The 57,671-nt window shown below is 72.5% G+C and carries 46 protein-coding genes, 1 pseudogene and 1 riboswitch (2 of these 48 cut by a window edge); of the genes and pseudogenes, 16 read left to right on the top strand and 31 right to left on the bottom strand.

The annotated features are described in order from the left end of the window. On the top strand, positions 1–1,149 hold the 3' portion of the coding sequence (locus JKJ07_RS29570; RefSeq protein WP_202995099.1) for an ATP-binding protein. Its footprint begins 207 nt before the window's first position; 1,149 of the gene's 1,356 nt are visible here — the last part of the coding sequence; its start codon lies beyond the left edge, outside the window; it ends in the stop codon at positions 1,147–1,149. Positions 1,150–1,227: 78 nt separating this feature from the next. Beyond that, on the top strand, positions 1,228–2,001 hold the full coding sequence (locus tag JKJ07_RS29565; protein ID WP_202995097.1) for a YcnI family copper-binding membrane protein: 774 nt from the start codon (positions 1,228–1,230) through the stop codon (positions 1,999–2,001). Between the two features lie 40 nt (positions 2,002–2,041). Here JKJ07_RS29565 and JKJ07_RS29560 read toward each other — a convergent pair whose 3' ends face one another. The 5 genes from JKJ07_RS29560 to JKJ07_RS29540 form a co-directional block, all read right to left on the bottom strand. Beyond that, positions 2,042–3,208, bottom strand: coding sequence for a hypothetical protein (locus JKJ07_RS29560; protein ID WP_202995095.1), 1,167 nt, complete (start codon positions 3,206–3,208; stop codon positions 2,042–2,044). Positions 3,209–3,233: 25 nt separating this feature from the next. After that, positions 3,234–4,460, bottom strand: coding sequence for an AAA family ATPase (locus tag JKJ07_RS29555; protein WP_202995093.1), 1,227 nt, complete (start codon positions 4,458–4,460; stop codon positions 3,234–3,236). Positions 4,461–4,549: 89 nt separating this feature from the next. After that, a complete protein-coding gene (locus JKJ07_RS29550; RefSeq protein WP_202995086.1) occupies positions 4,550–5,527 on the bottom strand; it encodes a C40 family peptidase in 978 nt (325 codons plus the stop codon). Positions 5,528–5,540: 13 nt separating this feature from the next. Beyond that, positions 5,541–5,675, bottom strand: a riboswitch (cyclic di-AMP (ydaO/yuaA leader). Between the two features lie 123 nt (positions 5,676–5,798). Then, on the bottom strand, positions 5,799–6,707 hold the full coding sequence (locus JKJ07_RS29545) for a M56 family metallopeptidase (RefSeq protein WP_202995084.1): 909 nt from the start codon (positions 6,705–6,707) through the stop codon (positions 5,799–5,801). 138 nt (positions 6,708–6,845) lie between these two features. Further along, positions 6,846–7,196, bottom strand: a complete 351-nt coding sequence (locus tag JKJ07_RS29540; RefSeq protein ID WP_202995082.1) for a BlaI/MecI/CopY family transcriptional regulator — start codon at positions 7,194–7,196, stop codon at positions 6,846–6,848. 75 nt (positions 7,197–7,271) lie between these two features. On the opposite strand from JKJ07_RS29540, the gene JKJ07_RS29535 reads away from it, so the two are divergent. From JKJ07_RS29535 to cydC, 3 genes are all read left to right on the top strand, one after another. Next, the gene (locus JKJ07_RS29535) at positions 7,272–8,633 is read left to right on the top strand and encodes a cytochrome ubiquinol oxidase subunit I (protein ID WP_202995080.1); all 1,362 of its coding nucleotides are present in this window, start codon (positions 7,272–7,274) and stop codon (positions 8,631–8,633) included. An 11-nt stretch (positions 8,634–8,644) separates the two neighbouring features. Further along, complete coding sequence (gene cydB, locus JKJ07_RS29530) at positions 8,645–9,625, top strand: cytochrome d ubiquinol oxidase subunit II (RefSeq protein WP_202995078.1); 981 nt, start codon at positions 8,645–8,647, stop codon at positions 9,623–9,625. A gap of 119 nt (positions 9,626–9,744) precedes the next feature. Then, complete coding sequence (gene cydC, locus JKJ07_RS29525; protein ID WP_307834470.1) at positions 9,745–13,314, top strand: thiol reductant ABC exporter subunit CydC; 3,570 nt, start codon at positions 9,745–9,747, stop codon at positions 13,312–13,314. On the opposite strand, the gene JKJ07_RS29520 is transcribed toward cydC, so the two are convergent. Continuing rightward, complete coding sequence (locus JKJ07_RS29520; RefSeq protein ID WP_202995069.1) at positions 13,265–15,298, bottom strand: S9 family peptidase; 2,034 nt, start codon at positions 15,296–15,298, stop codon at positions 13,265–13,267. The genes cydC and JKJ07_RS29520 overlap by 50 nt on opposite strands. Positions 15,299–15,623: 325 nt before the next feature. Here JKJ07_RS29520 and JKJ07_RS29515 point away from each other — a divergent pair, with 325 nt between their 5' ends. The 3 genes from JKJ07_RS29515 (at position 15,624) to JKJ07_RS29505 (ending at position 19,366) form a co-directional block, all read left to right on the top strand. Further along, the gene (locus tag JKJ07_RS29515; RefSeq protein WP_202995068.1) at positions 15,624–15,950 is read left to right on the top strand and encodes a PadR family transcriptional regulator; all 327 of its coding nucleotides are present in this window, start codon (positions 15,624–15,626) and stop codon (positions 15,948–15,950) included. Positions 15,951–16,036: 86 nt separating this feature from the next. Beyond that, complete coding sequence (locus tag JKJ07_RS29510) at positions 16,037–17,629, top strand: hypothetical protein (protein WP_202995067.1); 1,593 nt, start codon at positions 16,037–16,039, stop codon at positions 17,627–17,629. Positions 17,630–17,683: 54 nt separating this feature from the next. Then, on the top strand, positions 17,684–19,366 hold the full coding sequence (locus JKJ07_RS29505; RefSeq protein ID WP_202995066.1) for a glycosyltransferase 87 family protein: 1,683 nt from the start codon (positions 17,684–17,686) through the stop codon (positions 19,364–19,366). Here the strand turns inward: JKJ07_RS29505 and surE are convergent. The 14 genes from surE to JKJ07_RS29435 are packed head-to-tail and all read right to left on the bottom strand — an operon-like array spanning position 19,285 to position 33,844. Continuing rightward, positions 19,285–20,091: a 5'/3'-nucleotidase SurE gene (surE, locus tag JKJ07_RS29500; RefSeq protein WP_202995065.1), complete on the bottom strand. Its 807-nt coding sequence runs from the start codon at positions 20,089–20,091 to the stop codon at positions 19,285–19,287. The two genes, JKJ07_RS29505 and surE, sit on opposite strands and share 82 nt — an antisense overlap. Continuing rightward, positions 20,088–21,005 carry a 1-phosphofructokinase family hexose kinase gene (locus JKJ07_RS29495; protein ID WP_236030057.1) on the bottom strand — a complete coding sequence of 306 codons (918 nt, stop codon included), beginning with the start codon at positions 21,003–21,005 and terminating at the stop codon, positions 20,088–20,090. The genes surE and JKJ07_RS29495 overlap by 4 nt, the downstream gene beginning before the upstream one ends. Before the next feature lie 10 nt (positions 21,006–21,015). Next, on the bottom strand, positions 21,016–22,677 hold the full coding sequence (locus JKJ07_RS29490) for a putative bifunctional diguanylate cyclase/phosphodiesterase (RefSeq protein WP_202995064.1): 1,662 nt from the start codon (positions 22,675–22,677) through the stop codon (positions 21,016–21,018). A gap of 60 nt (positions 22,678–22,737) precedes the next feature. Continuing rightward, positions 22,738–23,034: a hypothetical protein gene (locus tag JKJ07_RS29485; protein ID WP_202995063.1), complete on the bottom strand. Its 297-nt coding sequence runs from the start codon at positions 23,032–23,034 to the stop codon at positions 22,738–22,740. Between the two features lie 43 nt (positions 23,035–23,077). Further along, the gene (locus tag JKJ07_RS29480) at positions 23,078–24,058 is read right to left on the bottom strand and encodes a DNA topoisomerase IB (RefSeq protein WP_202995062.1); all 981 of its coding nucleotides are present in this window, start codon (positions 24,056–24,058) and stop codon (positions 23,078–23,080) included. Next, positions 24,039–24,959, bottom strand: coding sequence for a glycosyltransferase family 9 protein (locus tag JKJ07_RS29475; RefSeq protein ID WP_202995061.1), 921 nt, complete (start codon positions 24,957–24,959; stop codon positions 24,039–24,041). The genes JKJ07_RS29480 and JKJ07_RS29475 overlap by 20 nt, the downstream gene beginning before the upstream one ends. Next, a complete protein-coding gene (locus tag JKJ07_RS29470) occupies positions 24,956–25,636 on the bottom strand; it encodes an SDR family oxidoreductase (RefSeq protein WP_202995060.1) in 681 nt (226 codons plus the stop codon). Before JKJ07_RS29470 ends, JKJ07_RS29475 begins: the two co-directional genes overlap by 4 nt. 9 nt (positions 25,637–25,645) lie before the next feature. Then, positions 25,646–27,016, bottom strand: coding sequence for a PfkB family carbohydrate kinase (locus tag JKJ07_RS29465; RefSeq protein ID WP_202995059.1), 1,371 nt, complete (start codon positions 27,014–27,016; stop codon positions 25,646–25,648). After that, entirely contained in the window at positions 27,013–27,612 is a 600-nt protein-coding gene (locus JKJ07_RS29460; RefSeq protein ID WP_202995058.1) for a D-sedoheptulose-7-phosphate isomerase, read from the bottom strand. The genes JKJ07_RS29465 and JKJ07_RS29460 overlap by 4 nt, the downstream gene beginning before the upstream one ends. Next, positions 27,612–28,820 carry a glycosyltransferase gene (locus tag JKJ07_RS29455; protein ID WP_202995057.1) on the bottom strand — a complete coding sequence of 403 codons (1,209 nt, stop codon included), beginning with the start codon at positions 28,818–28,820 and terminating at the stop codon, positions 27,612–27,614. The genes JKJ07_RS29460 and JKJ07_RS29455 overlap by 1 nt, the downstream gene beginning before the upstream one ends. Beyond that, on the bottom strand, positions 28,805–29,725 hold the full coding sequence (locus JKJ07_RS29450) for a glycosyltransferase (RefSeq protein ID WP_202995056.1): 921 nt from the start codon (positions 29,723–29,725) through the stop codon (positions 28,805–28,807). Before JKJ07_RS29450 ends, JKJ07_RS29455 begins: the two co-directional genes overlap by 16 nt. After that, positions 29,722–31,287, bottom strand: a complete 1,566-nt coding sequence (locus JKJ07_RS29445) for an HAD-IIIA family hydrolase (protein ID WP_202995055.1) — start codon at positions 31,285–31,287, stop codon at positions 29,722–29,724. Before JKJ07_RS29445 ends, JKJ07_RS29450 begins: the two co-directional genes overlap by 4 nt. Next, positions 31,284–32,222, bottom strand: coding sequence for a glycosyltransferase family 2 protein (locus tag JKJ07_RS29440; RefSeq protein ID WP_202995054.1), 939 nt, complete (start codon positions 32,220–32,222; stop codon positions 31,284–31,286). The genes JKJ07_RS29445 and JKJ07_RS29440 overlap by 4 nt, the downstream gene beginning before the upstream one ends. Further along, positions 32,219–33,844 carry a carbamoyltransferase family protein gene (locus tag JKJ07_RS29435; protein WP_202995053.1) on the bottom strand — a complete coding sequence of 542 codons (1,626 nt, stop codon included), beginning with the start codon at positions 33,842–33,844 and terminating at the stop codon, positions 32,219–32,221. Before JKJ07_RS29435 ends, JKJ07_RS29440 begins: the two co-directional genes overlap by 4 nt. Positions 33,845–33,972: 128 nt before the next feature. Here JKJ07_RS29435 and JKJ07_RS29430 point away from each other — a divergent pair, with 128 nt between their 5' ends. Beyond that, entirely contained in the window at positions 33,973–35,379 is a 1,407-nt protein-coding gene (locus tag JKJ07_RS29430; protein ID WP_202995162.1) for an aldehyde dehydrogenase family protein, read from the top strand. Between the two features lie 434 nt (positions 35,380–35,813). On the opposite strand, the gene JKJ07_RS29425 is transcribed toward JKJ07_RS29430, so the two are convergent. Together JKJ07_RS29425 and JKJ07_RS51890 are read right to left on the bottom strand one after the other, a co-directional pair. Further along, positions 35,814–36,707 carry a glycosyltransferase family 2 protein gene (locus JKJ07_RS29425; RefSeq protein ID WP_307834469.1) on the bottom strand — a complete coding sequence of 298 codons (894 nt, stop codon included), beginning with the start codon at positions 36,705–36,707 and terminating at the stop codon, positions 35,814–35,816. A gap of 42 nt (positions 36,708–36,749) precedes the next feature. After that, a complete protein-coding gene (locus JKJ07_RS51890) occupies positions 36,750–39,011 on the bottom strand; it encodes a putative bifunctional diguanylate cyclase/phosphodiesterase (protein ID WP_202995052.1) in 2,262 nt (753 codons plus the stop codon). Between the two features lie 88 nt (positions 39,012–39,099). Here JKJ07_RS51890 and JKJ07_RS29415 point away from each other — a divergent pair, with 88 nt between their 5' ends. Continuing rightward, complete coding sequence (locus JKJ07_RS29415; protein ID WP_202995051.1) at positions 39,100–41,325, top strand: molybdopterin oxidoreductase family protein; 2,226 nt, start codon at positions 39,100–39,102, stop codon at positions 41,323–41,325. Positions 41,326–41,327: 2 nt separating this feature from the next. Further along, complete coding sequence (locus JKJ07_RS29410; protein ID WP_202995050.1) at positions 41,328–41,783, top strand: hypothetical protein; 456 nt, start codon at positions 41,328–41,330, stop codon at positions 41,781–41,783. Here JKJ07_RS29410 and JKJ07_RS29405 read toward each other — a convergent pair. From JKJ07_RS29405 to JKJ07_RS29390, 4 genes are all read right to left on the bottom strand, one after another. Continuing rightward, positions 41,780–42,727, bottom strand: a complete 948-nt coding sequence (locus JKJ07_RS29405) for a TIGR03557 family F420-dependent LLM class oxidoreductase (protein ID WP_202995049.1) — start codon at positions 42,725–42,727, stop codon at positions 41,780–41,782. The genes JKJ07_RS29410 and JKJ07_RS29405 overlap by 4 nt on opposite strands. Positions 42,728–42,812: 85 nt before the next feature. Continuing rightward, positions 42,813–43,418 (bottom strand): DUF3618 domain-containing protein, encoded by a 606-nt coding sequence (locus JKJ07_RS29400; RefSeq protein ID WP_202995048.1) that lies wholly within the window; start codon positions 43,416–43,418, stop codon positions 42,813–42,815. Further along, positions 43,394–43,816: a phage holin family protein gene (locus JKJ07_RS29395; RefSeq protein ID WP_202995047.1), complete on the bottom strand. Its 423-nt coding sequence runs from the start codon at positions 43,814–43,816 to the stop codon at positions 43,394–43,396. The genes JKJ07_RS29400 and JKJ07_RS29395 overlap by 25 nt, the downstream gene beginning before the upstream one ends. Next, positions 43,813–44,616, bottom strand: coding sequence for a hypothetical protein (locus JKJ07_RS29390; RefSeq protein ID WP_236030056.1), 804 nt, complete (start codon positions 44,614–44,616; stop codon positions 43,813–43,815). The genes JKJ07_RS29395 and JKJ07_RS29390 overlap by 4 nt, the downstream gene beginning before the upstream one ends. 275 nt (positions 44,617–44,891) lie before the next feature. On the opposite strand from JKJ07_RS29390, the gene folP reads away from it, so the two are divergent. Further along, positions 44,892–45,689 carry a dihydropteroate synthase gene (gene folP, locus JKJ07_RS29385; RefSeq protein WP_236030133.1) on the top strand — a complete coding sequence of 266 codons (798 nt, stop codon included), beginning with the start codon at positions 44,892–44,894 and terminating at the stop codon, positions 45,687–45,689. On the opposite strand, the gene JKJ07_RS29380 is transcribed toward folP, so the two are convergent. Continuing rightward, positions 45,686–46,237 (bottom strand): TetR/AcrR family transcriptional regulator, encoded by a 552-nt coding sequence (locus JKJ07_RS29380; RefSeq protein ID WP_438871446.1) that lies wholly within the window; start codon positions 46,235–46,237, stop codon positions 45,686–45,688. The genes folP and JKJ07_RS29380 overlap by 4 nt on opposite strands. Before the next feature lie 82 nt (positions 46,238–46,319). Here JKJ07_RS29380 and JKJ07_RS50235 point away from each other — a divergent pair, with 82 nt between their 5' ends. Then, the gene (locus tag JKJ07_RS50235) at positions 46,320–47,726 is read left to right on the top strand and encodes a DHA2 family efflux MFS transporter permease subunit (RefSeq protein WP_307834473.1); all 1,407 of its coding nucleotides are present in this window, start codon (positions 46,320–46,322) and stop codon (positions 47,724–47,726) included. Positions 47,727–47,888: 162 nt separating this feature from the next. On the opposite strand, the pseudogene JKJ07_RS50230 reads toward JKJ07_RS50235, so the two are convergent. Next, positions 47,889–51,098 (bottom strand): annotated as a pseudogene (locus JKJ07_RS50230) (caspase, EACC1-associated type); the annotation flags it as partial. A 36-nt stretch (positions 51,099–51,134) separates the two neighbouring features. On the opposite strand from JKJ07_RS50230, the gene JKJ07_RS29370 reads away from it, so the two are divergent. Continuing rightward, complete coding sequence (locus tag JKJ07_RS29370) at positions 51,135–51,509, top strand: effector-associated constant component EACC1 (protein ID WP_202995043.1); 375 nt, start codon at positions 51,135–51,137, stop codon at positions 51,507–51,509. Here JKJ07_RS29370 and JKJ07_RS52285 read toward each other — a convergent pair. Then, complete coding sequence (locus JKJ07_RS52285) at positions 51,391–52,179, bottom strand: caspase family protein (protein WP_202995042.1); 789 nt, start codon at positions 52,177–52,179, stop codon at positions 51,391–51,393. The genes JKJ07_RS29370 and JKJ07_RS52285 overlap by 119 nt on opposite strands. Before the next feature lie 651 nt (positions 52,180–52,830). Between JKJ07_RS52285 and JKJ07_RS29360 the strand changes: the two genes are divergently transcribed. Continuing rightward, positions 52,831–54,936: a bifunctional polysaccharide deacetylase/glycosyltransferase family 2 protein gene (locus JKJ07_RS29360; RefSeq protein ID WP_307834468.1), complete on the top strand. Its 2,106-nt coding sequence runs from the start codon at positions 52,831–52,833 to the stop codon at positions 54,934–54,936. 50 nt (positions 54,937–54,986) lie between these two features. Then, positions 54,987–56,315: a serine/threonine-protein kinase gene (locus tag JKJ07_RS29355; protein ID WP_202995040.1), complete on the top strand. Its 1,329-nt coding sequence runs from the start codon at positions 54,987–54,989 to the stop codon at positions 56,313–56,315. Here JKJ07_RS29355 and JKJ07_RS29350 read toward each other — a convergent pair. Beyond that, positions 56,312–57,028, bottom strand: coding sequence for a hypothetical protein (locus JKJ07_RS29350; protein WP_202995039.1), 717 nt, complete (start codon positions 57,026–57,028; stop codon positions 56,312–56,314). The two genes, JKJ07_RS29355 and JKJ07_RS29350, sit on opposite strands and share 4 nt — an antisense overlap. A gap of 154 nt (positions 57,029–57,182) precedes the next feature. Then, positions 57,183–57,671: the end of a LamG-like jellyroll fold domain-containing protein gene (locus JKJ07_RS29345; protein ID WP_307834467.1), read on the bottom strand. 1,326 nt of this gene lie beyond the right edge of the window; the window shows 489 of its 1,815 coding nt (coding positions 1,327–1,815); its start codon lies off the right edge, out of view; it ends in the stop codon at positions 57,183–57,185.

The following is a 57,671-nucleotide window of genomic DNA, read 5'->3' as shown; positions in this document are numbered from 1 at the left end:
GCCAACCCGGCCATGCAGGTGCAGGTCATCGACGCCGACGGCCGGGTGCTGGCGATCTCGGCCGGAGCCGACCGGCTGGTGCCGATGCTGCACGACGACGAGCTGCGCGGGCTGGCCGACGGCGAGGTGCGCGACATCCCGGGCAGCCGGATCGGCCTGCCGGGCGACGCCCGCGTGGTCATGCTGACGGCCGGGCCGCCCACCGACCCGCAGCGGGTGCTGGTCGCGCGTTCGACCAACGACCTGCGGCAGGGCGTGCACATCCTGCGGCTGGCCCTGCTGATCACGTTCCCGCTGATCATCGGCCTGCTGGCGATCGTGCTGTGGCGGGCCCTGGGGGCGGCGCTGCACCCGGTCGACGCGCTGCGGGCCGGCGCCGAGGAGATCACCGGCGGCACCCGGGAGGGCCGCCTGCCGGTGCCGGAGTCGCGGGACGAGATCCATCGGCTCGCGGTCACGCTCAACGGCATGCTGCACCGGCTCGAGTCGGCCCGGGTGCGGCAGCGGGCGTTCGTCGCCGACGCCGCCCACGAGCTGCGCAGCCCGCTGACCAACATGCGGACCGAGCTCGAGGTCGCGCAGCGCCTGCCCGACACCGACTGGGCCGCGCTCACCGGCGACCTGCTGACCGACGTCGACCGGCTCAGCCGGCTCGTCGACGACCTGCTGCTGCTGGCCCGCTCGGACGACGGGGGCGGCGGCCGGGCGATCTCGGCGCCGTTCCGCTCGGTCGACCTGGGCGCGCTGGTCGGTGACGTGGCCGACCGCTATCCGGGGGTGACCTATCTGCGGCCGGCGGTGCCGATGGAGGTGACCGGCGAGCCCGACGCGCTGGGCCGGGTGGTGGCCAACCTGCTCGACAACGCGGTGCGGCACGCGAAGTCGGCAGTGCAGGCGACGGTGAGTGAGAACGGCACCCATCGGCTGATCACCGTGACCGACGACGGGCCGGGCATCCCGCAGGCCGACCGGGAACGGGTCTTCGACCGCTTCACCAGGCTCGACGACGCGCGGGCACGGGACGCGGGCGGCTCCGGGCTGGGGCTGGCGATCGTGCGCGAACTGGTCCGGCGGCACGGGGGTATTGTGACGTTGAGTGATGCCGCCCCGGGGCTGCGGGTCGACGTACGGCTGCCGGCTCTGCGCTGAAATTCGCCGGGAACTATTTCGCGGCGCCGAGCGACCAATGCCGTACGCCGCTTTGTCCCCCACGGAAGGTTCGACAGGATGTCCCTGTTCAAGCGCTCGGCTCTGGTCGGCGCCACCGTCATCGGCTTCACCCTCGCGCTGGCCGCCCCCGCCTCCGCCCACGTCTCGGTGAACCCCGGCACCGCGGAGGGCGGCGGATACTCCAAGGTCACCTTCCGGGTGCCCAACGAGTCCGACAAGGAGTCGACGACCAAGGTCGAGATCAACCTGCCCGCCGACAAGCCGGTGGCCTCGGTCTCGGTCAAGCCGCTCACCGGCTGGGACGTGGCGACCACGGTCGGCAAGCTCGACAAGCCGCTCGAGGCGCACGGCGCGCAGATCACCGAGGCCGTCTCGAAGATCACGTGGACGGCCAAGGCGGGGTCGGAGATCAAGCCGGGCCAGTTCCAGGAGTTCGACGTCTCGATGGGCCCGCTGCCCGAGTCAGGCGACATGATCTTCAAGGCGCTGCAGACCTACTCGGACAACACGATCGTGCGCTGGATCGACGAGCCGAACGCCGACGGCACCGAGCCCGAGTCGCCCGCGCCGGTGCTCAAGCTGACCGCGGCCGGCGCCGAGGGCGCAGACACCAACGCCGCCGCCCCGACCGCCGCGGCCGCCGTCGAGACGACCGAGGCCCAGGACTCGGACGACCCGGACGTGTTCGGCATCGCCGGGCTGGTCGCGGGGGTGCTGGCGCTGATCGTCGCGATGCTGGCTTACGCGCGCTCGGCCCGCCGCCCGTCCGAAGCGGTCGGCGCTTCTTCGTCCTCCGCCTCTTCGCCCTCCGCCCCCTCTTCGGACAAATAGCGCAACTCACTCGAAAGGTCTGCCGAATCATTCGGGGTGATCAGCGTGGGGCCGGGCCGTTCTTCGGTCCGGCCTCGTCGTCTTTCCAGGCGTCGCGCAGGTCCTTCTTCGTGGTGCGCCACCAGTCGCGTAGTTCCTCGGTCCAGTCGGTGAGGGCCTGCCGGCTGCCCGGGTCCTCGAGCCCGGCGCCCAGCAGCTCGGTCAGGCCCAGCAGCCACAGCAGCGGCGTGACGGCCAGGGCGATCACCGGCAGCGGCCACCACGGCACGGCGGCGAACACCCCCAGCAGCGCGATGCCGAGCGCGGTCAGGGCCAGCCCGGCCACGTCGGCCCGGCGCATCAGGGGCGGCAGCAGGGCGAGGCAGCGCCACGGCAGCCGGCCGGCCGGGATCAGCACCCGGGCCGCGAAGCCGGCCATCACCGCGGCCAGCACGGCCGACACGATCCGGGCGAAGAAGCCGGCCGGCGTCCACCACCAGTGCGCCACCAGCAGCAGCACGCAGACCAGCCCGGCGCTCGCGGCCAGGCCCCGGCGCAGGCCGCTCAGCACGCCCCGGATCGGCCACGTCATCGAGACGACGTCGGCGCGGGCCGGGTTGTCGCGGGCCACCTCGCGCAGCGCGCGCATCGAGCGACGCACCTTGAGCCGCTCGGCGTCGAGCATGGCGGTCAACCAGCGCCCGTACGCGTTGTCGGGCTCGATGGCCAGCGCCGCGCGCGCCGCGGTCAGGGCGGGCTCCCGGTTTCCGGCGTCCCGCTCGACGTCGGCCACCGTGAGCAGGCCCTCGACCGAGCGCGGGGCGAGCGTCCGGCCGTGCGCGGCGGCCGCCCGGGCCCGGTCGAAGTCACGCGCCGCGGCCAGCGCCCGGGCCAGCACGAAATGGCCGGAAGCGGCCTGCGGATCGAGCCGGACCGCCTCGGCCGCCGCGTCGACGGCGTCGCGGGACCGCACGAGGACGATCAGATTTTCGGCCCGTTCCAGGTGCGCGTCGGCCAGCAGGGGCGCGGCCGCGACGGCGGCGTCGGCCCCGCGCAGGGCGGCCGCGTAGTCACGCTTGAGCCGCAGCACCGACGCCAGCAGGGTGAGCAGCCAGCCGTCGGACGGCGCCTCGGCCAGTCCCTCGCGGGCGATCCGCTCGGCCTCCGCGTAGTGCCCGACCTCGGCCAGCCGCTGCGCCCGCCAATAGGCCGAGGGCGGCGACGTCACCGGCGCGCGCGCTTCATAAGGCCGATCACCGGTTCTTGCGCTTCTTCAGGTAGGCCGCGAGGTCGTCGTACTCGCCGGACTCGTTGGCGAACATGGCGACGTTGCGGGCGGTGGCGAACCAGCCGTCGGTGGACGGACGGACCTCGCGCGCGGCGGCCAGCATGTCCTGCTGGTTGATCATGCGGATCTCGCCGGTGGCGATCGAGTCGCGCATGGCGAACTCGGCCGCGGTCTCGCACACATGGGCCAGGTCGGCGCCCGAGTAGTTGTCGGTCGCGTCGGCCACCTTGCCCAGGTCGACGCCGGCCACCGGCCGGTCCCGCAGGTGATATTGCAGGATCGCGGCGCGGGCCGGCTTGTCGGGCGGCAGCACGAGCAGGGTGCGGTCGAGGCGGCCGGGGCGGCGCAGCGCGGAGTCGATGTCCCACGGCGCGTTGGTGGCGGCCAGCACGAAGACGCCGTCGTTGTTGCCGTCGACGCCGTCGAGCTCGGTCAGCAGCTGATTGACCACCGTACGCATCGAGGACGAGTTGAGCTGGCTGCGCTTGTGGCCGAGCGCGTCGATCTCGTCGAGGAACAGCACGCACGGGGCGTGGCCGCGGGCCGACTGGAACAGGTCGTGCAGGTTGCGCTCGGAGCTGCCGACCCACATGTTGAGCACGTCGGTGATCGACAGGGAGATGAACGCGGCCCCCATCTCGCCGGCCACCGCACGGGCCAGGAACGTCTTGCCGCAGCCGGGCGGGCCGTAGAGCAGCAGGCCGCCGCGCAGGCTCTTGCCGAACAGCGTACGGAGCTTGGGGTTCTTCAGCGGCCCGAGGAACGAGATCTCGAGCCGCTTCTTGACCTCCTGCATGCCCCCGACGTCGGCCAGCGTGATCGTCGAGGTCTCGATGTCGAACGTGCGATCCTCGTGACCCCGTACGGGCTCCTGCTCGTGGGAGAAGCGCGGCGGCACGATGTCGCCCAGATCCTGCTCCATGGCCGCCCAGTCGACGGTCCCGGTCGGCGGCTGCTCGACCGGAGCGGCCGGGGCCGGGGCGGGCGGCGGGCCGCCGAGCGCCGACGTCATGAGCTTCTGCGCGGCCGCGTTGCCCGGCTCGCGGGCCAGCACCTGAGCGGCGTGCCCGATCGCCTCGCCGCCCCGGCCCGCGCCGACCAGCAGCTCGGCGAGATGCAGGCGCAGCGTCAGGTCGTCGGGCCGGGCCTCCACGGCCGCGGCGAGACTGTCGATCAAGGGCGAGTCGCTCATGACACGGAATTATGCCCGCGCGCCCGGAGAACGTCGAAGGCCGCCGGGACACTGCCCCGACGGCCTCCGACCTGTGTTTCGATGCCGGTCTAGCCCGGTCGGCGGTAGCCCGCGATCGGGCCGCGGTCGATCGTCGCCATCCGGACGTGGTCGCCGGTGTGCGGCGCGTGCACGACCATGCCGCCGCCGATGTAGATGGCCACGTGATGCAGGCTGCCCGGGTAGTAGAAGACCAGGTCGCCGGGCTGCAGCTCGTTCTCGGAGACCGGCCGGCCCTGGTTCCACTGGTCCTTCGTGTAGTGGTCCAGGTGCACCCCGACGCTCGCCCACGCCTCCTGGGTCAGACCCGAGCAGTCGTACGAGTTGGGGCCGGCCGAGCCGAACACGTAGGGCAGGCCGACCAGGTCGCAGGCGCGCTGGGCCGCCCGGCCGCCCTTGTCGTTGGTGTAGTCGACCGGGCACGGGCCCGTCTTGAACGGCCCGTCCTCGGCGCCCGAGGCCCCGTACGCCTGGATCCGCAGCTTCTGCAGCGACGTGATCTTGGCTTCGATCGCCTTCTTGCGCTTGGCCAGGTCGGTGTCGCGGGCCGCGTTCTCCTTGGTCACCACGTCGAGGTCGGCCTTGGTCGCGGCGAGCTTGTCGCGCAGGGCCGCGACGTCGGCGATCTGTGCCTGCTGGTGCCGGGCGAGCTGGTCGAGATACGTCAGCTTGTCGGTCAGGCCGGTCGGCGAGCCGCTGATCAGCATCGCGTTGAGGGCGCTGGGCGAGCCCTGCTTGTACGCGTCGACGGCGAGCCCGCGCACCTGCTGCATCGCGGCGTCGACCTGCTTCTGCAGCGGCTTCAACTGGGCGGTCAGCGTCTTCTGCTGAGCCCTGTTCTTGATCAGCGTGCCGTGCACGTCGTTGTACTTCTCGATGACCGGCTCGAGCTCGTTCCACTGCTTGTCGATCTGCGCCTCGACCGAGGACGGCGAGGGCGTTGCCTGCACGGGGGCGGGTCCGGAAAAGACGATCCCGACCGCGGCGGCGGCGCAGACCAGGCTGCGCACTACTGCGGCGCGACGCACCTTGGTGTGGTGTCCTTTCTTCCCTCTCCGCCGACCGGGTTAGCTGCCGGGTTCGGACGGGAAGAACGTCCGGCCGCTCGAGAGCGGCTTCACCCCTACTACTCGGGTCCCCGATACGCCACGAGTGGCGACTAGGCGGTGATCCGTCAGATCGACCGGGGTGGTCGATGGGGGGCTGCCGGACCGTGCAACACCGTACTCCCGATCATGTCCTTATATAAAGCCGCACCAGCGATCAAACTGTGTGCACATCGGGTTACACGGTGAGTGACTACAGGGGCCAGGCTTCGAGCGCTCGATCGAGCCAGGGCACGACCAGGATCACGGTGGGTAGCACCAGCAGGCCGACCGCGGCGGCCCCCGCGACCACGTTGAGGGCGACGGACGGGGTGTGCGACTCGGCCAGCCGGTCGAGCCGGCGACGCCGGGCGTCACCCCTCGGGTCGGGCTTGACGTCCTCCGCGAGAGGGACGGCGTCGGTCAGCCGCTCTAGCGCGGCCCGCAACGGCTCGGCGCCCGTCCGGCGGCGGGCGACGTCGTCCGCGATCATCTCGAGCAGCAGATGCACGGCGTCGAGCGGCTTGCGGCTGCGCAACGGCCGCGGCACCGCACGATAGAAGGCCGTGAACGACTCCATGACGACCTCGTGCCGGTGCCGCAGGTGGGTCTGCTCATGGGCCAGCACGGCGTCGATCTGGGCCCGGTCGAGCACCTGCAGCACGCCGTGGCTGAGCACGACCCGGGGCTCGCGGCCGGGCACGCAGTAGGCCAGCGGGAGGGCGCCGTCGAGCACGCGCAGGTTGTCGGGCCCCAGCTCACGGTGCTGCTCGGCCCGGTCGAGCAGGTCGACGAGCAGCCGGTGCCGGGCGCGCCGGGCCCGCGAGCGGCGGCTCACCCCGTACAGGGAAATCAGGAGCCGCAGGATGATCAGCGCGGCCACGGCAAGCGCGCCGATCACCGCGACCTCGGCCACCGTCTTGCCCGAGCCGGCGGCCCGGGTCACCTCCTCGGGCGCGGCCAGCACGACCCCGAGCGCGGCCAGCACGGCGGTCAACGTGATCGACTGCCAGAGCACCACGGCGCCGACGGGCGCGCGATCGGGCCAGCGGGCGTTGGCCAGAATGCCGGGCACCACGAGCGACAGCGTCAGCCCGAGCGCACCCAGCAGGAGCGCGGTCACCCGACTACCCGCCCCGTCACTCGGGCACCAGTCACTCGCCCGGTCACCCGGCCCGTCAGCTGGCGACCAGTCACCCGTTCCACACCGCGTTCGCCCCCGCTTCCGCGTCAACCCCGCCACTCAAATCCGAAATTTCGCTTATTTCCGTTTTTCGGAGGCCCGGATCGCGGCGGCAAGCGCGTCCGGCGACAGCTGCCCCACGAAATACGCGAGCGCGGCGTCCTGATCGTCGCTCGAGGACAGGGCGTCGAGCATGACCGAGGCCGTCATCTCCTCGCGGGACTGCGAGGGGGCGTACTTATAAGCGCGGTCCGCCTTTTGCTGCTGGACCACGCCCTTTTTCGCCAAGCGGTCGAGCACGGTCATCACCGTCGTGTAGGCCAAGTCGCGCTGACGGCTCAGGCGCTCGTGCACCTGCCGCACGGTGAGTGGCTCACCGGCGTCCCACAACTGCGTCATGACCTCGCGTTCCAGATCCCCGAGAGCCATGTCACGAAGTCTACTGCATCCCGTCGTACTACGTGGCGTAGTATCTACTACGAGACGTCGTAGAGGGGGCTACCCATGGACGTGCTGGATCTGACCCGGCTGCAGTTCGCGGTCGTGACGATCTACCACTACTTCTTCGTGCCGCTGTCGATCAGCCTGGCCGCGAGCGCCGCCGGCCTGCAGATCGCCTGGCTGCGCACGAAGAAGGCGGAGTATCTGCATCTGACCAAGTTCGTCGGCAAGCTGCTGATCATCACGTTCGCCGTCGGCGTGGTCACCGGCCTGGTCCAGGAGTTCCAGTTCGGGCTGGGGTGGAGCGCCTTCGCCAACTTCTACGGCGACGTCTTCGGGCCCACGCTGGCCATCGAGGGCATGCTCGCGTTCTTCCTCGAGGCGACGTTCCTCGCGCTGTGGTATTTCGGGTGGGACCGCCTGCCCCGGCTCGTGCACACGGCCTGCATCGTCATCGTCGCGGTCGGCACGCTGCTCAGCGCGTTCATCATTCTGGCGGCCAACAGCTTCATGCAAAACCCGGTCGCGTACGCCCTCGACCCGGTCACCGGCCGGGCCCGGCTCACGTCGTTCACCGACCTGATGCTCAACAAGGTCAACCTGGCCGCGTTCCCGCACACCATGTCCGGGGCGCTCATGGTGGGCGGGGCGCTGCTGCTCGCGCTCGGCGTGTGGCGGCTCGCGGCCGACCCGGCGTACGGGATCCTGGCTCGTCTCGGCGCCTGGCTCACGCTGGCCGGCGGCGGGTTCACGGCGCTCACCGGCGACCACCTCGGCAAGGTCATCACCGAGGTCCAGCCGATGAAGATGGCCGCGGCCGAGGCGCTGTACGAGACGACCTCCGGGGCGCCGTTCGCCGTCTTCGCGACCGGCAAGCCGCTGCCCGAGTTCGCGCTCGAGATCCCCTGGCTGCTGTCGATCCTGGCCAAGGGGAACCCGAACGCGACCGTGCAGGGCATCGACGACCTCCAAGCCCAGTACGCGGCGGAGTTCGGCCCCGGCTCGTACGTGCCGATGATCCCGGTCGCCTTCTGGACGTTCCGGCTGATGATCGGCGCGGGCATGCTCGCCATGGTCGTGGCCGCGTTCTACCTCTGGCGTACGCGGAAAGGCCGGCAGGCTCCGCGCTGGCTGACCCGCTGGTTGCCGCTGATCCCGCTGCTGCCCACCGCGGCCAACACGTTCGGCTGGATCTTCACCGAGACCGCGCGGCAGCCGTGGATCGCGTTCGGCATCTCGAAGGTCGCCGACGGCATCTCGCCCGGGCTGACCAGCTCGGAGGTCATCGCCTCGCTGGCCGGCTTCACGGTCGTGTACGGGGTGCTGGCCGTCGTCTGGCTGCGGCTCGTACGGCATCTCGCGCGGCAGCCGCTCGCCGCCCCTCCCGCCACCGCGGACAAATCGGACCTCGCGCCCGTCTACTGAGGAGCTCTGCCGTGATCACGTTTTGGTTCTCGGTCGTCGTGCTGGCCTGGGTGCTGTTCTTCGTCCTCGAGGGGTTCGACTTCGGCGTCGGGGTGCTCGGCCCGCTGCTGGGTCGCGACGATCACGAGCGAGGAGCCGCCGTACGCACCATCGGCCCGTTCTGGGACGGCAACGAGGTCTGGCTCGTGGCCGCCATCGGCGTGACGTTCGCGGCGTTCCCCGCCTGGTACGGCGCCCTGCTGTCCGGGCTGTACCTGCCCATGGTCGGGCTGCTGCTCCTGCTGGCGGTGCGCGGCGTGGCCCTGGAGTTCCGCGGCAAGGGCGACGGCGAACGCTACCGCCGCCGGGCCGACATCGCGCTGGCCGCCAGCTCGCTCGGCATAGTGTTGCTGTGGGGCGCCCTGCTGGCCGTCTTCGTCCGCGGCCTGGCCATCGGCGCCGACGGGCAGGTCATGGGGGCCGGCCTCTCCCGCAGCCTCGACCCGATGGTCACCGTCGAGGCCCTGCTCGGCGCGCTGGCGGCTTTGTTCGCCGCGCTCATGCTGGGGGCGACATTCCTTTCCCTCCGTACGAGTGGACCCCTGCGCCGCCGGGCTCGGACGCTCGCGCGGTGGCTGGGTACGGGCGGGGCCGTCGCCCTGCTGCTGATCGGCGTTTTCGCGGGTTCGCCGCTGGTGCTGGCCGCGGCTGTGCTCAGCTTCGCCGCGGGTCTGCTGGCCCGGACGGGGCGCGAGGCCCTGGCCTTCGCCACCGCGGCGCTGGGCGTGGCCGGGGCCGTGGTCGCTGTGTTCACGGCCCACGGCTCGGTGGTTTTGCACAGCACGCTCGACCCGAGGTGGTCGCTGACGCAGGCCTCGGCCGCCGCCACTCCCCAGGCCCTCGAACTGCTCACGTGGGCCGGCGTCCTGATCCTGCCCGGCGTGCTGGCGTATCAGGCCTTCTCGTACTGGGTCTTCCGCCGCCGGGTCGCCAGCGAGCGGGTCCCTTCATGAGGCCGCCCGCTCCTGCCCCGTCTTTGCCCGCCGCCTCCACGTCTGCTCCGCCGGCCCCTCTCCGGGTCGCGGAGAGCCAGCGGTCGCGCCCGCCACGCGGGCCGCTGGACCCCCGGCTGGTGCGTCATGCCCGCACCAGCCGGACGGGCATCGCCGGCCTGGCCCTCCTCGGAGCAGGCCAGGCCGGCGCAACCCTCGCGGTGGCGGTGGCCCTGACCCTGCTGGTCGCCGCCCCCGACTCCCGGGGTCGCGCGGCCGTCCTGCTGGCCGCCGCCTTCGTCGCTCGCGCGTTCTTCTCGTGGGCCGAACAGGTCGTGGCCCGCCGCACCGCGGCCCGGGTCACCGACGAACTCCGCCGCGCCATGCTCGACACCCTCCCCCGCCGCGGCCCGGCCTGGGTCGCGTCGTTCGGCGCCGGCCGCCTGACCGCCGTGCTGACCACCGGCCTCGACGCCCTCAAACCGTGGTTCAGCGGCTACCTGCCCGCCCTGATCCTCGGCGTCGCCCTGCCCCCGCTGGTCATCGTCGCCATGGCCGTGGTCGACCCCACCTCGGCCGTGGTCGCCCTGGTCACCCTCCCGCTGATCCCCGTGCTGGGCGCGCTGATCGGCTGGGCCACCCAGGCTCAGGCCCGCCGCCGCTGGCAGGCCGACGCCCGCCTGGCCGGCCACTTCCTGGACGTGGTCCGCGGCCTGCCGACCCTGCGCGTCTTCGGACGGGCCGACCGCCAGACCGCCGTGGTCGAAGCCCTGACCGACCAGCACCGCTCGGCCACGATGCGCGTCCTCCGCGTAGCCTTCCTCTCCTCCACGGCCCTGGACCTGGTCGGCACCCTCTCGGTTGGCCTGATCGCCGTGGAGGCCGGCCTGCGCGTGGCCTCGGGCAACCTTTCCCTGGGCCCGGCCCTGCTGGTGATCCTGCTGGCACCGGAGGCGTACCGGCCGCTACGCGAGATGGCCGCCCGCTACCACGCCTCCACCGAAGCCACCGCAGTCATCTCCGACGTAGACGAAATCCTGACCACCTCACCCGCCGCCACGCCGAACTCCCTCCAGGCCGCCTCGATCCATGCCGCACCCGCATCGGTCAGCACCACCGAGACATCCGCCGACGCCACCCACTCCGCAGCACCCCACGCCACAGCCGGATCTGCGAACGCCGGCCATTCCGCTCCCACAGGTGTCAGAACTGCCCGAACCGCTGCCGCCTCGCTCGTCCGTGCCGAATCCCCACACGCAAGTGCCGGCCATGTCGTTCAGCTGCGCGTAGTCGGCGGTGGGGTGCAGGACCTCAACGACGGCGACGACGTTCAACCGGCTGCCGCCGGCGCATCGGTCGGGCCCGTCCGGAGCGATGAGCGGGCCGCCGGAGTCATCGCGATCGGACTGCGCGCCCGCTATTCCGGCGCCACGCGGGATGCCGTGTCGCTCGACGAACTGGTTGTGCGGCCGGGCGAGATCGTCGCCTTGAGCGGGCCGTCCGGCGCGGGCAAGACCACGGCGCTGCGCGTACTGGCCGGTTTGCACGAGGCCACCGCCGGCGTGGCCCATGCCGCGGACCCGCGCTATCTCCCCCAGCGTCCCACGCTGCCGCACGCCCGCGTGGTCGCCGACCTGTTCCCGCCCGGCGCCGACATCACCGGGGCCCTGCGCGCGGTAGGCCTCACCGACGACGTCACCGCCGCCACCCCCCTGGGCGAGCGCGGCGCCGGTGTCTCCGCGGGTCAACGCCAGCGCCTGGCCCTCGCCGCCCTGCTGCACCAGGCGGACGGGCCGGTGGCCCTGCTCCTCGACGAGCCGACCGCCCACCTCGACACCACCACCGAGTCGCTGGTGATCGACCGCCTACGCGCCGTGGCCCGGTCGGGGGCCGCGATCCTGGTGGTCGCCCACCGCCCGGCCCTGCTGGCCGCCGCCGACCGTGTAGTCAGTATCGCGGGACCGCCGGAGTCCGACTCGTTCGACGGCTACGCCACGCATCCCGGCGACAGCACACGAGTCGGCAATGCAGCACAAGCCGGCAGCATGCAACGCGACGACACGTCTGGGGGCATGCCTCGGCGCGGCGCGACGCCGGAGACCGCCCACAAACGGCGGGCCGGGCTTTGGCGGCGGTTCAGCACTGCCGTGGTGCTGGGTAGTGGGTCGTCGCTGGCGGGGCTGTTGCTCACCGGGGCGGCGGCCTGGCTGCTGGTGCGGGCGTCGAGCCTGCCGCCGGTGCTGAGTCTCTCGACGGCCGTGGTGCTCGTGCGGGGTAGTGCCGTGGCGCGGCCCCTGCTGCGCTATCTCGAACGGCTCGTTGCGCACGATGTGGCGTTCGCGCGGTTGGGGGTCTGGCGGGCGCGCGTTTTCGCCGATCTCATCCCGCGGGTTCCGGGGCCGAGGCTGCGGCGGCGCGGCGATCTGCTCTCCAAAGTGGTCGGTGATGTCGACGCCCGCGTGGACGGGCTGCTTCGGGGACGGCTGCCCGCCCTGATCGCGGCCGTGACGGCAGCGGTCGCCGGGGGCGCGATCGCCATCGTGGCTCCGGCGGCGGTGATTCCTCTGGTCGCGGGGCTGCTCATCGCGGGGATCGTGGCACCCGCTCTGGCTGTGCGTCAGGCCCGCCGGGACGAGGACGCCACCGGCGAGGCGCGAGCCCGGCTCCGGGACGCCATGGTCGAGACCGTGGACGGGATCGAGGACCTCGCCGACACGGCCGGGGGTGTGCCGCATCGGCGCAGCCGGGAGCTGGCCCGGCTCGAGGCGCGGGCCGCCCACGCTTCCGGGCGGGCGATCGCCGTCGCGCAGGCCGGGTGGGGTGTTGCGGTGGTGGGCACGGCGTTCGCGCTGGGCGGGCTCAGCCCCGAGTGGGCCGCCGTGCTGCTGCTGGCGATCGTCGTGCTCGGCGAGACCGTGCTCACGCTGCCCGACGCCGCCGTCGCCCGGCTCAAGGCAGCCGCGGCCGAGAAACGGCTCGCCGCCCTCACCACCGACGCCCCGAGCGCCACATTCCAAACGGATGGCACCCCGGACCGGCTCCTGGCGATCAGCCTGCGCGACGTCACCGCGGGCTGGGACCCGACCCAGCCACCTGCCCTGCGCGGGCTCGATCTCGACCTCGCTCCGGGCGAACGGGTTGCCGTCACCGGGCGGTCCGGCGAAGGCAAGTCCACCCTGGCTGCGGTCGTGGCCCGGCTGCTCGACCCGCGAAGCGGCACGATCTCTCACGGCGGCCTCCCCGAGCACGACATCCGAGGCAGGGTCGTGCTGGTCGGCGACGACACCGATCACGTCTTCGCGTCCACCGTGCGCGAGAACCTGCGGCTGGCCCGGCCGGACGCGAGCGACGACAAGCTGCGGGCCGCGCTCAACCGCGTACGGCTGGGCGGTTGGCTCGAGGCACTGCCGGAGGGGCTGGACACGTGGCTGGGCAGTGGCGGCACCACGATGTCGGGTGGGCAGGCGCGCCGGTTCGCTACCGCGCGGGCGCTGCTGGCCGAGCCTGAGGTGCTGATTTTGGACGAGCCGACCGAGGGCCTCGACGAGGATGTCGCCGAGGCCGTGATGGGTGACCTGCTCGACGCCTCCGGGCAGGGCACGGTGCTGCTGCTGACCCACCGGGCCGAGGGGCTCGGCCGGGTCGATCGGGTGCTGGAGCTCAGCGGGGGGCGGCTAGCGCCTCGCGCAGAAACTGCAGTTCGGGTGTGAGCAGATCGACGTCGGGGGGCATGTGACTCGCGCCGGGCAGTGGCAGCACAGTGTGCGGCTTCCCGGCGGCGAGCAGGGCCGCCGACAGCCGCATCGTGTGCACCGGATAGACGTTGTCGTCGGCCAGGCCGTGGATCAGCAGGAGCGGCCGCGACAGGTTGGGGGCGTCGGCGAGCAACGACCCATCCTCGTACGGGCCGGGGTTGCTCTCCGGATGACCGAGGAAGCGCTCCTGCCAGTGCGTGTCGTAGAGCCGCAGGTCGGTCACCGGCGCCCCGGCCACGGCGGCGTGGAAGACGTCGGGGCGGCGCAGCACGGCCAGGGCGGCCAGATATCCGCCGGCCGACCAGCCCCGGATGCCGACCCGGCCGACGTCGAGCTCGGGATAGCGCGCGGCCACCGTCTCGAGCGCGGCGATCTGGTCGTCGAGCAGCTTGGTCGCCGAGCGCCCGGCGGCCTCGCGTTCCCAGCGCGGACCACGCCCGGGGGTGCCGCGCCCGTCCGCCACGATCACCGCGAAGCCCTGGTCGGCGAACCACTGCGACACGTAGTAGGAACGGCGGTCGGCGACGGCGCGGAGCATGGCCGGACCCCCGTACGGGTCCATCAGCACCGGCAACCGCTCGCCGCGCTGCCACATGGCCGGGAACAGCACGGCCGTACGCAGTTCGTGCTCGCCGGCCCGCAGCAGCGAGACCTTGGGCACGACGGGTGAGCTGGTGGCCATGTCTTTGACAGTGCCGCCAGGCCAGGTGACGCGTTGCCCGCTCAGCGTGGCCGAGTTGAACACCGTGACGCCGCCCGCGCGGAAGGCCTCGTGCCGGCCCGGTTCGGTGGTGAGCTGGTGCAATCCGTCGGCCGCGGACCACGACCAGACGTGCAGCTCGGTCGGTTCCGTCGTGGCGGTGAACAGCACGGTCTCGCCGTCGACCGCGCACAATCCGGTCACCTGCAACCCTTCGGGCGTGACCGGCCGGCCGTCGACGGTCAGGCGCCGCGTGTCCCCGTCGTCGGCGGTCCAGAGCAAAGAGCCTTCCCCCGTACGCCGGGGAAAGCCGGGCGTGATGTGCGTCCAGCTCGGGTCGGTGGCCTCGGCGAGCATTTCCGTACGCCCGGTGGCCGGGTCGACGGCGAGCACGCGCAGGACGGTCTGCGGCCTGTTCTGCACGACCGCGAGCAGCCCGTGCGCGTCCCAGACGACGTCGACCAGATATTCGTAGTCGTCCCAGCCGAAGTCGACCCGCACCGGTTCCCCGTCGCCCACCACCCACAACTGCACGTCGGCGTTGGCCGTGCCCGCCACTGGATAGCGATGCGCGCTCGGCGGCTGAGCGGGCTGACTGGGATCGCTCAGATACCAGATCTCGACCGGCTCGTTGTCGACCCGGGCCACGGCCAGCCGCTCGCCGCCGGGCGCCCACCAGAACCCGCGATGCCGCTCCATCGACTCCGACGCGACGTGCTCGGCCAGCCCGTACGTCACGTCACTGGTCTCGGGGGCCGCGAGCGCCCTGTCCCCCGTGCCGTCGGCGCCGATCACCCGCAACGCCCCGTCGTGCACGTAGGCCACGCGCGAGCCGTCCGGGCTCAGCGTCGCGCCGATCAACGGCGTACGGGCGGGAAGTTCGGTATTGAGCCGCGTCTCGGTGTCAACGACGAAGAGCTTCTCGCCGGCCGTGTAGGCGACGAGCCGTACGGCGGAATCGGCACTGTAATCCGAGATCCCCGCCGACCGGTCGCGCGCCCTCTCCCGCCGCGCCCGCTCCGCCGCCGACATGCCCGCCCCCGCGCCGGGCGGATCGGCCAGCTTGGTCTCCTCCCCGGTCACCAGGTCAAGCGACCAGAGCCGCCGTACGGGATCCTCCCCGCCCTCACTGCGCAGGAAGAGCAGCCGCTTCCCGTCCGCCGAGACCGTGAACCGCTGCGGCCGCCCGAGCCGAAACCCTTGCGTTCGCCCGAACAACCGCGGAAAAGAAAGAGGCATGCCGCTCTTCTTACTCCACGATCCCCCACCCGTCACACCCGTCACGGCGCGCCGAGCATGCCGGTTTTTTACTCCCCGATTCCCCGACCACACCCGCACCGCCGCTTGAGAACGCCGCCCCCACTCCCCGAGCCTGCACCGCCGTTCGAGAACGCCGCTCCCCCACTCCCCGAGCCTGCACCGCCGTATGAGAACGCCGCTCCCCCACTCCCCTGCACCCCGCTCCTTCATTGACGCCCCAACCGTCACGTCGCCACCGCCTCGAGCACGCCGCGACGAGGTCGGCGTAGTGCGTCGGCGTGGCGACCCTATGTAGAGTGCATACATGGGTGGGCCACGGATCACGGCGTCGGTGTTGCGGGTGTTGGCCGGGTTGCTGGCCGAGCCGGGGGCGCAGCGCTACGGGCTCGAGCTGATGCAGGAATCTGGCCTGCCCAGCGGCACGCTTTATCCGATCCTGGCCCGGCTCGAACGGGCCGGGTGGGTCGAGTCGCGCTGGGAGCAGATCGACCCGGTGGCCGAGGGTCGCCCGAGCCGGCGCTATTACCAGCTCACCGCGGACGGGGTGGTCGCCGCGCGGCGGGAGGTCGCGCTCATGCAGCAGCAGATGTCCCGGGCCGCCGGGCCCGCCGCCCGTCCGCAGGAGGCGTGATGACCAGGGGCGGCAGGCCACCGGGCGGCACTCCTGCCTCGGGCGCGACTTCGGCGCCGGTTGGACCGCCGCGCTCGGGTGGCGTGGTGGATCGGCTGGCGCGGGGGCTGGTGGTGGCGGCCGCGCGCCGGTGGCCGGACGACCTGGCCGGGATCATGCGCGAGGAGTGGCTGGCCGAGCTCGCGATGGCGGGCGGGTGGCGGCGGAAGTTGGCGTTCGCGGCCTCGTTGGCCGTCTCGCCCGCGGTCGACGAGCCGTCGTGGCAGGAGCGGGCGACCGGTCTTGGCCGTTCCGCGGCGGTCGCGGCCGGCGTGACACTGGGCGCCGCCGTCGCAGCCAATCTCGCCCGCGGCGCCGCGATGTTCGCGCCGGTGGTGCTCGTCGCGGCGACGGTCGTACTCGGGCTGGCGGGGCGACGGGTTCGGGTGTCGGGGTTCCTTGTGGGTGCGGCCGTTTTCGCCTTTCTGTTCGCGGGCAACCCGGTGCCGGTCATGCCGTTCATGGGCGCCGTCGATGTCGGTCCGGCCGTGGCAGTCTGGGTCGCGGGCATCACAGCGGCGGCTTGGTGGTCGCGGCGACTGGTGGCCGTGGGTCGCCTTCGACGAGCAGCCGGGGTCGCCGCGGGCGGTGGCCTGCTCACGCTGGAACTGGCCACTGCGGCCGGTTCCGCCCACGCGGCATCCGTGCTGGGCGTGCCTGCCTGGACCGCGCCGGCCTGGTTCCCGCTCGCATTGCTGCCCGGTGACACCGTCTCGTTCGGCCCGAGCTTCCCTGACGGCTCGGCGGCCTTCGGCAGTCTCCAGTCTTCGGGGCAGGCCTTCCACGCCTCCGACATCTTGCTGGCCAACGCCGCCGTCATGGCCGGGCCGCTGCTGCTGTGCACCGCCTTCGTCTTGGCCTCGGCCTTCCGCGCCACAGCAGTCCGCCCCGCTGCAGTCGCTCGCGCCACCGCACACCCGGCGGGCGCACGCACAACCGCACACCCGGCAGGCGCACGCACAACCGCGCATCACACGACAGTCACACGCGCCACCAGGCACCAGTCCGCAGCCGCGCTCAACACTGCTCACTACCCGACGACCGCCCCTCGAGCGACAGCTGACCAACGGTGCTCGTCGGTCTTGCGGATCAACTTCACCTACGCGCTGATCCGCTGCGCCGGCTACGCCGCAGTTCGCTGGGTCCGCTCCCGCATCACGGAGGCCCTGGCATCGCGTCGTTTCCGGGCGTGGGCGTCGCGGATCACCGGTGACGTGCGCCGGATCGCGGTGGGCGTTGCCGCGGCGGGGGCCGGGCTGGCGGTGGCGCCGTTGCTGTCCAGCGCGCCGGCCAATGCTGACGCCGCCCTCCCGCGGATGCTGGACAACACGACGGCGTTCGGGTTCGGGTTTGTTGAGCACCCGTCGGGGGTCGGGCTGGTGGCGCTGGTTGTCGCCGTCCTCGCCGTGCGCACCGCCGACGCTCGGCACGCAGTCGACGCCGGGCGCGCGGTCGACGCCGGGCCCGCAGTCGACGCTCGGCGCGCGGTCGACGCCGGGCCCGCGGTCAACGCCGGGCCCCCAGTCGACGCTCGGCGCGCGGTCGACGCCGGGCGCGCTGTCGACGCCGGGCGCGCTGTCGACGCCGGGCGCGCTGTCGACGCCGGGCGCGCTGTCGACGCGCGAGACGCCAGCGCATAACGAAGCCGACACGAGGCCTTTTACACAGCCCAGACCCTATGTAGAGTTCCGAGCATGGGTAAACGATGGATCTGGCTGGCCGCTGCCATTGCCGGTGCGGTTACGGTGGGGGTGGCCCTCGGGCGACCGGCGCAGGCCCGGCTCACCGATCTGTCCGTCTATCTGGGCGCGGTTGGCGGGCTGGCCGACGGCGACAGCCTCTACGACTTCACGCGGGGCGCCGCGCCTTTCACCTATCCGCCGTTCGCCGCCCTGATCTTCACGCCGCTGACTTGGCTGCCGGTGCCGGTGGTTCAGGTCGCGTGGACCTTGGTCACCCTGGCGACGATCGCCGCCCTCGCCACGCTCGTGATGCGCAGCTCGTGGACAGGGTTGCTCAGTCGAGCGCCAGACACGAACGACCAGGCGCCACCATCGCTCAACCAAGCACCCCAAACACGCAGCCCCGCGGCGGAAACGCGCATTCGAGCGACAACATCGCTCAAAACGCGCAACCCAACGACAACAACGCTCAACCCGGCCGACGAAACGCGCAGCTCTACAACAGCGACGCCGAGCAAAGAGACAACATCGCGCAGCCACGCGCAGGAAACTCGCGACCGAGCAACGGCAACGCACAGCCCAGCGACGGCATCGCTCAACCAAGCGCTCGGAACGCGGGGTCCGGCGACGGAGAGACGCAAACGAGCGACAACATCGCCCAACCACGCGAGCGAAACGCGCAGCCGAGCGACAACATCGCTCAGCCAAGCAGTCGGAACGCGTGGCCTGCCAGCAGACGGGCGCAGCGGAGCGACAACACCGCTCAATATCGCAGCCGAAACGCGCGACCCGGCGACAACATCGCTCATGCGCACGGGCGGAGTGCGCGGCCTAGCGAGGCAAGTGTTCGATCGAGCGACAGCCCGGGTGTGGGGCAGGGCGGGGATGACTGCGGTTGCGGCGCTGGCCCTGGTGTTGTCGGCGCCGGTCTCGTCGAATCTCAAGTACGGGCAGGTCAGCCTGTTCCTCGTGGTGCTTGTGCTGGCCGATCTGCTGCTGCTGAGGCGTACGGGGTGGAACGGGGTGTTGATCGGGATCGCGGCCGCCGTCAAGCTCACTCCGCTGATCTTCGTGCCGCTGCTCTGGTTTTCGGGGCGGCGGAAGGCTGCAGTCACAGCCGCGATGACGTTCGGTGGTTGCGCGCTGATCGGGGCGCTGGCGTTGCCCGGCGACTCGTGGCGGTTCTGGACGGGCGAGATCTTCCACGTGAGCCGGCTCGGTTACATCACGGGGGTGGGCAATCAGTCGCTCAACGGGGCGCTCATGCGGCTCGATGTGCCCGATCATGCGCGTTCGGTGCTGGTGCTCGTGATCGGCGGCGGCATCGTCGTGGCGGGGCTGGTCCGGGCCGTACGGCTGGTTGATGAGGGCCACTGGCTCGGGGCCGCCGTGGTCGTCGGCGCGGCCAGTGTCGTGCTCTCGCCGGTTTCGTGGACGCATCATCAGGTCTGGCTCGTGCTTGCCGCGCTGCTGCCGATCGCGGGGCCGGGCTGGGCACGGAAGGCCTGGCCCGCGATCGTCCTGGCCGTCATGATCCTGCCGGTGACCGCGCTGCCGATGCTCAGCGAGGTCCGGCTGGTGCTGGCGATCGGGGTCGCCGCGCTGGTTCCGCTCTACGACGGCACGCGCCGCTGGGACGGGATTCGTACGCCACCCACCTCGGCCGGCGGCCGCAGGGCCGTCACCGTCGCGTAGCCCTCGGCCAGCAGCGCCAGGTCGGTGCCGGGCACCAACGGCTCGTTGACCCGCTCGATGGTCGTCCGGACGAAACCCTCCCCGGCCTCGGCGACCGCGATGCCCGCCTGGCCGAAGGACGCCAGCGTGGCCTCGCGCAACTCGGCGGGGCCGGGACGGTCGGGCACGTTCACGTTGAGCACCGTGCCCCGCGGCGTCTCCTCCAATGCGCCCATCAGCGAGACCGCCGTCGTCGCGGCCGCACCCCAGTTGAGCACGTCGTCGGAGGGCAGCACGATCGCGTTGCCCCCGGACGCGGCCGACACCGAGGCCTCGGGGTGCAGCACGTCCAGCGACACCGCCATCGCCCGCATGCCGTAGTTGGCCGCGGTCAGCGCCGCCCCCACGGTCGCCGAGTGCAGCACGGCCCGGCCCGCGTTGACCCCGCGGTTGATCCCCGACAGCACCAGATCCGGCGGCGGCCCGAAGACCCCCAGAGACGCCAGCACCACGATGTACGCGGGAGACGCCGCCACCCCATAAGCGGATAAGTCCGATATGCCAGCGGGACGGAACACGATCTCGCCGTCGGAGACGACCGCGGTGAGGGCCGAGCTCATCCCACTGGCCTCCTCCTGAGGAGCGGCCACCACTACGTCGTAGGAGGGAGAAGAAGCCACCGCAGAAGCCAAAGCGGCCAGCCCAGGCGCAGAAATACCGTCGTCATTGGTAACGAGCACCCTCATCGCGGCTCGATCCGCACGCGACTCATCAACTCCCGCACCGCCTCGCCCCTCCCGGTCCCCAGCCCGTGCCGGGTCACGTTCAATGCACCAGCGGCCGCCCCCGTACGCAAGGCCTCGTCGACGGAACCACCCCGGGCGAGCACGGAGGCCACTCCCGCGGTCATCGAGTCACCCGCACCCCGGTGCTCGTTGACCCGCAGCGGCGGCGGATGCACCTCGCACTCGTGCCCGTCGTAGAGCGCCAGCGCCGGATCGCCGGCCCGGCTGATCAGCACCGTCTCGACCCCGCGCTCGAGCAGTTTGCGCCCGGCCGCGAGCAGCGCGTCGACGCTGTCGTCCGCCGCCAGCCCGTCGTCGATCAGCTCCTCGTGGCTGACCTTCACGACGGCCACCCCGCCTTCCAGTACGGCGGAAAGGTAGTCACCCGACAGGTCGGCCACCACCCGTACGCCGTTGGCCGTGAGGTCCGCCGCGAGCCGCTCGTACAGGGCCGGGTCGGCCGCCGACGGGGCGTGCGGTCCACTGAGGACGGCGACCGACGAGCGCAGCCCCTCGGTCAGCGCGATGTTGTGCAGCTCGTCGAGGTCGTGCCGTTCCAGCGGCTCCCCCGGGTGCTCGGCCACCGTGTCGCGTTCCCCGTCGCGGCGGTCGTGCACATACCACCCCGTCTCGGCGCGGCGGGGCACCGTACGGACGTCGAATTCCTCGGCCCCCAGCAGCGCCTCGACCAGAGAGCCCGGCTCGCCGCCGAGGGCGACGCACAGGGTCACCGGCACACCGAGCGCGGAGATCATGCGGGCCTGCCAGACGCCCTGTCCACCCGGGTGGACGTGCAGGGCCGGCGACGCGTTGTGCTGCTCGATCGTCACGGTCAGGATCGGCGCGGGGGCAAAAACCATCACCCGGTCGGTCATGCCGGGTTCATTACCCCGCGATGGCCATCTCAAGCGAGGGCGGCATGGGGCGGCCGAAGTGATAGCCCTGCAACAGGTCGAAGCCGGCCCCGGCCAGGATGTCGGCCGTCGCCTGATCCTCGACGCCCTCGGCGACCAGCGTCAGCCCGAGCCCGCGGGCCATGCTCGCGACCGCCTCGACGATCGCGCGGTCCCGCTCGTCGTGGATCCGGTGCACGAACGCGCGGTCCAGCTTGAGCTCGTCCAGCGGCAGCTGGGTCAGCAGGGCCAGCGAGGTGTATCCGGAGCCGAAGTCGTCCACCGCCACCCGTACGCCCAGGTCGCGCAGCCCGCGCAGCCGTTGCGCGCTCTGCTCGGGGCGGGTCAGCACCGCGCTCTCGGTGATCTCGACGATCAGCGAGCAGCCGGGCAGGCCGTGCCGGGCGAGCAGGCCGCCGATCTCGTCGACGATGCCGTCGTGCACGAGCACGGGGGCGGGCAGGTTGACCGCGACCGGGATCGGGCGGCCGGCGTGGTGCCAGCGTGCGGCCTGCCCCACCGCGTCGGCCAGCACCCAGGTCGTGAGCGGGTTGATCACCTCGGAGCGTTCGGCGCCGGGCAGAAAAGCGCCGGGCAGCAGCAACCCGTGCCGAGGATGACGCCAGCGCACCAGGGCCTCGAGAGAGCGAGCCTCCCCCGTACGGGCATCGACGAGCTTTTGGTAGTGCAGCTCGAGCTGACCCTGGTCGATGGCGGCGCGCAGCTCGGACTGCAGCCGCAGATCGGTGCTCTGCTCGGCGGCGAGCTCGGGCCGCCAGAGCTCGACGGCGGTGCGGTGCCGCTTGGCCGCATACATGGCCGTGTCGGCCCCGGCGAGCAGGTCGGACAGGGAGCGCCGGCCCGCCGCCGTACGGGCGATGCCCAGTGACGCCTCCACGGTGATCGGCACGCCCGCCACCACGAACGGCCCCTGGATCGCGCGCAGCAGCTCGCGGCCCCGCGCGACCAGGTGCTCGTCGGAGCCGTCGCCGAGGTCGTCGGTCAGCAGCACGAACTCGTCGCCGCCGAGCCGGAACGTGTGCCCCGGGCCCAGCGCCTCGGCCACCCGGCGCAGCAGCTGGTCGCCGCGGGAGTGGCCGAGCGAGTCGTTGATCTCCTTGAACCGGTCGAGGTCGACGAGCATCAGCGCGACCTGCCGCCCGGCGTCGAGCAGCGCGCCCGCGGTCTCGGTCAGCATCCGCCGGTTGCCCAGCCCGGTCAGCGCGTCGCGCAGGGCGAGCGACTCGTATTGCCGGCTGAGCTGCTCGACCAGCGGCCCGACGGGCGCGATGCCGATCTCGCCGCCGCCCAGCTCGACGACCACCGGGGTGCCGCGGTCGGGGGCGGGCCGGGCCAGGCAGGCGCGGGCGGCGTCGTCCCAGGGCAGGGCGGCCGGCAGCACCAGTGCGGGCGGGCCGAGCAGCACCCGTACGGGCCGGTGGAAGAGCAGGGCGCGACCGTAGCCGAGGCGGCCGGCCAGGTAGGTCTCGAGGCTGGGCCGGTCGAGCACGTAGAGCCGTCCCGCGTCCACGGCGACCAGGCCGATCGACTCCGGCTCGGCCCGCAGGAGAGCCTCGATCACGCCGACCTCGGTGTCCGCGCTGACCACCGATACCGGCGTGGCCAGTGCGCCGAGCGCCGGTGCCTCCGTCATCGCTCCGCAAGGCTACGCGGCACGCCGGTCGATTCCTGACCCCGCTACCAAAAGTTCACCTCAGCCCAGGCGGATGAGACGTAGGTAACGCCGGCCGGCCGCGTGCCGGGCGCTGCGGGGCTCGACGCGCAGCCGCACGGTGGCGCCCGGTCCGAGATGGACGGGCAGGGCCTCGCTGCCGGTCCAGTCGAGCTTGGCCCGTACGGTGTGGGTGCCCGGGGGCAGCGCCAGCGACAACTCACGACCGCAGCGAACCGAGCCCCTCACGGCGCCGTCGACCACGATCTCGTACGCCCGGGCCCGGTCGAACCAGTGCCCCGACGGGCGTTCGACGGTGAGCGTAGCGATGACGGTCATACCGCTGATGCTGCCCCACAGCACCGGCCACGAAACAGCCGTCTCAGTCGGCGTTCTCCTTGATGAGCTCGCGGACGGCCTTCTCACTGCCGGACCGCACGACCTCGCCCTCCTCGTACGCGGTCAGCACCCGCGGGTCGACGTAGGAGGCCCGGGCCACCGCGGGGGTGTTGCCCAGCAGGTCGGCGACCTCCTTCATGGCGTGCGACACGGCCTTCTTGCGCTTGGACTCGGTGGGCTGCGGCCCCTGGTCGGCGAGGGCCCGGGCCGCCTCGACGGTGCCGTGCCACGTACGGAAGTCTTTGGCGCTCATCTGTTCGCCGCTGACCTCGCGCAGGTAGTCGTTGATGTCGTCGGCGTGGATGTCGCGCCAGCGCCGGGCCGACCGGTCGTAGAACGCGAACAGCCGGTTCTCGCCGCGCCGCCGGATCTTGAGGTCGCGCAGCACCTGGCACACCTCGCCGTCGCCCACCGTGCCCGAGTGGTCGACGCCCGACTTGCCCTTGAACTCGAGCAGCACACACCCGCCGCGGGTGCGCACGTGGGACGGCTGGAGCGTCGACAGGCCGAAAGACGGATCGTCCTCCCGTACGGCGTACTGGTCGCTCCCGATCCGGAACATGCCCATGTCGAGCAGCCGCACGATCGCCGCCAGCACCCTCTCCCGGGTCAGTCCGCGCGCCTCGGTCAGGTCGGCGTGCAGCCGGTCGCGGAGTTTCGGCAGCCGCGCCGCCACCTCGAGCGCGTGGTCGAACTTCTTCTCGTCGCGCGCGACCCGCCAGTCGTCGTGATAGCGATACTGCTTGCGGCCGGCCACGTCGACCCCGGTGGCCTGGATGTGCCCGCGCGGGTCGGGCGAGATCCACACGTCGGTCCAGGCCGGCGGGAGGACCAGCGCCTTGATCCGCTCGATCGCCGCGCTGTCGGTCAGCCGCGAGCCGTCGGTGTCGCGATACGAAAACCCTTTCCCCGTACGCTGCCGCGCATACCCGGGCTTGGTCAGGTCAGAGCGCCGCAGCCGCACCGGTCACCTCACGGACGGCGCCGAGCACCTCGTCGGGCTCGATGGCCAGCAATGCCGGGTGCACGCGCGGGTCGGGGCTGTCGCCGGGTTCGCTGCGGGTGCCGTGCCAGATCGCCCGGTGCTGCGGCCGGTCGGGCGGCCCCCAGCGTGCGGGCGACATGGGGCCGAAGAGCACCACCGACGGCGTACGGTAGCCCGACGCGAGATGGGCGATGCCGGTGTCCCCGCTGATCACGACACGGGCCCGCGCGACCAGGGCGGCGAGCTCACCCAGGCCGGTACGCGGCACGGCCGACTCGTCGAGCCCGGCGCGGGTGGCGACCCGTACGGCCAATTCGCGCTCTTTGTCCGACCCGGTGATGAGCACGCGGTGGCCCTCGGCGCGCAACCGCCGGGCCACGGCCGCATAACGCTCGACCGGCCACCGCCGCGACGGCGACTTGGCCCCGGGGTGGATGATCGACACGCCCGGCTCCGCGGCGACCGGCGGCAGGAGGGTCAGATCCGACGGGTCGGCGGTCACGCCGTAGTGGCTCAGCATGCGGCACCAGCGATGCACCTCGTGGTCCTCCTCATCCCAGGCAGGTCCGTCGAGATGCCCCGCCGCAGGGCAGGCAAACGCCCACAACCGATCGGGTGACGCGGCCCGCAGCAGCCGATGCGACTCGGGCCCGGAGCCGTGCAGGTTGACCGCGAGCGAGGCGGGCGGCAGCGGCGCGGGGCCGAGCCCGTCGACCGGCACGATCCGGTCGACGCCCCCGATCAGCGAGATCAGGGGCGTCAGCCAGGTCGGCGCGGCCAGCGCGAGGGTGCGCCCGGGGAAGGCGTTGCGGAGCCCGCGCAGGGCGGGCACCGCGGTCAGCACGTCGCCCACCCCGAGCGCGCGTAAGGCCAGGATCACGGGTACGACGTCTCGGTCTCGGCCGCGATCACCAGCTCCCGGACGGCGCAGCCCCGCGGCTGCCCGAGCGCGAACATGATCGCCCCGGCCACGTGCGCGGGGTCGTTGAGCACGGCGTCCGGGCCGGGCTTGTACTGCTCGTCGCGGTCGTCGAAGAACTTGGTCCGCATCCCGCCCGGGATCACCAGCGTGACGTTGACCTGCCCGGCCAGCTCGGCCGCGAGGGCCCGGGTGAAGCCGACCACGCCGAACTTGGCCGCGCAGTACGCCGTGGCGTCGCCGACCGCCTTGACGCCGAGCGTGGAGGCGACGGTGACGACCCCGCCGTGCGACTGCTTGAGCGCCGGGATCGCGGCCCGGATGACGGCCGCGGTGGCCAGCAGGTCGATGGTGACGATCCGGTCCCAGGTCTCCCCCGGGATGTCGGCCAGCGCGCCCGGCACGTCCATGCCGGCCGCCGTCACCACCCCGTCGATGCTGCCGCCGGCCTCGGCGATCGCCCGGCGGGTGGCCTCCTCGGCGGCGCGGGTGTCGGCCAGGTCGCATTCGATCCAGGCCACGCCCTCGGCCGGGGCCTGGCGGTCGATCACGTACGGGCGGCCGCCGGCCTTGAGCACGGCGTCGACGACGGCGGCGCCGAGCCCGCTCGAGCCGCCGGTGACGATCACTGCGTCCATGTGCTGGTTCTACCTTCCGGTGGTGGCGGCCTGGGCCGCGGCGATGGTCCTGGTGGTGGAGCGGCCGTCGAGGTAGGGGACGATCACGGTCTGGCCGCCCCAGCGCTCGACCAGCTCGGTCTCGGGCAGCGCGTCGTAGTCGCCGCCCTTGACCCAGATGCCGGGCCGGAGCCAGGTGAGCACGGCCTCGGGAGTGGACTCGCCGAAGATCACGACGGCGTCCACGCAGTCGAGGGCGGCGAGCATGCGGGCCCGGTCGTGCTGCGGGTTGAGCGGGCGGTCGGGGCCCTTCAGACCCCGTACGGAGTCGTCGCTGTTGAGACAGACGATCAGGCAGTCGCCGAGTTGCCGGGCCGCGCGCAGGGTCGCCAGGTGGCCCACGTGCAGCAGGTCGAAGCAGCCGCCGGTGGCCACCACCGTGCCGCCCCGCTCGCGCACCTCGGCGACGAGCTGCCCCGCCTCGTCGGCTCCGATGCGCTCGGGACTCACCGTGAGCTCCCGGGGCGCGGCGTTGACCCCGCCGCCGGCGACGTAGGCCGAGGCGTCCGCGACCGCTCGCTGCACGGCCTCGGAGACCAGCGCCCCCTCGGCCAGGGCGAGTGCCGCGCTGGCGGCGAACCGGTCCCCCGCGCCGCACGTGTCGCCGGCGCCGACCTGCGGGGCCGGCACGACCAGCGGCGTCGGCCCGGAGTGGCACAGCACCGCGCCCTCGGCCCCGCAAGTGACGACGACCGCGCCGGCCCGCCAGCGCTGCCGCAGCGCCTGCGCGCCGCGCTGGGCCGCGGCCAGGGTGTTGCCGCCGCCCGCGTCGCCCGACAGTTTGCGCACCTCGGCCAGGTTGGGCGTGACCAGGCGGGCGTTCGGCACCGGGGCCGGGCCGTCGGGGTGCGGATCCCAGACGAGGGCGGCCTTGGTCTCGCCCAGGGCCCGGCGCAGCTCCGGATGCCCGGCCACGCCCCGCCCGTAGTCGCTGACCAGGATGGCCTTGGCGGCGCGGAGCACGTCGAGCACCGCCTCGGTGGCCGCGCCGGGCGCCTGGGCCGAGCCGCCCCGGTCGAGCCGCAGCAGCACCTGCCCGTCCGCCCGCAGCCGCACCTTCTCGGGCGTCGCGCCCGGCAGCGGCAGCGCGTAGACCTTGACCCCGGCCTCGGCCAGCAGCTCGCTCAGGCGCGCGCCCCCGGCGTCGTCGGCCAGGGCGGTGACGAGCGCGACCTCCTGCCCCGACTGCGCGGCCAGCAGGGCGGCCAGCCCGGCGCCGCCCGGACGCTCGGTGACCCGCTCCTCGTCGAGCACGGGCGCCGGGGCGTCCGGGGCGACCCGCCGCACGCTGCCGTCCACGTCCCGGTCGAGCAGGGTGTCGCCGACGATCACGAGCCTCATACCGTGACCTCCACCTGGAGTCCCACGAAAGGGACGACCGCCGGCAGGGTCCGGTCGAGGTATTCGCACATCAGGTGGACCGCGACGAGGTGCAGCTCCTGCACGACCTGGCTGTCTCGCGACGGGCAGCGCAGCGCCTCGTCGCAGGCGTCGGCCAGCGGCCCGTCCAGACCGGTCATCGCCCACGTGCGCAGCCCGCACTCCTTGGCCGCGCGCACGGCGGCCAGCAGGTTGGGGCTGCGCCCGCTGGTCGACAGGGTGATCAGCACGTCGCCGGGGCGGCCGTGGGCCCGCACCTGCCGGGCGAAGACCTCGTCGAAGCCGTAGTCGTTGCCGATCGCGGTGACCGCCGACGAGTCCGGGGTGAGCGCGATCGCGGACAGCGGCCGGCGTTCCTCGCGCAGCCGCCCGACCAGCTCGGCCGCGAGGTGCTGGGCCTCGGCCGCGCTGCCGCCGTTGCCCGCCACGAGCAGACGGCCGCCCTGACCGAGGTGCCACGCGAGGTCGGCGCCCCAGCGGGCCAGCCGGTCGCCCTGGGCCCGGAACGGCTCGATGGCCGCGGTCAAAGCCGACAAGTGCGTGTCGAGAGGGTCCATCAGGCCACTACCTCCGGCGTGTTCGCGGCGAGCCCGGCGTACGTCTCGGCGAGACGCTCGGCGATCCGGGGCCAGGCGTACGTGTACTGGGCGCGGTCGACGGCGGCCGCGCCGTAGGACAACCGGCGCATGTCGTCGCCGGTCAGCTTGCGCAGGGCCAGGCCGAGCCGGGCCGGGTCACGCGGGGGCACGAGGTCGCCGGTGACCCCCTCGACCACCGTGTCGGCCAGCCCGCCGACCGCGGTCGCGACGACCGGGACGCCGCAGGCCATGGCCTCCAGCGCGGTCAGGCCGAACGGCTCGTACCAGGGTGTGGCCGCGAGCACGTCGGCCGAGCGGTACCACTGCGGCATCTCGTGGGCCGGGACCGCGCCCGCCAGCAGCACCCGGCCGGCCACCCGGCTCGTCTCGGCCAGCTGGCGCAGGCGGCGGGCGTACGGGTCGCCGTCCAGGTCGCCCTCGGGCGGGCCGCCCACGACGATCAGCTCGGCGTTCTTGACGGCGGGCAGGGCGCGGATCAGATCCTCGACACCCTTGCGCTCGACCAGCCGGGCCACGGTGAGGATGCGGGCGCGGCCGGCCGGGCGGGGCACGGCCGGGCCGTCCGGGCGGAACCGGTCGACGTTGACCCCGGAGGGCACGAGCGTCATCCGCTCCCGGGGGACGCCGAGCCGCACCAGCTCGCGCACCTCGTCCTGGCACTGCACGATCACGCGGTCGACGGCCCGGCCGAGCTCGCGCTCGTAGGCGACGCGCCGGGGCGGGCTGGTGTCGGCCGCACCCTGGTGGCGGCGCTTGACCGAGCCGAGCGCGTGGAAGGTCTGCACGACCGGCACGTGGCAGCGGCGCCCGGCGGTGACCGCGGCCAGCCCGCTCATCCAGAAGTGCGCGTGGGCCACGTCCGGCTTCCACTCCGTACGCCAGTCGTCGGCCAGCCACTCGGCGAACGCGCCCATGAACGGCAGCAGCTCGTCCTTGGGCAGCGCCGTCGCGGGCCCGGCGGGCACGTGCACGACGTCGATCCCGTCGGCCATCGGCACCACGTCGGGCTGCTCGGCGCTGTCCCGGCGCGTGTAGACCCGGATCTGGTGCCCGGCCGCCGCGAGCGCCCCGGACAGCTCGGCGACGTGCGAGTTCTGGCCGCCCGCGTCGACACCCCCGAGGGCGGCCAGCGGGCTGGCGTGTTCCGAGATCATCGCGATGCGCATGTTTCCTCCTCGAGCAGCCGGTCCCAGTCCGCGAGGAACCGGTCCAGCCCGTAGCGGGCGAGGGCGACCTGGCGGGCCCGGGCGCCGAGGGCGGCCGCCGCGGCGTCGTCCTCGAGCAGCCAGTGGGCGGCCTCGACCAGGGTGGCGACGCGGGTGTCGAGCACCCCGGCGTCGGGCGGCACGGCGACGACCGCCTCGGTGGTGGCCAGCCCGATGATCGGCATGCCCATCTGCATGGCCTCGATCAGGCTCAGCCCGAGCGAGGTCCAGCGGCACAGGTGCAGGTAGGCGCGGCGCCGGGCGACCTCGGCGTGCATCCGGTGCTGGGGCAGATCCTCGTACGGGGTGACTCCGGTGAGCCGCTCGACGCCCATGCCGAAGACGTCCAGCGGCGCCACGGTGGCGAAGCGCGGGAACAGGTCGGTGCCGGTGACGCGCTGCCGCCGTACGGGCTCGTTGGTGACCACGGCGAAGTGGCCGAGCTCGCCGGTCCAGCGTGCCTTGGGTTCGACGATGCCGTGCTCGATCACCGTCGTCCGGGTGCCGCCGTTGTCCCACATCAGCTCGTTGAAGTCGGTGACGTGGGCGATGACCAGGTCGTCGCGGCCGGCCATGGGATGCCGGGTGCTGGGCACGTCGCCCTTGGGCGTGTTGTGCTCCACATAGATCACGGGCACCCCCTTGGGCACCCGTTCCAGTTCCTCGGGGCGTTGCACGATCGCCACGTCGGCGTCGTGGATCTCCTCGAGCGGCAGCTCCTCGGCCGTGGCGGGCCAGTCGAAGGTGCGGGCCCGCCCCCGGCCCCAGGCGTCGCGGGCGTCGTTGACGGGGATCAGGTAGCGGTGCTTGCCCTGGACGAACGAGGTCGTCCAGGAGCCGTGCACGTGCCAGAGCAGAATGTTCACGCGGCGGCCTCGGAGGTCTCGGCGGGGGCGGCGATCCGCGCGACGGCGGTCACCACCTCCGCGGGTTCGACGGTGGACAGACAGGGGTGGCCGGCGACCGGGCAGGTCGTGGCGCGGGTGTCCCGGCAGGGCGCGGCGGCCCGGCCGAGGCGGACGTTGGGCACGCGGTAGGGACCCCATTTCCCGTACGGGACGGTCGGGGCGTAGAGGCTGACGACGGGGGTGCCGACGGCGGCGGCCAGGTGCGCGGGCCCGGTGTTGGCCACGACCACCGCCCGCGCCCCGGCCAGGATCGCGGCGAGCTCGGCCATCGAGGTGCGCCCGGCCTTCTCGGCGATGTCCCCGGCCACGTACGCGGCCAGGTGGTGCTCGTCCGGCCCGGCCGTCACGAGCACCCGGTGACCGGCCGCGACCAGGGCGGCCACGATCTCGCGGACCGTCTCCGGCGGACAAGCGCGCGCCTCGCAGCTCGCGCCGGGGTGCACGACCACGTGATCGCCGCGCGGGACGGCCGCGCCGGTGACCCGCAGGCCGCCGTCGTCGCCCGGGGGCAGCGCGAACCCGGCGGCGGCGGCCACGCTGCGGGCCCGTTCGGGTTCGGGCAGCTCCTCGGGCACGCGGTGGCGCACGTCGAGCAGCGAGCCCGGATAGTCCTCGCTGATCGCGGTGATCCGGCCGATCCCGGCCGTGCGCAGCAGCAACGCGAGCGGCAGCGCCGACTGGTGAAAGGAGGTGAAGACGACAGCCTCGTCCGCGCCGGTCGCCCGCAGCCGCTCGACGAGGGCGGCCATGCCGGCCGGGTCGACCGGGCCGGGCTGCGGATCGATCCAGGGCAGCCGCCATTCGATGAGCTCGTCGACGCCCGGCAGCAGCTCGGCGGCGGCGCGCCCCCGCGGGCCGCAGAGCAGCACCACCCGCTCGGCGCCGGCCGCGACCGCCCGGACGGCGGGCCCGGTGACCAGCACGTCCCCGGCCGAGTCGGACCGCACGACCAGCACCGTCCCCGCCCGATCGCGCCGGGCGCCCGGCGTGACCAGCGATTCCCGCCGCAGGATGAGGTCGGCCGCGCCGGCCAGCGTCGCGGCGGTGAACGGCGCGGCGGCGACCTCGTCGGGCAGCGTGACCGGGGTCGGCACGAGGATCGCGGCGGCCCCCGCGGCCTGCGCGGCCTCGACGTCGCGGCCGATGTCGCCGACCATCACGCACCGGCCCGGCGTGGTGCCGAGCGCCGCCGCGGCCGCCTCGACCAGCCCCGGGGCGGGTTTGCGGCAGCGGCAGCCGGCGGTGTCGTCGTGCGGGCAGATCTGCCACGTGTCGAACGGCCCGAGCAGCTCCGCCACGCGGCGGTTGACCGCGTCGAGCTGCTCGGCGGTGAAGCGGCCGCGGGCCAGGCCGGACTGGTTGGTGACCACGCCGAGCCGGAACCCGGCCGCGCGCAGCCGGTCGAGGGCCTCGCGGGCGCCCGGCATCGGCCGGACCAGGCCGGGATCGCCGTTGTAGGGCACGTCCACGATCAGCGTGCCGTCCCGGTCGAGCAGGACGGCGTCGAACAGCTCGCTCACAGCGCGCGCCACCTCCACCAGCCGCGTAGCCAGTGCCAGGTGGCCGCGGGCGGGATGGCCGCGCTGGTCACCAGCATGGTGGCGACCTCGCGGGGGTCGCGGGGGCCGGGCGCGATGCGGGCCGCGGCGAACTCCGCCGTGCCGGCCGCCCAGACCAGCCCGGCCACGGCGGACAGGCGCGGCTGGCGGGCGGCGGCGAGGGCCAGCGCGGCCAGGCCGGCGACCGTGATCGCCACGTGCCGCGGGCGACGGCCGGGCGGGATGTCGAGCCGCTCGCGCCAGCCGGGGCCGTAGAGCCGGCGCAGCAGGGCGTCGTCGGCGTTCCCGCGCTGCGTGCGCAGGCTGACCCAGGGGCTCTCGGGCCGCACCGGATGCGTGACCCGGCGCCGCCCGCGCCGCAAGGTCCACCCCTGCCCCCGTACGCGGTAAGCCAGCTCGGCGTCCTCCCGGAAGGCTCGCGGCAGCCGCTCGTCGAAGCCGCCGCAGCGCTCCAGCGCCTCGCGCCGGTACGCCATGTCGGCCGTGATCCACGCGCCCTCGGCCAGCCCGGCGGTCACCCGCTCCCAGTCGGTCGGCCGGCGCCCCGGCGGCAGCGGCACTCGCAGCTCGCCCTGGACGCCGCCGACCCGCTCGTCGGCCTCGGCCAAGTCGTCCATCAGCCGGTCGGCCCAGTCGGCGTCGGGCCGCACGTCGTCGTCGAGGAAGGCGACCCAGTCGTGCTTGGCCGCCCGCCAGCCGACGTTGCGGGCGGCGGCCGGCCCTCGCGCGGGTCCGGCCAGCACGACGCCCGGCACGTCCAGCGGCGGCGGTGCGCCGGGCCGGTCGTCGACGATCAGCAGTTCCAGGTCGTGCGCGGCCACACCCGGGGCCAGCGCCGTGAGCAGCTCGGCCAGGCTGGGCCGGCCGAGCGTGGGTATGACGACGGTCGCGCTCACGCGAACGCCTTCGCGCGGTGCACCGCGAACGGCCCCATCGCCAGCAGGTCGACCGGGGCCGACCCGAACAGCTCCATGGCCTCGCGCGGGGTGTCGACCATGGGCCGGCCGGCCGTGTTGAGCGAGGTGTTGACGACCACGGGCAGGCCGGTGAGCCGCTCGAACTCGGCCAGCAACTCGGCCACCAGCGGCTCGGTCTCAGTGTGGACGGTCTGCACGCGGGCGGTGCCGTCGACGTGGGTGACGGCCGGGATGCGGTCCTTCCACTCCGGTTTCACGCGATGCACGAAGAGCATGTACGGGCTCGGGTTGACGCCGGTGAAGATGTCGTCGAAGCGCTCGGCCCGCACCATCGGCGCGATCGGCCGGAACTGCTCGCGCCCCTTGACGTCGTTCATCCGGGTCTGCGTGTCCTGGTCACCGGGGTGGGCCAGCAGCGAGCGGTGCCCCAGCGCGCGCGGGCCGTATTCGCTGCGGCCCTGATACCAGGCCACGATCCCGTTCTCGGCCAGCACCTTGGCGGCCTCGGCGGCGATCGACCCGGGGCGGCTGAACGGCAGCCCGGCCCGGCGTAGCTCCGCTTCCAGCTCGTCGTCGGTCCACCCACGACCGAGCGCGGCGCTGCCGAAAGGCACATTCTTTCCCTGTACGGACAAAGCCGCGCCGAGCGCCGTGCCGGAGTCCCCCGCGGCCGGCTGCACCCACACCCGGTCGAACGGCCCCTGGTCGGCGATCCGCGCGTTGGCCACGCAGTTCAACGCCGTGCCGCCGGCCATGGTCAGCGTCTTGAGCCCGCCCGCGGCCTCGTACGTCCACCGGGCCAGCTCGAGCAGCACCTCCTCGAGCCGCACCTGCACGCTCGAGGCCAGGTCGGCGTGCTGCTCGGTCATCTCGCCGTCGGCCGTACGGGCCTTGGCCAGCGCACCCCAGTCGATCCGTTCGACCGTGAAGCCACCGTCGTCGGTGGGCCGCACCAGCTCGCGGAGCAGGGCAAGAAACCGCGGGCGCCCGTACGACGCCAGGGCCATCACCTTGTATTCGTCGCTGGAGTGCAGGAACCCCAGGTGGCGGGTCAGGTCCTCATAGAGCAGGCCGAGCGAGTGCGGCAGCTCCTGGCTCTTGAACACCTCGAGCTCGCCGCCGCGGAACGCGCCCGCCAGATGGCTGGCCACCTCGCCCCGCCCGTCGAGCACCAGGGTCGCGCTGTCCTCCGGCACCGAGAGCCCGGCCGAGGCGGCGTGGGCGACATGGTGCGGCACGAACCGCACCTGCTCGGGGTCGAGGCCGGGCAGCGCGGCCGCCAGGAACTGCGGTGCCCGGCGCGCGTAATCGACCCGTACGTGGTCCCACGGGTCGTCGAGGCCCAGGCTTGCCGCGTCGCGCGACAGCCCCGGGTCGAACGAGTAGGCCACCGCGTCGAGGTCGCCCGGGCGCAGGCCGGCCTCCTGCAGGCACCAGGCGGCGGACAGCTCGGGCAGCTCCCAGGCGGCGTACGGGACCGGTCGTTTGCCGTGCTTGCGGCGGCTGAAACGTTCCTCCTCGGCGGCCGCCACCACCCGGCCGTCGACGAGCAGCGCCGCCGCCGGATCATGGAAAATCGCGTTGATGCCCAGCACTCGCATGGCGGGCCGCGTACCCCTGCCGCCCCCGCTTAGTCGGAGATCATTGACTTCTTACAAATAAAAATCCGTTCGTTTGACCTGCGGCGATCGGACGTTTCAAGCCGATGCATGTGGGCAAGCGCCGCCGCATGTATCACGTCTTGCAGCAAGTGGACGGTGCGTGGCGAGCGGGCGGGTCCGGCCGTCGCCTGACCGTTCTCAATCCGGCCGACGACACCCCCGTGACCGAGGTGGCAGTCTCCTCCGAGGAGGATGTCGCGACCGCCGTACGCACGGCCCGCGCCGCCGCACCCGAGTGGTCCCGGACGGCGCCCGCGGCCCGAGCGGCGGCCCTGCACGCGGCGGCGGACGCCGTGGCCGCGGCGGCCGGCGAGCTGGCCGAGATCATGACCGCGGAGATGGGCAAACCCGTCGACGGCGCGCAGGAATCGATCATGGCCGGCGTCGGGACGCTGCGGCAGTACGCCGAACTGGGCCCCACCCATCGGGGCCGGTCCCTGGCCGGCGACACCGAGGCGATCGACCTGATGGCGTACGAGCCGCGCGGCGTCATCGCCGTGATCACCCCCTGGAACGACCCGGTCGCCGTGTCGTGCGGCCTGCTCGGCGCGGCCCTGGTCACCGGCAACACGGTGATCTACAAGCCGAGCGAGCGGACCCCCGCGACCGGCTGGCGCCTCGCCCAGCTGCTGACCGAGCACTTCCCCACCGGCGTGCTCACGCTGCTCAACGGCGACGGCCCGGTCGGCGCCGCGCTGGCCGCCGCCCCCGTCGACGTGGTCGCCCAGGTCGGCTCGACCGCCACCGGCCGCGCGATCGCCGCGGCCTGCGCCCGTACGGGGGCCAAGGCTCTGCTCGAGAACGGCGGCAGCGACCCGGTGATCGTGGACGCCGGCGTCGACCCGGCCTGGGCCGCGTCGCAGGTCGCGCTGGGCGCCTTCGTCAACTCGGGCCAGATCTGCGTCGCCGTCGAACGCGTCTACGTGCACGAGGCGGTCGCGCCGGCCTTCCTCGACGCGCTGGCCGCCGAAGCCGACACGTGGACGCCGCAGATCGGCCCGATGGTCGACCGCCGGATGCGCGACACCGTCGACGAACAGGTGCAACAGGCCGTCAAGGCGGGCGCCCGAGTCGTGCGCGGCGGCACTGCACCGTCCGGCCCCGGCGCCTACTACCCGCCGACCGTGCTGGCCGACTGCACCGACGACATGGCCGTGGTGCGCGAGGAGACATTCGGGCCGGTCGCCCCGGTCGTGACTGTGGGGTCGTTCGAGGAGGCCTTGACGCTGGCCGCCGACAACCCGTACGGCCTGGCCGCGTCGGTGCTGACCACGTCGATGAGCCACGCCCAGCAGGCCTGGCGGCAGTTGCCCGCCGGCACCGTCAAGGTCAACGCCGTCTTCGGCGGGGCCCCGGGCGGCGCCGCCCACCCCCGCCGAGGCAGCGGCCAGGGCTTCGGCTACGGCCCGGAACTACTCGACGAAATGACCGTGATGAAGGCCGTCCACATCGAGGCCCCACCCCAGGGCTGGTGACCACTCACGGGGCCGCGCCGCCTGCCGTCCCGGCTCCGCCCACCCCCTGCTCGCCCCCGCTGCCCTGCACGCCGTCCCCGCCGCCCGCGCTCGCTTTCCTGCGCGGCAACAGGGGACGGCGAGGCACCGCAGCACGAGACGGCCAGGCACCGCAGCACGAGACGGCCAGGCACCCGCGCGCATGCCATCTTCGCTCTCGCAGCGGCTGGCCCACCAATACGCAGTGCGCCAGGACACGTCTTTGCCGTGCGTCAAGACACGTCGCAGCACTCAGCCGTTCGCTGCGGCCTCTTCGACATGGGAACGCGCCAACCGCCATAGCACTCAAGGGCGGATGTTATGTCAGCGTCAGCCGGATGATCATGGCCAACCAGCCCTAACCCGCCCGCCTAGGGGGGCCACCACCCTATGAACAATCTAGTCATTTCTGGCGATCAATGGCGCGGGTTGTCCACAGGGGCGTTTTTCGCGGTGCGGGTTGTCCACAGGCGTCGCAGATCGGTCTCCACCGGGGGCGGCAGGGGGCGGCGGTGGCGACGAGCCCAGCCGACTTGGCGTACGGCGTCCGCCGCCCCACGCGGATTGGTCACGAGGGCCGCCCCCAGCTCGCGCGCGGCCACTCCCAGCGGCCGCCGCAGCATCGCGGTCAGCACCCGGTTGCGGGCCTCGATCCGGGCCCGGGCCCCGTTGTCCCGCCCGCCCGGCCGCGGGAAATGCCGGACCACCAGGTCGTCCACGTATGACAGCTCGTGCCCGGCGGTGGCCAGGTCCATCGCCAGCAGCGCCTCCTCGCCGTAGACGAACAGGCGGGGCTCGAAGCCGCCGACGGCCAGAAACGCGTCCCGCCGCACGATGATCGAGCAGGCAAGGAAGCCGAGGATCGACGGGCCCGCGGCGCCGGGCGGGGTGCCGAGCGGGGCCGCGGCCATCTGCGCCGAGACGGGGTCCTCGCGGGCGTCCGGCCCGACCTGCACGCGCGCGGCCAGCAGGGCCGCCCGGGGGTGCCGCCGCAGCAGGCCGGCCGCGCGGGCCAGGGAGCCGGGGGTCCAGTAGGAGTCGTCGTCGGCGAAGGCCACGTACGGCGTACGGGCCAGCTCGACGCCGACGTTGCGGGCCGCGGCGCCGCGGTTCTCGCCGAGCCGGACGACGGTCGAAGGGCCGGCCAGGTCGGGCAGTGGCTCGTCGGAGCCGTTGTCGACCAGGATCGTCCGGGCCCGGTGGTGCGGGAACGTCTCGAGCAGCCGGTCACCCCGGTTGCGGGTGGCCACCACCACCGTCACGTCGTCGGTCTCGATGCCGGTCCGGAGCACGGCGGGGGTTGAGGTCACGACGATCGCCGATACCCCGGAAGCGGGCGGTCAAGCGTGCGGTCATCCGCGCGAGGAGAAAGTTGTCACCCTGCGCTCGGCGAAGAACTGCCGCACGTCGTCCGGGGGCAGCGGCCGGGCGTACAGGAAGCCTTGCCCGGTGTGGCAGCCCAGCCGGCGCAGCTCGGCCTCCTGCTCGGCCGTCTCGATGCCCTCGGCCACGGTCGACAGGTCGAGGATGTCGGCCAGCCGGACGATGGCCTCGGTGATCGCGGAGTCCTTGCCGTCGTTGTCGAGCTCGGCCACGAAGCTGCGGTCGATCTTGAGAGTGTCGGCGGGCAGGCGCGAGAGGTACTGCAACGACGAGTAGCCAGTGCCGAAGTCGTCGATGGCGAAGCGGACGCCGTGCCGGCGCAGCTCCTCGATGGCCGGGATGGCCACCCGGTCGTCGACGACGGCCGACTCGGTGATCTCCAGGACGAGCCGCCCGGGCACGAGACCCGTACGGTCCAGGACGGCGAGCACGGCCGGCACCAGCGCGGGGTCCTGCAGTTGCCGGGCCGCCAGGTTGACGCTCACGTACGGCTCGCCGGGCCAGTTCCGCGCCTCCCGGCAGGCCTGTTCGAGCACGTAGAGGCCGACGTCGGTGATCGCGCCGGTCTGCTCGGCGACCGGGATGAAGTCCAGCGGGGCGACGACTCCCCGCACCGGGTGATGCCACCGCACCAGCGCCTCGGCCCCGACCGGCCGCCCGGTGGCCAGCTCGATCATCGGCTGGTAGAGGACCCGCAGCTGGCCGCTGCGCACCGCCGCCTCCAGGTCCTGCCCGAGCGCGGCGTCGTCGGCCCGGCGGTCCAGCATGCCGGGCCGATGGATCACCACCTCGTGCCGGCCGGCCCGCTTGGCCTGATACATCGCGATGTCGGCCCGGTGCCGCAACTCGTCGCCGGTCTCGCCGTCGGTGGCCAGGGCGGCGCCGATGCTGGCGCGGGCGGTGATGCTGCGCTCGCCGACCCGGACGGGGCTGCCGGCCGAGGCGGCCAGGATGCGCCGGGCCAGCGCGGTCACGTCGGCCTCGCCGGTGACGGCGTACTGCAGGATGACGAACTCGTCGCCGCCGATGCGGCAGGCGATGTCGCTGCCGCGCACGTTGGCCCGCAGCGCGGCCGCGAACTCCAGCAGCAGCAGGTCGCCCGTGTTGTGGCCGTAGGTGTCGTTGACGGCCTTGAAGCCGTCCAGGTCGATCAGCAGCAGCGCGATCGGCTCGCCGCGGCGCAGAGCCTGGGTCAGGCGCCGGTTCAGGCCGACCCGGTTGACCAGGCCGGTCAGCGGGTCGATGGTGCCGTGCTGCCGGCTGTCGTGCAGCGAGACGATCTGCCGGGCGGCTACCCCGGCCGTGACGAGGATCAGCCCCAGCACGAGCCCGCCCCAGGTGCGGATCTGCCCCTCGTGCACGGTCACCGTCACCATCAGGGCCAGCGCGGCGCCGACCGCCCCGTACGGCAGATAGGAGAACCAGGCCGGTGCCCATGGCCGCCGGGGCGTGCTCTCCCCGGAGCGGTCGCCGGCCGTGCTCTGCCACATCGCCGCCAGCGTGATGCAGAGCGAGGCCAGCATGCCGGTCAGCGTGGCCGAGAGCGGCCCGGTGGAGTGGTTGCCGTCGTCGCCGATGGCGCCGAACGACGCGTCGGCCAGCAGGGCGATGCTGAACCCGACGGTGAGCAGCGCGACCGGCCGGCTGCCGGCGTTCAGGCCGCCGCGCAGCACCACCGCGCTCAGCCCCATCAGCACCAGCAGGTCGCCGAGCGGGAAACCGACCGTGAGCGGCCACCGCGACCAGTCGGTGGGCCGGTTGAGCAGCGGTTGCAGGTCGAAATACCAGAGGTACATGAAGCCGCACCCGAGCACGGCGACCGCCTCGCCGGCCAGCGCCGCGCGTTGCCAGCCCCGGGCACGCTGCGAGGGGAACGCCAGCAGGGCCGCCGCGAAAACCACCGAAGCCGCGATGCCGCAGGCCGAACCGGTCCAGAACCAGGCCTCGTACCCGGACGCCGTGGCCCGGCCCATGGCCGTGTTCGTGGCCAGGACGAGCAGCTCACCCGTCGCCACCAGCAGCCAGGCGGCCCGGTCGCCGCGACGGGCGGCCCGCACCGCGAAGATCGCCCCCACGACGTCGAGCGCCACGAGGCAGGCCATGGTCAGCGCGGCCCGGCGCTCCGGCACTCCGACGGCGAAGGCCTGCCCCACCAGCACCAGCAGAACCAGCACGACCGCCCCGGCCCGCACCCGGCGCACACCCGGCGTCCGCACTGAACTGACACTCACTCAATCCTGTTCGGCAACCCTCCGGGCCTCATGAGCCGGTCTCGATCGAGCGAGTTTGACGCGGGTGGGGCGCGGTAATCGGCGCGCCATGGACCCTTGGGGCGCGCGCACTCCCTACGCCGCGGGCGAGCAGTGGCCGGAACGGCACGACGAATACACGACCGAGCCGCCGGAGCGCTGGGTCCGGTCGGCGTCGCTGCTGCACTCGAACGGCGACGGCATCGACATCGGCGTACGGGGGAATCGGATCGTCGGGGTGCGGGGCCGGGCCGGGGACCGGGTCAACCGCGGGCGGCTCGACGTCAAGGACCGTTACGGGTGGCAGGCCAACGCCCGCCCGGACCGCCTGACCCGGCCGCTGGTGCGCGACGGCGGCGAGCTGCGGGAGTGCGGTTGGGACGAGGCGATGGGCCGGATCGTCGAGCGCTCCCGGCAGCTGATCGCCGGCCCGGGCGGGTGGGGGCGGTTCGGCTTCTACACCACCGGGCAGCTGTTCCTGGAGGAGTTCTACACCCTCGGGGTGATCGGCAAGGCTGGGCTCGGCACCCCGCACATGGACGGCAATACCCGGCTCTGCACGGCCACCTCGGCCGCGGCGCTCAAGGCCAGCTTCGGCACCGACGGGCAACCGGGTTCCTACACCGATGTCGACCACTGCGACGCCATCGCGTTGTGGGGGCACAACGTGGCGGAGACCCAGACCGTGCTGTGGATGCGCATGCTCGACCGCCGGGCCGGGGCGAACCCGCCCGCGATGCTCGCCGTCGACCCGCGGGCCACGCCGGTCGCCCTCGAGGCCGACGTGCACCTGCCGATCCGGCCCGGCACGAACCTGGCGCTGATGAACGGGCTGCTGCGGCTGATGCTGCGCCACGGCTGGGTCGACAAGGAGTACGTGTCCCGGCACACCGTCGGGCTCGAGAAGCTCGAACAGGTCGTCGACGCGTACCCGGTCGAGCACGTCGCGCGGATCTGCGACCTCAAGACGGCCGAAATCGAGCGGGCGGCCGAGCTGCTGGGCACCGCCGAGCGGCTGCTGTCGACCGTGCTGCAGGGCTTCTACCAGTCGCATCAGGCCACCGCGGCCGCCGTGGCGGTCAACAACCTGCACCTGCTGCGCGGGATGCTCGGCCGTCCGGGGGCCGGGGTGCTGCAGATGAACGGCCAGCCGACCGCGCAGAACACCCGCGAGACCGGCGCCGACGGCGACTTGCCGGGCTTCCGTAATTGGGACAACCCTTCCCACGTACGGGAATTGGCCGAGCTGTGGAACGTCGACATGGCCACGATCCCGCACTGGGCGCCGCCCACCCACGCGATGCAGATCTGGCGCTACGCCGAGCAGGGCTCGATCGAGCTGCTCTGGATCAGCGGCACCAACCCGGCCGTCTCGATGCCCGACCTGGCCCGCATCCGCCGCATCCTGGCCCGGCCGGAGCTGTTCGTCGTCGTGCAGGACATCTTCCCCACCGAGACCAGCGAGTTCGCCGACGTGGTGCTGCCCGCCGCCACCTGGGGCGAGAAGACGGGCGCCTTCACCAACGCCGACCGCACCGTGCACCTCTCCGAGAAGGCCGTCGACCCGCCCGGCGAGGCCCGCGCCGACCTCGACATCTTCCTCGACTACGCGGCCCGGATGGACTTCCGCGACCGGGACGGCCGGCCGCTGATCCACTGGACCGATCCGGAGTCGGCCTACGCCGCGTGGCAGCGGTGCTCGGCCGGGCGCCCGTGCGACTACACCGACATCACGTACGACAAGCTGCGCGGCGACTCGGGGCTGCAGTGGGGCGGCGAGCGGCTCTACACCGACGGCGTCTTCAACACCAGGAGCGACTACTGCGAGACGTACGGGCAGGAACTGAGCACCGGAGCCGAGCGGCCCGCCGCGGAGCATCACGGCGACGGCCGGGCCTTCCTGCTCGCGACCGGCTACTCCCCTGCCCCTGAGGCGCCGAGCGACGACTTCCCGCTGCGGCTCGTCACCGGGCGTACGGTCACTCAGTTCCACACGCGGACCAAGACGGGACGGGTGCCCGAGCTCGACCGGGAAGCGCCGGGGCCCTGGATCGAGCTGCACCCGGACGATGCCGCCGCGCACGGCATTCACGACGGCGACCCCGTACGGGTGGAGTCGGCGCGCGGCGCGATCGAGGTGCCGGCGCGCGTGTGCGGGATCCGGCGCGGCGTCGTGTTCGTGCCGTTCCACTACGCCGCCGAGGCCGCCAACGAGCTGACGCTCACGGCCTGGGACCCGGTGTCGAAGCAGCCGCTGTTCAAGCTGTGCGCGGTCCGCGTACGGGGAAAGGTCTGATCATGCATCTCGCCCACTATCTCGGGCTGCTGCACCGGGCCCAGACCGCGCTGGCCGCCGCGCTGCGCGAGGTCGGCCGGGCCCACGCCGACGAGGCCGACATCGCGCACCTGACCGAGCAGGAGGCGCGCCGATGCGACCAGCGCGCCCGAGCGTTGCGCCCGTTCGCCGACCGCTACGCCGAGCAGGCCCCGGACGAGCCCGAGCGGCTGCACTCGGAGCTGTTCCGCGGCACCCGCACCGGCGGCCTCGGGCTGCTGCGCGACCTGCAGGACCTCTACCTGATGACCGCCGAGTGCGACATCTGCTGGACGCTGGTCGGCCAGGCGGCCCAGGGGCTGCGCGACACCGGCCTGGCCGATGTGGTGAGCGAGGGTGCCGAGGAGACGACGATCCAGCTCGCCTGGTTGCGCGGCCGGATGAAGCAGGCCGCGCCCCAGGCGCTCGTGGTCGCTTAGAGCTTGTCCTTGAGCTCCTTGGCGAAGAAGTCGAGGAAGCCGTCCGGGTCGGGGCCGGCGTTCATCAGCACGATGTGGTCGTAGCCGGCCTTGGTGTATTCGCGCACCGACTGCACGTACGGCTCGGGGTCGGGGCCCACGGCGAACTGCTCGGCGATGTCCTCGGGCCGTACGGTGGCCGACGCCGCCTCGAAGTTGACCGGGTTGGGCAGCTCGGCCATCACCTTCCAGCCGGTCACCGCCCAGCGGGTGGTCTCGTGCGCGGCCTTGACCGCCTCCTCCGCGCTCGGCGCCCAGGCCACGGAGACCTCGGCGTACTTCGGCCCTTTACCCCCGGCTCCCGCGTACGTCGAGACGAGGTCCTCGCGCGGCTCGGTGGCGAACAACCCCGTCCCGTGGGTCGCGGCCAGCTCGGCGGCCTGCTTGCCCCCGGCCGCCACGGCGATCACCGGCAGCTTGTCGGGCAGGTCGAACACCTGCGCGTCCTCCAGCTGCAAGTGCTTTCCCTCGTACGACTGGTAGCCGCCCTGCCAGAGCAGGTTGATGATGTCGAGCGCCTCCACCAGGCGCTCGTGCCTTCCCCGTACGCTCGGGAAGCCCTGACCCACGACGTGCTCGTTGAGCCGCTCGCCGGCGCCGATGCCCAGCGTGAACCGGTTGTCCGAGATGATCGCGAGGGTGGCCGCGGCCTGCGCGACGATCGCCGGGTGGTAGCGCACCGTCGGGCAGGTGACCCCGGTGGCCAGGCCGAGCCGGTCGGTCTGGGCCGCGATCGCGCTCAGCACGTTCCACGCGAAGGGCGAGTGCCCCTGCACGTCGAGCCACGGGTGGTAGTGGTCGCTGATCTCCACGAAGTCGAATCCGGCCTGCTCGGCCCGGACGGCCTGCAGGATCAGTTCCTTGGGCCCGAACGCCTCGGCGGCCAGCTTGTATCCGATTTTCATGCTCCTCGGCTTCCCTGCCGTGACCGGGGCAAACAAAACCGGACCGGCTCCTGTACGGGGAACCGGCCCGGTTTTTCGACGGCGTTCAGGAAGCGGCCGACCGGGCCTGCTCCTTCACGTCCTGCGCGTTGGTCTGCGCGGTCTCCTTGGTGGTCTGCACGGCGTCCTGCGCGGTCGACTTGACCTCGCCCAGGGCCTGCTGCGCGGAGCCGGACAGGTCGTCCTTGAGTTCCTCGGCGACGTCCTTGACCTTCTCGGTGAGGTCGCCGCTGTGGTCCTTGATCTGCTGACCGGCCCGCTTCTCGGCGTCGCTGACCGGGATCAGGGTCGAGGCGAGCAGGCCCACGCCGAAGGCGATGATGCCGGCGGCCAGGGGGTTGCCCTGCGTCTGCGAGGCGACGGCCTGCGGGGCGTTGCGCACGGCGTCGGCCGCCTGGTGCGCCTTCTCGCTCGCCACGTCGGAGGCGTGTGAGGCCTTGTCGCTGACCGTGCTGCTCACCTGCGAGGCCTTGTCGCTCACCGCGCTCGTGGCGTGGTCGCTGGTGCCCATCACTTTCTCCTTCACCGCCGTCCAGCGCCGCTGCGCGACCTTGGACGGGCTCGTCTTGGTGGCCAGCAGGTCGACGTCGCGGGTCAGCGACGCCCGGGTGTTCTCGATCTGCTGCCTCAGCCGGTCGGGTTCTTCAGCCATTGGGCGTCCTCCTTGAGCGTGTCGACGGTGCGGCGCGGCATCGGGTCGACGGTCTTGAGCTTGTTCTTTCCGACTACGTAGAGGACGCCACCGATGACGCCCCACAGGACGGCGACGATCAGGGCCGCCCAGCCCGCGGGCATCACGGCGTCGAGCGCGAAGACGAGCGCGAAGCTGAGCAGAACGATGGCCAGGTAGGCGGCGAACGCGGCGCCGCCGAGCATCCCGCCGGCCTTGCCCGCCTTGGCCGCCTCCTGCTTTAGCTCGGCCTTGGCCAGCTCGACCTCCTGCCGGAACAGCTGCGACAGGTCGTTGCTGATGTTGCCGATCATCTCGCCGACGGAGGTCTCGGCGACCTCTTCGTCATCGATGCGGTGATGCTGGTTGGGAGCGGTCATCGCAGGCGCTCCGGGCTCTCGACCACGTACTCCTCACGGACGGTGGGCGTGCCGGTGCCGGTCGAGGTGTACTCGGTGGCGCTGGCGTAGCCCGGGCCGGTGGCGTACTCGTCGGTGCTCGGCGCGTAACCAGTGGCGTAGCCGGGCGTCGGGGTGACCGGAGGCGTCGGGGTGACCGGGGGCGTGGGGTCGTACCCCTGACCCGTCGAGAAGGAGTCGGTGCTCGGCTTGGCGGCACCGGCGTCCGGGTCGGCCTTGGCCACGACCTTGCCGAGCCGGCCCACGACGAAGCCGGCCGCCAGCGCGGTGGCCAGGAACGCGCCGGGGCGGCGACGGGCGAAGTCCTGCACCTCGCGCAGCACGCCGTCGGGGCCGTTGCGGTCGAGGTAGTCGGCGAACTGGCGGCCACCCTCGGCCACCCGGGTGACCACGGCCGCCGCCGGCGAGTCGCCGCGGTCGCCGCGCATCTCGTCGAGCTGGTCGGCGGTGTCGCGGATCTGGCTCACCAGCCGGTCGTTCTGGGTGCGGGCCTGGTCGTTGACGCGGTTGCGCACGTCCGAGGCCAGGTTGCTCGCCTGGGCCTTGGCCTCCTGGCCGACCCGCGCCGCCTGCTCCTTGGCGGTGTCCTTGACGTCGGCGGCCGCCTGCCCCGCGGCCTGGCCGGTCTGCGACGCCACCTCCTTGGCCTTCTCCTTGGCGCCACTGTCCGAATCGGATCCACCGTAGGCCGGGGCCGTGGGTGGATAGTTCGGTTGCGTCGGCGCGTCGACGGGATAGGCGCTCGACGGCACGTCACTCATGGGGACTCCTCCACAGGGGATCTTTCGCTTTGTGCCTTCGCACAATCGGGTACCCGAGCGGCCCCTCGGCCATACATAATTTCCATGGCGCAATGAAGGAAAAAATGCGTTGAATGAGTCGCGCATAAACGGGTACTCGCATTGGCCCTATTTATTTTGTGCACCGCTCGAAAACCGCCGCGACCAGCCTGTTATCCTCGCGTCTCGTGAGTGAGAAGACCGGAACACGGGTCATCGGCGGCCGCCCCTTCGATTTCTCCCGGCGCGTCGCGGTGATGGCGATCGTCAACCGGACGCCGGATTCCTTTCACGACCGGGGCAGCACGTTCGCCCTCGAAAAGGCGCTCGCGGCGGTCGACGCCGCGGCCGCGGCCGGGGCCGACTGGATCGACGTCGGCGGGGTGCCGTTCGCGCCCGGGCCCGAGGTCTCGGCGGCCGAGGAGCTCGAGCGGGTGCTGCCCGTGGTCGAGGCCGCGAAGTCACGCTGCGTGGTCTCGGTCGACACCTTCCGGCCCGAGGTCGCGGCCGAGGTGATCAAGGCGGGCGCGGGGGTCGTCAACGACACGTCGGGGCTGCGCGACCCGGCGATGGCCGACGTCGTCGCGGGCACCGACGCCCAGCTGGTGCTCTGCCACAGCCTGGCCGCGCCGCGCACGCTGTGGCCCAGCCCGCGCTACGACGACGTCACCGCCGACGTCCAGAAGTTCCTGCGCGACCGGGTCGCGCTGGCCCTCGACCGGGGCGTGCGGCCCGATCAGATCATCATCGACCCCGGTCACGACCTCAACAAGAACACGCTGCACACGCTGGAGCTGACCCGGCGGCTCGACGAGATCGCCGCGATCGGCTATCCGCTGCTGGCCGCCGTGAGCAACAAGGACTTCATCGGCGAGACGCTCGACGCCCCGCAGCGCGAACGCCTGGCCGGCACGCTGGCGGCCGTGGTCTTCTGCGTGCTGCGGGGCGCCCGGATCGTGCGGGTGCACGACGTGCGGGCCACGGTCGACGCCGTCCGCATGACCGAGGCGATGCTGGGCTGGCGGGAGCCCGCCTACACCCGGCACAACATCTAGCCTTTCAGGTTCTCGAACGTGTCGAGCATGCCCGCCGCCCACGGCTGCGGCGGCACGGCGTGCGGCCCGATCACGCGCATCGCGCCCAGGCAGGTCAGCAGCATGCCGAAGGCGAAGAAGTCGCGCGCCTCCTCGTCGGTGGCCCCGGTCAGCTCGCGGACGACCTCGTACAGGCCACCGAAGCACGTGCGCACCGGGTCGCCGATCGCCGGATCCCCCGCCGCCGCGAACCCGTGCAGCAGCATGCTGGTCAGTTCCGGCTCCTGAAGCAGTTCCTTGTACGCGTTGCCGAGGCTCTCCAGCGTGGGCTCGCGCTCGGCCGCCACACGCCACTTGGCCTCGATGCGGGCGCCGGCGTGCTGGACGGCCGCGAGGAAGAGCTCCTGCTTCGTGCGGAACAGGCGGATCACGTACGGCTGGGAGACGCCGGCCAGCCGGGCCACCTGATCGGTCGTCGTGCCGGCGTAGCCGTTCTCGCTGAAGGCCTGGACGGCGGCCGCGATCAGTTGCTCCTGGCGTTCCTCGGCGGTGAGGCGGGTTCGGGTCACGGTTGACATGTTATCAGTCAATAACTAACGTGCCTCCCGTAGTTATCAGTCAATAACAACTTTGGCTCGCCGGGGAGATGCAATGACCGCCGTACTCGAGGCACCTGCCGCGCCGCCGCGCCGCAACCGCCGCCCGCTCGCCGCCGTGCTGGCCGCGGTCGGCATCCCGACCTTCATGGTCACGCTGGACAACCTGGTCGTGAGCACGGCGCTGCCGGTGATCCGCACCGACCTCAACGCGTCGCTGGCCGACCTGCAGTGGTTCGTCAACGCCTACACGCTGCCGTTCGCGGCGTTCCTGCTCACCGCGGCCGCGCTCGGCGACCGCCTCGGCCGCCGCCGCATGTTCATCGCCGGCCTGGTCGTCTTCACGCTGGCCTCGGCGGCCGCGGCCCTGTCGGCCGAGGCGTGGCAGCTCACCGCCGCCCGCGCGGTGCAGGGCCTGGGCGGCGCCGCGGTGGCTCCCCTGGCCCTGACCCTGCTGGCCGAGGCGGTGCCGGACAGACTCCGTACGGCGGCCGTGGGGATCTGGGGTGGCATCAGCGGCCTCGGCGTGGCGGTCGGCCCGGTCGTGGGCGGCGCGGTCGTCGAGGGCCTGGACTGGCACTGGATCTTCTGGCTGAACGTCCCCATCGGCGTCGTGGCCGTCGTGCTGGCCCTGACCGTGCTCGGCGAGTCCCGCGGCGGCGCCCGCAAGCTCGACCCCCTCGGCCTGCTGCTCTCCGCGGCCGGCATGCTGCTGGTCATCTGGGGCGTGGTCGACGGCCCCGAACGCGGCTGGACGTCGGGCCGCATCCTCACCATGCTGATCGGCGGGGCCGCGCTGCTGGCCGCGTTCGTCTTCTGGCAGTCGCGCACCAAGTCCCCGATGCTGCCCCTGCGCCTGTTCCGCTCGCGCGGCTTCAGCCTGGTCAACACCGTGACCCTGACCTTCTCGGCCGGCGCCTTCGGCTCGGTCTTCCTGCTGGCCCAGTTCTTCCAGGTGGTGCAGGGCCTGAGCCCGCTCGACGCCGGCCTGCGCACCCTGCCCTGGACGGCCGCCCCGATGATCGTGGCCCCGCTGGCCGGCCTGTTCGGCGACCGCATCGGCCAACGCACCCTGATCTTCACCGGCCAGCTGTTCCTGGCCGCCGGCATCCTCTGGATCGGCCTGGCCACCAGCACCACCGTCACCTACGGCAGCCTGGTCACGGCCTTCCTCCTGGCCGGCATCGGCATGGGCCTGACCTTCGCCCCGATCAGCACGGTCGCGCTGGCCAGCGTCACCGAACAGGACCGAGGCGTGGCTTCCGGCGTCAACAACACGATCCGCGAGGCGGGGGTGGCCGCCGGAGTGGCCGCCCTGGCCTCCATCTTCAGCTCCTACGGCGGCTACACCAACCTGCAGTCCTTCGTCGACGGCCTCCGCCCGGCCGTGGTCGTCGGCGCGGCCATCGTCGCCGCGGGCGCCCTGGTCGCCCTTGGCCTGCCCCGGCGCAACCAAGCCTGAGACCCGCTTCCCCGTACGCCGGGCCGCCCTCGCGGCCCGGCGTCGCGCTCGGCGGTTCTTGTCACTCGGCCTCGGCCAGCTCCCGCGCGGTCTCCCGAGTGGCCGGGTGCTCCTCCCCCAGCACCCGGGTACGCGTCGGCAGCAGGCGGCGCAGCAGGCCGACTCGCCGTGGCGGCCGGCGACCCGATAGGCCGAGGCGAGCACCGCCAGCGCGTTCAACGTGATCGGGTGGTCGTCGCCGAGCACGTGGCGGCAGTCGGCGGCCACCCGCTCGGCGTGGGCGATCGCCTCGCCCGCCCAGCCCGCCTCGCGATAGGCGGCGGCCAGGTTGATCCGGGCGGTGAGGGTGTCCGGGGCCTGCTCGCCGAGACCCCGGCGCGACGCGATCACGACCCGCTCGTGCAGGTCGACCGCCTCGGCGGTGCGGCCGGCCAGGCGGTAGGCCCGGGCCAGGTTGTTGCGGGCGGCCAGCGTGTCCGGGTGTTCGTCGCCGAGCAGCCGCACGTAGTCGACCAGCACCGACTGCTGCTGCTCGATGGCCTCACCGAGCCGGCCCACCGTCTGGTAGGCCGAGGCCAGGTTGTGCCGCGAGGTCAGCGTGTCCGGGTGCTCGCGGCCGAGCGTCTGCTGCCGGATGGCGTACACGCGCTCGAACTCGCGGATCGCGATGTCGGCCTGCCCCTGGAACAGCCGGTAGGTGGCCGCCTGATCGACGACGAAGAGCAGCTCGAACTCGTCCGGCTGGGACGCGATGTTGCCGATCAGCGCATCGATGTGCGGCAGCAGCTGATTCCACCGGGCCCAGCCCGCCACACCGATGGCCGGGTCACCCGGGATCGCCCGGCGCAGCAGGCGGGCCGGCGTCCAAGCCGGAGGTGAGGCGCGGTCCCACAGGAAATCCAGAACCGGAACCGCATCGTCGGCCACCGGCCGGGCCACCTCCTGCACCAGACGATGCAACCGCACCACTTTCGCGTCGCGGCTGATCAAGCTGTGCGACGCGAGGAGGGCGAGCGCCCGGTCCAGTTCGGCCTCCTCGCCCGCGATCGGGGCCAGCACGTCCTCGGGCAACGGCTCCGCGGCGAGCCAGGAAAGCATCGACAGGATCTCGGCGGCGAGGGGCGACTGCCGGCGCACGGAGTCCACGCTGACCCGCACCACGTCCTCGGGCGCGGGAAGTTTCGGCAGGGCGGCCGTCAGCCGGTTAAGGCCGTTGTCGCTGATGAGCGCGGCCGCCTGGTGCAGGGCGAGGGGCAGGTCACCCAGCCGCTCCGCGAGCGCGTGAGCGCCGTCCTCGTCGGGCAGTCCGGTGAGCCGCGTGAGGACCCGGACGCTGGCCGCGCGGTCCAGCACGTTCAGATGCAGGGAGGCGAAGCCAAGCTGCCGATCCCGGGCCAGGCTCGTCAGCCGCCGGGTCGTCAGCAGCACCCGCCCCCGGCCCGCGACCTGCTCGAACAGGTTCATGGCCTGGTCGGCGCCCTCGGCGCCGTCGAGTATCAGCAGCCAGTCGTCGCTGTTCTGCAACCAGTTGAGAGCCCACGCCTGAGCGTCGGCCAGCGTGCCCACCGGGTGCAGCCGCGCGGCCAGCCCGGCCAGGCCGAGCCCGACGTTCTGCGGGGTGTCGGCCGAGATCAGCCAGGCCACCCGGTAACGGTCGCGGTTGGCCTGGGCGTACTCCACGGCCAGCTGGGTCTTGCCGATGCCGCCGTCACCGCGGATGACGACCGCCGACGTCGCGCCGCCGGCGAACAGCGCGTCGATCTCGGTCAGGTCACGCCCCTCGAACACGGCACTGCGCGGCGGCAGGTTGTCGATCATCTGAGTGTCCGCGGACGGCCCGGCGTCCGTGGCCGCCGCGTGCGGATAAATGGTGACCGTGATGGCGTCGCCGGAGCGCAGGACAACCGGCTCCGCTGCGCCCCGGGCGCGGCAGTCGGCCAGGGCCCGCGGGATGCCCGCGCCCTCGCTCTCGACCAGGCTGTTCCAGGTCAGCACGTGCGCGAGCCAGAAGTTGCGCTGCCGCGACTCGCCGGCCAGCCGGGCCAGCGGCACCGGTTCGCCGTCGGGGAGGTCGGCCCCGCTCCACTCGCCCGGGCTGGTGATCTCGACGCGGTCGGCGAAGACACGCACGTGCACGCACATCTGCGCGTGCCCGTAGTCGCGGTGCACCAGGGCGTTCGCGATGATCTCGCGCACCGCGACCATCGGGAACCGGTAGACCGGCTCGGTCGTCGCCGACTCCGCCGTGGGCGCCTCACCGCGGCGGGCGAGACCGGCCACGAACGTACGGGCGTGCTCGATCTGCTCCGGAACAGTGCCCTGCAGCACGAGCTTGTCCATCGGCGAATCCCGGCCGGCGCCGTGGAACTGCGTGCACTGGACGGTGGCCGTCGGGATGACCGCCATCGGGTCCTCGCCGAAGAGCAGCGCCCCGGCCCGGGTCAGCCGGCCCTCCCGCATGAGGTGCGCGGACTGCAGGAAGGCGGTCGCGCTGCCCCCGGCCGGGCGCCCGACGTCGGGCCGGATCCGCTCCCGGAACTCGGAGACGCGCCGCGCGTCGAGCACGGTCGCCCCGGTGGTGCCGTCGAGGTAGTCACGGCCGTCGCCGCCGCCCACCGACGGGGAAGTCGCCACGATGTCGTCCCGGGCCGGCGGGGCGGCAGCCGGGGTCGTCGCCCGCCGCGCGATCGGCACCGAGCCGTAGCCGTCGAACCGGTGCCGGGGCTCCGGGGCACCCCGCAGGGTGAGCTGCAAAAACTTGTAAAGGTCGGCCAGGTCGACCTGCCCGTCCCCGTCGGCGTCGGTCGCGCCCGAGCGCAGCCCCTCGACCAATGCCCGCGTGAAAGGGCTGGGCTGCCCGTCCTGGGCGGCGTCGTCGGCCAGCTGGGCCGCGCCGGTGGCGGTCAGCACGAAGCGACCCTTGCCCGAGAGCAGCTGCTCCACGTTGACCGGCCCGCCCTTGAAGGCGCCGCCGTGACAGCAGTCCAGGATGATCACGATCGTCCGGGCGAGCGAGTCGGCCAGGATGTCGGTAAGCGTCTCGTTCGAGACCGCGGTGCTGGGCAGCAGGCCGGCCACGGTGTCGGTGGCGCAAAGATAGAGCTTGCCGTTGCGGCTGCGGCCGTGCCCGCTGAAATAGAGCAGCAGCACGTCGTCGGCCGTGGCCTCGTGGAAGAACGTGTTGGCCTGCACGGCGATCTCGTGCCGGGTGGCGTCATAGAGCAGGCTGACCTGGGCCGGCTCGAACATGCCGGTCTGCTCGTCGGTCAGGGCCGCGGCCAGCAGCCGCCCGTCGGTGCGGGGGCCGTGCAGGTCGTCGAGCCCCGGGTCGGACCCATAGGCCGAGTTGCATACGAGCAGCGCACGATACACGCGTCCACTATGGCCGACACGATCTACTCTGGCCCGGTGGTCCTACACCTGCGCCCCGGCCTGCCGGGCCTCTCCCCCGGCGACGACCCCCTCCAACTGGCCACCGCGGAGCTGATCGGCGACCTGCGCGAAGCCGGCCTGCCCACCACCGAGACCGCCCCGGCGGCCACCGGCACCAAGGGCGCCCTCTCCGACCTGGCCGTGACGATCGGCGGCTCCACCGCGGCGGCCGGCGCCCTCGTCCGCATCGTCAACTTGTGGCTGCACCGCGACCGCCGCCGCACCCTGACAATCACCCGCGACTCCGCCAACGGCACCCCCGAGGTGATCGAAATCCAGGGCGACGCCATCTCCGACCGCACCCTCCACGAGGCAGTCCAAAAACTCCTGGACGCCGAAGACCCCACCTGACGCGCCCTTCGCACAGCCAGCCACGCCCGTCCGTGGCAATTACCTCACGACGCGGACGTGAAGGTCGTGAGGAGGGTCGAAAGTGCTGCCGCCGAGCTGAGCCCGACTGCGATCCAGGCCAGGATGCGTGTGGTGGGTAGATCTCCACCACCTCGGGCGCCAACCGCTCCGACAGGTGCACGTCGCGCAGGACGATCGCGTATTCGGACAGCACGAACGCGGGCTCGCTGGTCCGCTCGGGCTGCCGTGGGGCCGGCGCGGCCGCGCAGCGGGCCAACTTGACCGAGGCGTCGCCGTCGAAGCGGCAGTGCGGGATCTGCTTGCTCGTGGCGGTCAACGTGTCACGGACATAGTCGAAGATCTCGCGCAGATCAACGTCGGAGCGCGTCGTCCGTCCGCAGAGATAAAGATTGTTGCGCTCGTCGAGCAGGCCATGGCCGCTGTAGCAGAGCAGTAGAAGATCGTCTTTTCGCGCGTCGGAAAAGAACACGTCGAGTTCGTCCAGCATTTCGTCCGAGGTGCGTTCGGTGATCAGCCGGACGTTCTTCTCGGCGAACAGGCCCGTGCCCGGCTGCACGAGAGCGCGGTGCAGCCGGGCCACATCTTTGGTCGGCGGGTTGAGCGGGTTGAGGCTCGCGTCCGGGTGTTGCCGATCAATAGCGCCCGGCACGTCATTCGCCGTCTTGGGAGAGCTTCGCCGCCGGCTCGTGAGGTCAGCAACCTGGTCGGGCCGGTGGGAATCCTCGTCGCCATGTCGTTGGCGGCGATCAAGGGAACGCCGGGTGGGCTTAGGAAACGTACCGGTGGGGCTTGGTGTCGCGGGAAGGGCCGAACGGCTGTTTCGGGCTGATGATCAGCTGCTTGAATCCGGTTGATCTCTAAAACACTGACGTATCTTTTACGCGGAAGTGCGCATTGCTTACGCATCTTCTAGCGTCGATGGTGTGCCTGAGGAACCGAGCATCGGGCGGGCTCCTGTGGGGCGTCCGCCGAAGGGGCGAGCACGGGTGGGGCGCGCGGTCGGGAAGGCGCCTCTGCCCGAGAACGCGAAGACCGAGTTGTTCAAGGTGGGTGAGGCCGGGCCGCCGCCGGTGTTTGTTGATCCGACGGGTGGGCGGCGGCGGTGGTTGAGGCGTACGGCGTACGGGCTGGGGTTGCTGTTGATTGTCGCTCTTGTCGCCATCTGGGTCAGTCAGCTCACCGGCGACGCTAAGCCGCCGCCGGCGCCGTGCGCGAGCGGACAGGTCTGCGAGCCGTGACGGTTTATCGGGCTACTCCGCCGCCGAAGGATCCTAATGAGTCGACGGCGATGTTGCCGCCGGTGCGGCGTAAGAGGCGGATCCAGCGCCGTCGGGCGGCGGCGGGAGTGCTCGCGTTGACCGTGTTGCTGCTGCTGGCGACGGTCATTCTGGTCTCGGTCTACACCGATGCGGGGTTCAGCCCGGACGGCACCACGCAGGCGTCCACGACGAACAAAGCGGTGCCGCCCGAGGTGCGCGACGGCGGGCCGGTGATCGATCTGACCGGCGGGGGCGGCCTCCGGACGTACGGGATGCCGGCGAAGACGATCGCGCTCACGTTCGACGACGGGCCGGATCCGCAGTGGACACCACGGATTCTCGACGTGCTGGCCCGGCATCGGGTGCAGGCCACGTTCTTCGTCGTCGGGTCGCAGGTGGCGCGGCATCCGGGGATCGCCGAGCGGATCGCGCGCGAGGGCCACGAGCTCGGCGGGCACACGTTCACCCATCCCGACCTGGCCGAGCTGCCGGAGTGGCGGCGCGAGATGGAGAACTCGCAGACCCAGCTGGCGATCGCCGACGCCACCGGCGCCTCGACCCGGCTGATGCGCCCGCCTTATTCATCGTTCGCGGACGCGCTGACCGACAAGGACTGGCAGACCGTACGGGCCGTCGGCGCCCAGGGCTATCTGACGGTGCTCGACACGATGGACAGTGAGGACTGGAAGCGCCCGGGGGTGGACGCGATCGTGCGCAACCTGACCCCGAAGGGCAACGACGGGCAGATCGTGCTGCTGCACGACGCGGGCGGCGACCGGGCGCAGACCGTGGCCGCCCTCGACCGGCTGATTCCGCTGCTCACCGAGCGGGGCTACAAGTTCAGCACGGTCAGCGCGGCGATCGGCGGGCAGGCCAACCCGGCGGCCGGCGATGACGCGGTGTGGCGGGGGCGGGCGCTGGTCTGGACCGTACGGGTGTCGGACGCCGTGCTCAGCGTGCTGTGGGTGCTGCTGATCACCGCGGGCGGGCTGATCGTCGTACGGACCCTGATTCTTTTCGCCTTTGCCTGGCGTCATTCGCGGCGACGCCGGGGGCCGGACTGGTCGTGGGGGCTGCCGGTCACGTCGCCGGTGACGATCGTCGTGCCCGCCTACAACGAGGAGAAGACGATCGGGCCCGCGGTGCGGTCGCTGGCCTCGAGCGCGCACCGGCGGGTCGAGGTGCTGGTGGTGGACGACGGCTCGACCGACGGCACGGCCCAGGCCGTACGGGAACTGGGTCTGGGGAACGTGCGTGTCGTGCGGATCCCGAACGGGGGCAAGGCGAACGCCCTGAACGCCGGGGTGGCGCTGTCGCGCAACGAGCTGATCGTGATGGTGGACGCGGACACGGTGGTCGAGACCGACGCGATCCACCGGCTCGTGCAGCCGTTCGCCGACCCGAAGGTGGGCGCGGTCGCGGGCAACGTCAAGGTGGCCAACCGGCGCGGGCTGCTCGGCAAGTGGCAGCACATCGAATACGTGATCGGCTTCAACCTGGACCGGCGGCTGTACGACACGTTCCGCTGCATCCCGACCATCCCGGGGGCGCTGGGTGCGTTCCGCCGGACGGCGCTCAACGAGTCGGGCGGGCTGAGCACCGACACCCTGGCCGAGGACACCGACCTGACGATCGCGATCCAGCGGGCCGGGTGGCGGGTAGTCTACGAGGAATCGGCGCGGGCCTGGACCGAGGCGCCCGCGACCGTCGGGCAGCTGTGGCGCCAGCGTTACCGGTGGAGCTACGGCACCATGCAGGCGATCTGGAAGCACCGGGCCGGATCGGGCCTGTTCAAGCGGCGGCAGCTGCTGCTCATCACCTTGTTCAGCGTGCTGTTGCCGCTGCTGGCGCCGCTGATCGACCTGATGGCGCTGTACGGGCTGCTGTTCCTGGACCGGGAGATCACGATCATCGGCTGGCTGGCCATGCTGGTCGTGCAGGCGCTGACCGCCGTGCTCGCGTTCCGCCTGGATCGGGAGCCGCTGCGCCCCCTGTGGACGCTGCCCCTGCAGCAGATCGTCTATCGCCAGGTGATGTACCTTGTGCTGCTGCACTCGGCGATCGCCGCGGTCACCGGCCGGCGGCTCAAGTGGCAGACGATCCACCGCACGGGCGATCTGAGCTCCGCGCCCGTTCCCGGACGTTGACCATCGTCGTTGCGCGTATGGTCTCTGCGGCGTACGGGTAGAGGAGGTTCATGCCATCCCCAGGTGAGATTCTCGGTGATCGCTACCGGCTGGACGACCGGATCGCGGCCGGCGGCATGGGCGAGGTCTGGCGGGCGACCGACACGGTGCTCGGGCGGGACGTCGCGGTCAAGACGCTGCACGCCGACCGGGCCGGCGATCCCGGTTTCCAGGAGCGCTTCCGGCACGAGGCCCGGTCGATGGCCGCGCTGCACCACCCCGGGGTGGCCGACGTCTACGACTTCGGCGAGACGGCGGGCGGCGCCGACGCGTACATCGTGATGGCCCGCATCGACGGTCAGCCGCTGAACGAGCGGATCGCCGAGCAGGGCCGGCTCACCCCGGCCGAGACCATGTCGGTGGTGGCCCAGGCGGCGCGGGCCCTGGAGGCCGCGCACGAGGCCGGCATCGTGCACCGCGACGTCAAGCCGAGCAACCTGATCATCAAGGCGGACGGCACCGTCGTGCTGGTCGACTTCGGGGTGGCCCGCTCGGCGAGCTCGTCCACGCTGACCGGCGCGCGCGAGGTGGTCGGCACGGCCATGTACATCGCGCCCGAGCAGGTCTCGAAGGAGACGACCGGGCCGCCGGCCGATCTCTACGCGCTGGGTGTGGTGGCCTATCACTGCCTGGCCGGGCATCCGCCGTTCCTGGGCGACAACCCGATCGCCATCGCCATGCAGCACCTCAGCGAGACGCCGGCCGACCTGCCCGACGACGTGCCGCCCGCGGTGCGTGCCCTGGTCATGCGGGCGATGGCCAAGAAGCCGGAGGATCGTTACCCCAGTGGGGCGGCGATGGCCGCGGCGGCCGATCAGGCGCTCTCCGGCGGTGGCGGTGACACGACCGCGATCCTGGCGGCGCCTCGCTATGCCGCGGCCGCCGCGCCCAAGACCCTTTCCGAGCCCGTACGGGGTCAGGGCCCGAGACGCGCCACCCTGGTGCTCGCCGGGGCCGGGGCGCTGGTGCTGGTCGCGGCCATCGCGGCGCTCGCGGTCTGGCTGCCGACCCGGGGCGACGACGAGACCAAGACGCCGGGCGTGGTTTCGCCGTCGCAGTCGGTCAAGGGGACGGTCGGCACGGGTGACGCGCCCGACGAGCCGAAGAGCACAAAAACCCGCGACACTCCGCAACGGCCGACGACCAAGCCCGCCCCGCCGCAGGGCACTCCCACCTCGTCGCCGCCCGACACGGCCGAACCCGGCACCACCACGTCGCCGCCGGTCACGTCGTCGCCGCCCGTGATCGAGGACCCGCCGCCGCCGGACGACGAGACCACGTCGGCGCCGGCCGGCGGCGAGGAGGGTGAGCCGGAGGCCGGCTCCGGCGCGATCCCTTAGGACCGCGCGGTGACCTGCGCCTTGAGCTCGGCCACCTGGGCCGTGAGCTGCTCGATCGCGTCGAACAGCTTGGGCATCTGGTCGTTGGCGATCGTGCCGGTGCGCACATTTGTGGTCACGATCGCCCCGTCGGCGCGCTGCGTCGGCGTGCCCGTGGACCGGCCGATGTTGAAGGCCCAGATGTCGTCGATCTGCGCCTTGACCTGCTTGGCGATCTCGGCCGAGATCCACTTCTTGTCGTCGGCGGTGAGTGCCACGGGAACGTCCTCCAAATGCCAGGAAGCCACGGAGGCTTCGCGGTTCGTCTCGTACGAGGATGAGAAGTGCGCGTGGTGGTCGTGCGGGTTGGCTCCCGAATACGCCTCCTGGCGCCACCCGGTGCCGGCCGACCAGATCCGCCGGTTGTAGATGATGTAGCGCAGCCGCGTCTCGGCGCCCGACCGGCAGCGGGTGAGCAGGAACTGCACCACCTTCTCCATGGTCAGGCCCGGCGTCCGCAGATCCACGTCGACGTCGATCGCGTGCACCTCGTTGGTCCGGTCGGCATCCCGGATCGGCACGTTGCCGGTCTCGTCCGGGTTGTGGTCCGACGAGCCGGCCGAGTGCGCCGTGTCGCCGACCGAACCGTCGCTCGACTTGTCGCGGTTCGGCGCGATCGCGTTGAACTCGGAGCGCAGCCTCACCAGGCAGGGGACCAAGATCCAGCTGGCCATTCGTCAACTCCTCACGCTGCGTAGATGACGGCGGGCAACGCTACCAGTACCCGTACGGCGAGGTCATCACTCAATTAGGGCCAGAGTGTGGCATGTGGGAAATTCAACTCTCCACTTTGATCATGAACAGTGGGTGACCGCGTCCTCTCTGGAATTATCCGATCGTGATCCAGACGTCGTCGATTGCGCCGTGGAACTGGTCGTTCTGGGCGCCCACACCCTTGCCGCCGAGGCTGAACGGCTGGGCGCTGCCGATCGCGAGCGACTCGGGGATCGCGATGGTCGCCCGCACCTGCTCGTCGACCGCGATCGCCAGCGTCGGGCCGGTGCGGCGGCACTCGAGGGCGTGCCATTTGTCGTCGGCGATCGAGTTCTTACTGCGGACCACGTACGTCGTCCCGCCGCTCGTGTCCGTCATGGCGCAGCTCGGCTTGCCCGTGACGCCGTCCACCTGCAGCTTGTACTGCCCGCCCGCGGCCGCGTAGCCCTTCTGCAGGACGTTCTGCCCGTCCGGGCCCCGCGCACCGGCCGGCGCCGTGGCGAGGCGCACCGCCGCGCCGTACCGGATGGGCTTGGTCCCGGGGTTGAGATCCGGCGTGTTCTCGGCCTGCAGCACCAGCTTGGGGCAGGTCTCGCCGGAGCA

Origin of the sequence: Paractinoplanes lichenicola, assembly GCF_016785085.1 — a bacterium.
In the GTDB taxonomy this organism is placed as follows: Bacteria; Actinomycetota; Actinomycetes; order Mycobacteriales; family Micromonosporaceae; genus Actinoplanes; species Actinoplanes lichenicola.
Note: the sequence above shows the minus strand (reverse complement) of the source record. Positions and strands in the feature narration are given on the sequence as shown.

Bases quoted from the DNA above. Each gene is read 5' to 3' on its own strand.
- JKJ07_RS29490 (WP_202995064.1), bottom strand. From the start codon at position 22,677: ATGACGGAGGCACCGGCGCTCGGCGCACTGGCCACGCCGGTATCGGTG.
- JKJ07_RS29485 (WP_202995063.1), bottom strand. From the start codon at position 23,034: ATGACCGTCATCGCTACGCTCACCGTCGAACGCCCGTCGGGGCACTGG.
- JKJ07_RS29465 (WP_202995059.1), bottom strand. From the start codon at position 27,016: ATGAGGCTCGTGATCGTCGGCGACACCCTGCTCGACCGGGACGTGGAC.
- JKJ07_RS29400 (WP_202995048.1), bottom strand. From the start codon at position 43,418: ATGGCTGAAGAACCCGACCGGCTGAGGCAGCAGATCGAGAACACCCGG.
- JKJ07_RS29515 (WP_202995068.1), top strand. From the start codon at position 15,624: ATGGGTGGGCCACGGATCACGGCGTCGGTGTTGCGGGTGTTGGCCGGG.
- JKJ07_RS29520 (WP_202995069.1), bottom strand. From the start codon at position 15,298: ATGCCTCTTTCTTTTCCGCGGTTGTTCGGGCGAACGCAAGGGTTTCGG.
- JKJ07_RS50235 (WP_307834473.1), top strand. From the start codon at position 46,320: ATGACCGCCGTACTCGAGGCACCTGCCGCGCCGCCGCGCCGCAACCGC.
- JKJ07_RS29540 (WP_202995082.1), bottom strand. From the start codon at position 7,196: ATGGCTCTCGGGGATCTGGAACGCGAGGTCATGACGCAGTTGTGGGAC.
- JKJ07_RS29535 (WP_202995080.1), top strand. From the start codon at position 7,272: ATGGACGTGCTGGATCTGACCCGGCTGCAGTTCGCGGTCGTGACGATC.
- JKJ07_RS29350 (WP_202995039.1), bottom strand. From the start codon at position 57,028: ATGGCCAGCTGGATCTTGGTCCCCTGCCTGGTGAGGCTGCGCTCCGAG.
- surE (WP_202995065.1), bottom strand. From the start codon at position 20,091: ATGAGGGTGCTCGTTACCAATGACGACGGTATTTCTGCGCCTGGGCTG.
- JKJ07_RS29495 (WP_236030057.1), bottom strand. From the start codon at position 21,005: ATGACCGACCGGGTGATGGTTTTTGCCCCCGCGCCGATCCTGACCGTG.
- JKJ07_RS29395 (WP_202995047.1), bottom strand. From the start codon at position 43,816: ATGACCGCTCCCAACCAGCATCACCGCATCGATGACGAAGAGGTCGCC.
- JKJ07_RS29390 (WP_236030056.1), bottom strand. From the start codon at position 44,616: ATGAGTGACGTGCCGTCGAGCGCCTATCCCGTCGACGCGCCGACGCAA.
- JKJ07_RS29430 (WP_202995162.1), top strand. From the start codon at position 33,973: ATGTATCACGTCTTGCAGCAAGTGGACGGTGCGTGGCGAGCGGGCGGG.
- folP (WP_236030133.1), top strand. From the start codon at position 44,892: ATGGCGATCGTCAACCGGACGCCGGATTCCTTTCACGACCGGGGCAGC.
- JKJ07_RS29470 (WP_202995060.1), bottom strand. From the start codon at position 25,636: ATGGACGCAGTGATCGTCACCGGCGGCTCGAGCGGGCTCGGCGCCGCC.
- JKJ07_RS29505 (WP_202995066.1), top strand. From the start codon at position 17,684: ATGGGTAAACGATGGATCTGGCTGGCCGCTGCCATTGCCGGTGCGGTT.
- JKJ07_RS29435 (WP_202995053.1), bottom strand. From the start codon at position 33,844: ATGCGAGTGCTGGGCATCAACGCGATTTTCCATGATCCGGCGGCGGCG.
- JKJ07_RS29355 (WP_202995040.1), top strand. From the start codon at position 54,987: ATGCCATCCCCAGGTGAGATTCTCGGTGATCGCTACCGGCTGGACGAC.
- JKJ07_RS29555 (WP_202995093.1), bottom strand. From the start codon at position 4,460: ATGAGCGACTCGCCCTTGATCGACAGTCTCGCCGCGGCCGTGGAGGCC.
- JKJ07_RS29460 (WP_202995058.1), bottom strand. From the start codon at position 27,612: ATGGACCCTCTCGACACGCACTTGTCGGCTTTGACCGCGGCCATCGAG.
- JKJ07_RS29410 (WP_202995050.1), top strand. From the start codon at position 41,328: ATGCATCTCGCCCACTATCTCGGGCTGCTGCACCGGGCCCAGACCGCG.
- JKJ07_RS29405 (WP_202995049.1), bottom strand. From the start codon at position 42,727: ATGAAAATCGGATACAAGCTGGCCGCCGAGGCGTTCGGGCCCAAGGAA.
- JKJ07_RS29415 (WP_202995051.1), top strand. From the start codon at position 39,100: ATGGACCCTTGGGGCGCGCGCACTCCCTACGCCGCGGGCGAGCAGTGG.
- JKJ07_RS29455 (WP_202995057.1), bottom strand. From the start codon at position 28,820: ATGCGCATCGCGATGATCTCGGAACACGCCAGCCCGCTGGCCGCCCTC.
- JKJ07_RS29565 (WP_202995097.1), top strand. From the start codon at position 1,228: ATGTCCCTGTTCAAGCGCTCGGCTCTGGTCGGCGCCACCGTCATCGGC.